This window comes from Cupriavidus sp. GW823-FHT06D04 (assembly GCF_058795055.1).
The window spans coordinates 114,625-156,945 of the sequence record NZ_JBXAHL010000016.1 but is presented as its reverse complement, the minus strand read 5'-3'; the positions used below and the strand labels follow the sequence as shown (position 1 = coordinate 156,945).

General features: G+C 58.1%; 44 protein-coding genes and 1 pseudogene (1 of these 45 only partly in view). 20 read left to right on the top strand and 25 right to left on the bottom strand.

Annotated elements, in window-relative coordinates:
• Positions 1–139 precede the first annotated feature (139 nt).
• The 6 genes from AC1Q7H_RS20800 to AC1Q7H_RS20775 all read left to right on the top strand — a co-directional run bounded on the left by AC1Q7H_RS20800 (position 140) and on the right by AC1Q7H_RS20775 (position 6,511).
• The gene (locus AC1Q7H_RS20800; RefSeq protein ID WP_317920537.1) at positions 140–880 is read left to right on the top strand and encodes an enoyl-CoA hydratase/isomerase family protein; all 741 of its coding nucleotides are present in this window, start codon (positions 140–142) and stop codon (positions 878–880) included.
• A gap of 21 nt (positions 881–901) precedes the next feature.
• On the top strand, positions 902–1,873 hold the full coding sequence (locus AC1Q7H_RS20795; protein ID WP_317920539.1) for a tripartite tricarboxylate transporter substrate binding protein: 972 nt from the start codon (positions 902–904) through the stop codon (positions 1,871–1,873).
• A gap of 19 nt (positions 1,874–1,892) precedes the next feature.
• Positions 1,893–3,110, top strand: a complete 1,218-nt coding sequence (locus AC1Q7H_RS20790) for a CaiB/BaiF CoA transferase family protein (protein WP_317920541.1) — start codon at positions 1,893–1,895, stop codon at positions 3,108–3,110.
• A 389-nt stretch (positions 3,111–3,499) separates the two neighbouring features.
• Positions 3,500–5,614, top strand: a complete 2,115-nt coding sequence (locus AC1Q7H_RS20785) for an acetate--CoA ligase family protein (RefSeq protein ID WP_317920543.1) — start codon at positions 3,500–3,502, stop codon at positions 5,612–5,614.
• 109 nt (positions 5,615–5,723) lie between these two features.
• Positions 5,724–6,308 (top strand): site-specific integrase, encoded by a 585-nt coding sequence (locus AC1Q7H_RS20780; protein ID WP_317920545.1) that lies wholly within the window; start codon positions 5,724–5,726, stop codon positions 6,306–6,308.
• Positions 6,309–6,310: 2 nt separating this feature from the next.
• On the top strand, positions 6,311–6,511 hold the full coding sequence (locus AC1Q7H_RS20775) for a hypothetical protein (RefSeq protein WP_317920547.1): 201 nt from the start codon (positions 6,311–6,313) through the stop codon (positions 6,509–6,511).
• A gap of 124 nt (positions 6,512–6,635) precedes the next feature.
• Here AC1Q7H_RS20775 and AC1Q7H_RS20770 read toward each other — a convergent pair whose 3' ends face one another.
• Positions 6,636–7,754 carry an IS5 family transposase gene (locus AC1Q7H_RS20770; RefSeq protein WP_317920548.1) on the bottom strand — a complete coding sequence of 373 codons (1,119 nt, stop codon included), beginning with the start codon at positions 7,752–7,754 and terminating at the stop codon, positions 6,636–6,638.
• Positions 7,755–7,935: 181 nt separating this feature from the next.
• Between AC1Q7H_RS20770 and AC1Q7H_RS20765 the strand changes: the two genes are divergently transcribed.
• A complete protein-coding gene (locus AC1Q7H_RS20765) occupies positions 7,936–8,100 on the top strand; it encodes a hypothetical protein (RefSeq protein ID WP_317920550.1) in 165 nt (54 codons plus the stop codon).
• 62 nt (positions 8,101–8,162) lie between these two features.
• The gene (locus AC1Q7H_RS20760; RefSeq protein WP_487247058.1) at positions 8,163–9,500 is read left to right on the top strand and encodes an IS4 family transposase; all 1,338 of its coding nucleotides are present in this window, start codon (positions 8,163–8,165) and stop codon (positions 9,498–9,500) included.
• 163 nt (positions 9,501–9,663) lie between these two features.
• Here the strand turns inward: AC1Q7H_RS20760 and AC1Q7H_RS20755 are convergent, their stop codons facing one another.
• From AC1Q7H_RS20755 to AC1Q7H_RS20740, 4 genes are all read right to left on the bottom strand, one after another.
• On the bottom strand, positions 9,664–10,644 hold the full coding sequence (locus AC1Q7H_RS20755) for a tripartite tricarboxylate transporter substrate binding protein (RefSeq protein ID WP_317920552.1): 981 nt from the start codon (positions 10,642–10,644) through the stop codon (positions 9,664–9,666).
• A 75-nt stretch (positions 10,645–10,719) separates the two neighbouring features.
• The gene (locus AC1Q7H_RS20750) at positions 10,720–11,403 is read right to left on the bottom strand and encodes a carboxymuconolactone decarboxylase family protein (protein WP_317920553.1); all 684 of its coding nucleotides are present in this window, start codon (positions 11,401–11,403) and stop codon (positions 10,720–10,722) included.
• Positions 11,404–11,610: 207 nt separating this feature from the next.
• A complete protein-coding gene (locus AC1Q7H_RS20745) occupies positions 11,611–13,161 on the bottom strand; it encodes a long-chain-fatty-acid--CoA ligase (RefSeq protein WP_116321277.1) in 1,551 nt (516 codons plus the stop codon).
• A 58-nt stretch (positions 13,162–13,219) separates the two neighbouring features.
• Positions 13,220–14,092 (bottom strand): DUF169 domain-containing protein, encoded by an 873-nt coding sequence (locus AC1Q7H_RS20740; RefSeq protein ID WP_116321278.1) that lies wholly within the window; start codon positions 14,090–14,092, stop codon positions 13,220–13,222.
• A gap of 105 nt (positions 14,093–14,197) precedes the next feature.
• Here AC1Q7H_RS20740 and AC1Q7H_RS20735 point away from each other — a divergent pair, with 105 nt between their 5' ends.
• A complete protein-coding gene (locus AC1Q7H_RS20735) occupies positions 14,198–14,791 on the top strand; it encodes a helix-turn-helix domain-containing protein (protein WP_116321279.1) in 594 nt (197 codons plus the stop codon).
• A gap of 2 nt (positions 14,792–14,793) precedes the next feature.
• Here the strand turns inward: AC1Q7H_RS20735 and AC1Q7H_RS20730 are convergent.
• Positions 14,794–15,022 (bottom strand): annotated as a pseudogene (locus AC1Q7H_RS20730) (MFS transporter); the annotation flags it as partial.
• Here AC1Q7H_RS20730 and AC1Q7H_RS20725 point away from each other — a divergent pair.
• The 3 genes from AC1Q7H_RS20725 to AC1Q7H_RS20715 all read left to right on the top strand — a co-directional run bounded on the left by AC1Q7H_RS20725 (position 14,964) and on the right by AC1Q7H_RS20715 (position 16,448).
• On the top strand, positions 14,964–15,317 hold the full coding sequence (locus AC1Q7H_RS20725; RefSeq protein WP_492381680.1) for a DUF1810 family protein: 354 nt from the start codon (positions 14,964–14,966) through the stop codon (positions 15,315–15,317). The pseudogene AC1Q7H_RS20730 and the gene AC1Q7H_RS20725 overlap by 59 nt on opposite strands.
• 347 nt (positions 15,318–15,664) lie before the next feature.
• Positions 15,665–16,009: a type II toxin-antitoxin system TacA family antitoxin gene (locus AC1Q7H_RS20720; RefSeq protein ID WP_116321374.1), complete on the top strand. Its 345-nt coding sequence runs from the start codon at positions 15,665–15,667 to the stop codon at positions 16,007–16,009.
• Positions 15,963–16,448 carry a GNAT family N-acetyltransferase gene (locus AC1Q7H_RS20715; RefSeq protein ID WP_233528219.1) on the top strand — a complete coding sequence of 162 codons (486 nt, stop codon included), beginning with the start codon at positions 15,963–15,965 and terminating at the stop codon, positions 16,446–16,448. Before AC1Q7H_RS20720 ends, AC1Q7H_RS20715 begins: the two co-directional genes overlap by 47 nt.
• Before the next feature lie 221 nt (positions 16,449–16,669).
• Here AC1Q7H_RS20715 and AC1Q7H_RS20710 read toward each other — a convergent pair whose 3' ends face one another.
• From AC1Q7H_RS20710 to AC1Q7H_RS20685, 6 genes are read right to left on the bottom strand one after another with little or no spacing between them, the layout of a single operon-like run.
• A complete protein-coding gene (locus tag AC1Q7H_RS20710; RefSeq protein WP_116321281.1) occupies positions 16,670–17,212 on the bottom strand; it encodes a hypothetical protein in 543 nt (180 codons plus the stop codon).
• A gap of 36 nt (positions 17,213–17,248) precedes the next feature.
• Complete coding sequence (locus AC1Q7H_RS20705; RefSeq protein ID WP_116321282.1) at positions 17,249–19,054, bottom strand: DNA cytosine methyltransferase; 1,806 nt, start codon at positions 19,052–19,054, stop codon at positions 17,249–17,251.
• Positions 19,055–19,069: 15 nt separating this feature from the next.
• The gene (locus AC1Q7H_RS20700) at positions 19,070–19,564 is read right to left on the bottom strand and encodes a hypothetical protein (protein ID WP_116321283.1); all 495 of its coding nucleotides are present in this window, start codon (positions 19,562–19,564) and stop codon (positions 19,070–19,072) included.
• The gene (locus tag AC1Q7H_RS20695) at positions 19,561–20,028 is read right to left on the bottom strand and encodes a hypothetical protein (protein WP_116321284.1); all 468 of its coding nucleotides are present in this window, start codon (positions 20,026–20,028) and stop codon (positions 19,561–19,563) included. Before AC1Q7H_RS20695 ends, AC1Q7H_RS20700 begins: the two co-directional genes overlap by 4 nt.
• Before the next feature lie 29 nt (positions 20,029–20,057).
• Positions 20,058–20,501, bottom strand: coding sequence for a plasmid fertility inhibition factor family protein (locus AC1Q7H_RS20690; RefSeq protein WP_411860284.1), 444 nt, complete (start codon positions 20,499–20,501; stop codon positions 20,058–20,060).
• A gap of 5 nt (positions 20,502–20,506) precedes the next feature.
• Complete coding sequence (locus tag AC1Q7H_RS20685) at positions 20,507–20,779, bottom strand: hypothetical protein (protein WP_116321286.1); 273 nt, start codon at positions 20,777–20,779, stop codon at positions 20,507–20,509.
• A 233-nt stretch (positions 20,780–21,012) separates the two neighbouring features.
• On the opposite strand from AC1Q7H_RS20685, the gene AC1Q7H_RS20680 reads away from it, so the two are divergent.
• The 3 genes from AC1Q7H_RS20680 to AC1Q7H_RS20670 are packed head-to-tail and all read left to right on the top strand — an operon-like array spanning position 21,013 to position 22,672.
• A complete protein-coding gene (locus tag AC1Q7H_RS20680) occupies positions 21,013–21,414 on the top strand; it encodes a hypothetical protein (RefSeq protein ID WP_116321287.1) in 402 nt (133 codons plus the stop codon).
• A 14-nt stretch (positions 21,415–21,428) separates the two neighbouring features.
• Positions 21,429–21,923 carry a hypothetical protein gene (locus tag AC1Q7H_RS20675; RefSeq protein ID WP_147316232.1) on the top strand — a complete coding sequence of 165 codons (495 nt, stop codon included), beginning with the start codon at positions 21,429–21,431 and terminating at the stop codon, positions 21,921–21,923.
• A gap of 14 nt (positions 21,924–21,937) precedes the next feature.
• Positions 21,938–22,672, top strand: a complete 735-nt coding sequence (locus AC1Q7H_RS20670; RefSeq protein WP_116321289.1) for a hypothetical protein — start codon at positions 21,938–21,940, stop codon at positions 22,670–22,672.
• 54 nt (positions 22,673–22,726) lie between these two features.
• Here the strand turns inward: AC1Q7H_RS20670 and AC1Q7H_RS20665 are convergent, their stop codons facing one another.
• Together AC1Q7H_RS20665 and AC1Q7H_RS20660 are read right to left on the bottom strand one after the other, a co-directional pair.
• The gene (locus tag AC1Q7H_RS20665) at positions 22,727–23,461 is read right to left on the bottom strand and encodes a hypothetical protein (RefSeq protein WP_116321290.1); all 735 of its coding nucleotides are present in this window, start codon (positions 23,459–23,461) and stop codon (positions 22,727–22,729) included.
• Positions 23,462–23,585: 124 nt separating this feature from the next.
• Positions 23,586–23,861: a hypothetical protein gene (locus tag AC1Q7H_RS20660; protein ID WP_116321291.1), complete on the bottom strand. Its 276-nt coding sequence runs from the start codon at positions 23,859–23,861 to the stop codon at positions 23,586–23,588.
• Between the two features lie 1,001 nt (positions 23,862–24,862).
• On the opposite strand from AC1Q7H_RS20660, the gene AC1Q7H_RS20655 reads away from it, so the two are divergent.
• Positions 24,863–25,090 carry a hypothetical protein gene (locus AC1Q7H_RS20655; RefSeq protein ID WP_116321293.1) on the top strand — a complete coding sequence of 76 codons (228 nt, stop codon included), beginning with the start codon at positions 24,863–24,865 and terminating at the stop codon, positions 25,088–25,090.
• A gap of 115 nt (positions 25,091–25,205) precedes the next feature.
• Here AC1Q7H_RS20655 and AC1Q7H_RS20650 read toward each other — a convergent pair whose 3' ends face one another.
• Positions 25,206–25,550, bottom strand: coding sequence for a DUF1330 domain-containing protein (locus AC1Q7H_RS20650; RefSeq protein ID WP_233528220.1), 345 nt, complete (start codon positions 25,548–25,550; stop codon positions 25,206–25,208).
• 612 nt (positions 25,551–26,162) lie between these two features.
• Complete coding sequence (locus AC1Q7H_RS20645) at positions 26,163–26,792, bottom strand: transposase (RefSeq protein WP_233528221.1); 630 nt, start codon at positions 26,790–26,792, stop codon at positions 26,163–26,165.
• A gap of 253 nt (positions 26,793–27,045) precedes the next feature.
• Here AC1Q7H_RS20645 and AC1Q7H_RS20640 point away from each other — a divergent pair, with 253 nt between their 5' ends.
• Complete coding sequence (locus AC1Q7H_RS20640) at positions 27,046–28,236, top strand: hypothetical protein (RefSeq protein ID WP_492381679.1); 1,191 nt, start codon at positions 27,046–27,048, stop codon at positions 28,234–28,236.
• A complete protein-coding gene (locus AC1Q7H_RS20635; RefSeq protein WP_116321295.1) occupies positions 28,233–30,029 on the top strand; it encodes an ATP-binding protein in 1,797 nt (598 codons plus the stop codon). The genes AC1Q7H_RS20640 and AC1Q7H_RS20635 overlap by 4 nt, the downstream gene beginning before the upstream one ends.
• A gap of 283 nt (positions 30,030–30,312) precedes the next feature.
• Here AC1Q7H_RS20635 and AC1Q7H_RS20630 read toward each other — a convergent pair whose 3' ends face one another.
• Positions 30,313–31,374, bottom strand: coding sequence for a COG3904 family protein (locus AC1Q7H_RS20630; RefSeq protein WP_116321296.1), 1,062 nt, complete (start codon positions 31,372–31,374; stop codon positions 30,313–30,315).
• A gap of 934 nt (positions 31,375–32,308) precedes the next feature.
• Here AC1Q7H_RS20630 and AC1Q7H_RS20625 point away from each other — a divergent pair.
• Together AC1Q7H_RS20625 and AC1Q7H_RS20620 are read left to right on the top strand one after the other, a co-directional pair.
• Positions 32,309–32,626: a hypothetical protein gene (locus AC1Q7H_RS20625; RefSeq protein WP_147316233.1), complete on the top strand. Its 318-nt coding sequence runs from the start codon at positions 32,309–32,311 to the stop codon at positions 32,624–32,626.
• Between the two features lie 291 nt (positions 32,627–32,917).
• Positions 32,918–34,336 carry an IS5 family transposase gene (locus AC1Q7H_RS20620; protein ID WP_233528222.1) on the top strand — a complete coding sequence of 473 codons (1,419 nt, stop codon included), beginning with the start codon at positions 32,918–32,920 and terminating at the stop codon, positions 34,334–34,336.
• A 649-nt stretch (positions 34,337–34,985) separates the two neighbouring features.
• Here the strand turns inward: AC1Q7H_RS20620 and AC1Q7H_RS20615 are convergent.
• The 8 genes from AC1Q7H_RS20615 to AC1Q7H_RS20580 all read right to left on the bottom strand — a co-directional run.
• Positions 34,986–35,957 (bottom strand): ATPase, encoded by a 972-nt coding sequence (locus tag AC1Q7H_RS20615; RefSeq protein WP_116321298.1) that lies wholly within the window; start codon positions 35,955–35,957, stop codon positions 34,986–34,988.
• A 297-nt stretch (positions 35,958–36,254) separates the two neighbouring features.
• Complete coding sequence (locus AC1Q7H_RS20610; protein WP_116321299.1) at positions 36,255–37,217, bottom strand: hypothetical protein; 963 nt, start codon at positions 37,215–37,217, stop codon at positions 36,255–36,257.
• A 14-nt stretch (positions 37,218–37,231) separates the two neighbouring features.
• A complete protein-coding gene (locus tag AC1Q7H_RS20605) occupies positions 37,232–37,927 on the bottom strand; it encodes an ankyrin repeat domain-containing protein (protein WP_116321300.1) in 696 nt (231 codons plus the stop codon).
• A gap of 47 nt (positions 37,928–37,974) precedes the next feature.
• Positions 37,975–39,159: a GNAT family N-acetyltransferase gene (locus AC1Q7H_RS20600; RefSeq protein WP_158577682.1), complete on the bottom strand. Its 1,185-nt coding sequence runs from the start codon at positions 39,157–39,159 to the stop codon at positions 37,975–37,977.
• Positions 39,160–39,169: 10 nt separating this feature from the next.
• On the bottom strand, positions 39,170–40,597 hold the full coding sequence (locus tag AC1Q7H_RS20595; RefSeq protein WP_158577683.1) for a DNA topoisomerase: 1,428 nt from the start codon (positions 40,595–40,597) through the stop codon (positions 39,170–39,172).
• 5 nt (positions 40,598–40,602) lie between these two features.
• Positions 40,603–40,902 (bottom strand): hypothetical protein, encoded by a 300-nt coding sequence (locus AC1Q7H_RS20590; RefSeq protein ID WP_147316234.1) that lies wholly within the window; start codon positions 40,900–40,902, stop codon positions 40,603–40,605.
• Between the two features lie 9 nt (positions 40,903–40,911).
• Entirely contained in the window at positions 40,912–41,433 is a 522-nt protein-coding gene (locus AC1Q7H_RS20585) for a hypothetical protein (RefSeq protein WP_116321304.1), read from the bottom strand.
• A 60-nt stretch (positions 41,434–41,493) separates the two neighbouring features.
• Positions 41,494–42,321: the final stretch of a strawberry notch C-terminal domain-containing protein gene (locus AC1Q7H_RS20580; protein WP_492381678.1), read on the bottom strand. 4,416 nt of this gene lie beyond the right edge of the window; 828 of the gene's 5,244 nt are visible here — the last part of the coding sequence; the start codon falls outside the window, past its right edge — the gene reads right to left on this strand; its stop codon occupies positions 41,494–41,496.

The following is a 42,321-nucleotide window of genomic DNA, read 5'->3' as shown; positions in this document are numbered from 1 at the left end:
GCATGCAGCGAACCATGGACGCCGCGCTCACCATTCAAGCACTGCGGGAAGAGTCCTGACTTCTGTATAAGGAAATGCTTATAAAGGGCCCGCAATTTCGGGGTCCGCACCAATATCTAAAGGCTATTAGGAGACAAGCATGGATCAAATCCTTGTTAACAACTTCGACAATGGCGTTACGTTGATGACGATTAACCGCCCGGAACGGCGTAATGCCATTTGCTCCAAGACCGCTGAGAATCTGCAGCGCGCATTTGCTGAGTTTGATGAATCCAGCCAACGCGTCGCCGTCATCACGGGCGCTGGCGATGCCGCTTTCAGTGCTGGTGCTGACGTCAACGATGTCCCGGAGTTCTGGAGATGCACACCTACCGTCGGCATCACCACTGAGAAGCCGGTACTTGCTGCCGTAGCCGGGTGGTGCATTGGGGGAGGGCTGATCATTCCCATGATGTGCGACCTCGTCGTAGCGGCCGAAAACACGCGCTTCTCCTACCCTGAAGCCCGGCTTGGCCTTACCCAAGGGATGGTCGCCAGTTTGGCCGCCCGTATTCCTCACAAGATTGCGATGGAAGTGATGTTGCGCGCTAAGATTATCGACGCAAAGCGCGCCTATGAAGTTGGCATGGTGAATGAGGTTGTCCCCACCGGAAGGCAGGTCGAAACTGCACTTGAGATTGCTGCCGACATTGCGACGATGGCGCCGCTGGTGCTTGCAATGATGAAGCGCTTCGTGACGCGCGACATCCTGCCAGTGGGGCCGACCGAGCGCTTTGGGCATTACCGTCTCGAGGCGGACAAGGTCGCGAAAAGTGAAGACTACGTTGAGGGCTTCGCCGCATTTCGTGAGAAGCGTGCTCCCGTGTTCAACGGCCGTTGAATGAAAATTCAAGGAAGCATCATGAATATCTTTCTTCGTGCCATCGCGGCAGCCGTTGTGGCCCTAGTTCCGATGGCTAGCGCTCTTGCGCAGGAAAACTATCCTTCCCACCCCATCAAAATCGTCGTGCCATTCCCACCGGGTGGCACTTCGGATACGGTCGCGCGTCTAGTTGCCGCCAAGCTGAAGGACAAGCTGGGTCAACCCGTGTTGGTTGACAACAAGGGTGGCGGAGGAACGATCATCGGCACTGAAGCAGTGGCGAGAAGCCCGGCCGATGGATACACATTGCTATGGGCAACACCGCCGTTCGCGATAAATCATAGCCTGTACACCAAGCGACCATACGACGCCTTCAAGGACTTCGTGGCAGTGGTAGACGTGGCGTCGATGCCGTTGGTACTGATTGTGCCGCCCAATTCTCCCGCAAAGAACCTACAGGAACTGATTGCCCTGGCAAAGAAAAATCCCGGCAAGCTATCGTACGGCTCTTCGGGAAACGGTGGCAGCCCACACCTTGCCATGGAAACGTTCAAGAGCGCGTCTAACGCGGACATCAAGCACATTCCCTATCGTGGCAGCGCTCCCGCTTTTACGGACTTACTCGGCGGTCAGACCGACGTCATGATAGACACTACCCTTCTCGTGACGCCGTATGTCGCGGCGGGGAAGGTCCGTGCTCTGGCGCAGACTGGCACAGAGCGCTCCAGCGCTCTGCCGAACGTTCCGACCATGCGCGAAGCAGGGGTCCCGGGAGTCAGTGTAAGTGCCTGGTTGATGCTTGTCGCACCGGCTGGCACGCCGGACAGTATCGTTCGCAAACTCAATACCGCGGTTAACGAGGTTTTGAAAACTCCTTCGGTACGGGACCAACTCGAAAAGCAGGGCCTGGAGATTACCGCCGGATCGCAAGCGGATGCAGCGCGTCACTTGAAAGCCGACATAGATATGTACGCTAAAGCCATCAAGGCTTCGGGCGTGAAAGCTGAGTGAGATCGAGGATGACTGTGAAATGAAAGACGACAGCAAAGATAGGCGTGGTGGTCCCCTTTCTCGAGTGAGAGTCCTGGACTTGGGGACCATGGTGGCGGCTCCGGTGGCAGCAACGCTGTTTGCGGACTTCGGCGCGGATGTCATAAAGGTTGAGCAACCGGGTACCGGTGACACGCTGCGAGGGGTGGGACCTTTCTACGAAGAGGAGTGCCTGTGGTGGCAAGTGGAAGGCCGGAATAAGAAGTCCGTGACTATCGACTTGCGTCAGCCAGAGGGCCAAGCTCTTCTAAAGAAGCTGGTAGAGAAAGCTGACGTGGTGATGGAGAACTTCCGCCCGGGCACGCTGGAAAAGTGGGGCGTGGGCTATAGCGAACTTTCAGCCGTGAATCCGGCGCTCGTGATGCTGAGCATTTCCGGCTTCGGCCAGACCGGCCCTAATGCGCAACGCGGTGGATACGACAGGATAGCGTTAGCGTTCAGTGGCGTCATGGCCATGACCGGATACCCAGATCGTGCTCCGGTCCGCATTGGCACCAGTATGGCCGATTACTCCACCGCAACTATGGGGGCATTCGCCGTGATGATGGCGCTTTATCACCGGGATCTGAACGGCGGTATCGGCCAGCAGATCGATTTGGCACTCTACGAACCCGTGTTTCGTTTCACGGACTCAATGGTCCCTGCGTACGATAAATTGGGGCGAAAGCGCGAGCGCACCGGCAACGTCCATTCTGCGGCAGCGCCGGGAAGCAACTTCGAAACCAAGGACGGCCGCTTCATGACCCTGACGATCTCCGGCGACTCCTTGTTTCGGAAGCTGTGTCAAGCGATGGAGCGGCCTGATATGGCAGACGATTCTCGCTATGCAACCCATGTGAAGCGCTGGGAACACATCACAGATCTCAATGAAGTCGTGGCCCACTGGATTCGAGAAACGGAATTTGCCTTGCTCAGCGATACGCTGACCAATTATGGAATTCCGTTCTCATTGGCTCTAACGATCGAGGAGATTATGGAGGACCCGCATTTCGAAGCGCGCGGCAACATCGAAACTGTTCAGCATCCGGAACTTGGGCCGATCAAGATGCCAGGGATTGTGCCAAAGATGCTCGGTACGCCAGCAGAACCTATCCAACCAGCGCCGTCAATTGGCCAAGACAACGAAGAAATCTTTACGGGCCTTCTTGGAATCGACGCTGAAGAGTATCGGTTTCTGCGGCGGCGAAAAGTGATCTGAGTGCGACAGACGGTGATATTTATCCATCGGTACGATCGTCGGAGTGCTCTAGGTGTAGGGCCGAGGTCAAGGCTGGTTGAAGGCACCGTTTGGCAGCTTCCGTTGCAAGACCTCGACTAGCGTAATACGACCCTGAAACAGCGTCACGCCAGGTCAGCAAAGGCTAAAGGAAAAGCGCGCGCCTGAGTAGTGCTCGTCGAGACGACGACCGCCCAAGGCTGCCGAGACCGTCCCAAAGAGGACGTTATGCCTTGTGTCGCTCTCGCGCAATGACACTGTTGAAGCAGCCTGTCAGCGTCGTGCGCTGTGTTCTCTAGAAGCGGAAAATTCGTACCGGACTACAGGCAACATACCTTGACCACGCAGCCAGTCCAACGTGAGAGAAATTCATGAGCCAATCCAGCACTTCAGATAGCAACTTGGCCGCGCTGCTAAGTCCCAGGTCGGTCGCTGTAATAGGTGCGTCAGAGGACCAGAGCAAATTCGGTGGACGGCTGTACCGTATGCTGCTTAAGCATAACTTTGACGGCACCATCTATCCAATCAATCCGGGGCGCGAGACTCTTTTCGGCCACAAGACGTTCCCAAGCATCGAGGCCACGCCGTGCGCTCCGGAAATGGTCATCATGGCCTTGCCTCAGGCAAAGGTGAAGGATCAGGTCGCAGCGTGCGCAGCGCGCGGTGTGCGAGTCGCCATCATCATCACATCCAAGTTCTCCGACGCGGACGCTGCGGGTGCCGAGTTGGAGCGCGAGATAGTCAAGATAGCCAATGCCAGTGGCATGCGACTGATTGGGCCAAACTGCCTGGGGCTGATCAGTCCGTCTAATGATCTGGTGCTGTGCTCTTCTCCTGCGCTGGAAGTCGATAGACTAATAAAGAGCCCGATCGGCTTCATTAGCCAAAGCGGCGCGCTGATGGCAACTCTGTTCGACCGTGCTTATGAAATGGGCATTGGCTTCACGCATTGCATTTCGGTTGGAAACCAGGCGGACTTAGAACTTTGTGATTTCGTGGAGTTTCTGATAGCCGACCCAGATACCCGGGTGATCTGCACATATATCGAGGGAATCAAGTCGCCGAAGCGCTTTGTGCAACTTGCACGCCGCGCTCGGGCTGCAGGTAAGCCTTGGCTCGCCGTTAAGGCGGGCAAAACGGCAGAGGGATGTCGAGCGGCCTACTCGCATACCGCCAGCATGGCGGGGGACTTTGCCAGTCTGGAAGCTGTGTGCCGGCAAGAGAATGTCGTGCTGCTGGATGACCCTGCAGCTATGCTGGTCCTCGCGGCGGCAATGGCCCGCTATCCGGGAAAGAGGGTTGATCAGGCGGTCATCGTTACGACGTCCGGCGGCGGGGGCGCCTTGAGCGCCGACAGGTTGGCAGAAGCGGGAATTCCGTTGACTCGCTTTTCCGAACCTACCCGCGAAGCACTGTCTGCTTTTTACCCTCCAGGCCAGGCAGACAACCCCGTTGATCTGTTCGCGCGCCGACATGAGGAGGTGGGCGAAGCAGTAGACATAGCGTTTAGGACTACCGAGATTGCCATGGTTGACCCACAGGCCGACCTTTGCGTCGCGGTAATGACTACGGCACCAGGCTTGGCCACGACCAGTCGCCAACTCGCTGCGGGCGCGCAGGAGAGCGGAAAGCCGCTCCTATTTGTGATGCAACCGGGCATGGCTGCCAATCCGGCCCGCAACGCGCTGATCGATTGCGGGGTCCCGTTCACCAACAGCCTGGGCGAGGCGGTAGCAGCGGTCGCTGGCTGGCGTCGCTGGTCGGCATGGCGGGCCGCTCCGGAGCCGGAGGAACTGGATCTGGATGCAAGCGACCTTCCGGAGATGACCGGCGCCGCTGACGAGTTTCAATCAAAGGCACTTCTGGAAGCGATTGGGGTGCCGGTAAACTCTGGCCAGGTGTTCGCCGATATTGAAGAAGCAGTGGCGGGCAGTGAGGCCATAGGCTTCCCACTAGTTGCGAAGGTAGTGTCGCCGGATATCGTGCACAAGTCTGACGTTGGGGGCGTCCTGCTTAATGTGGGCGATGCCTGTGCCCTCCGCAATGGCCTCGAAGCTATGCGTCTGCGCATCAGTGCAACTTTGCCACGGGCGCGAATCGCCGGCTTTTATCTGCAGTCCCAGGAAGCGGGAGAGTTGGAACTTATTGTCGGTATACGGCGCGACCCGCAGTTCGGACCTCTGGTAGTGATTGGCAGTGGCGGCGTGATGGTCGAGGTGCTACGCGATATCGCGGTACTGCCGGCACCCGTAGCCCGCGAAACCGCCCTGACGGCACTCCGTGGCTTAAGGATCGCACCGCTACTTGAAGCCCACCGTGGCCGCCCTCCACTCGACATCGACGCAGTAGCTGATGTCATAGTGCGAATGGGCTGGCTGGCGCAGGCCTTTCACGAACGCGACTTCGAGATCGAGGTCAATCCGCTGAAGGTTAGGGTGGCGGGACAAGGCTGCGTGGCCGTGGATGCGCGCGTGCGCTTAGATTAAGTCGGGAATTTGTTGCAAGAAGACAGTAGGCCGCGGATGGATATAGCGCGTGAGCTCGCGGGCCAGATCGCACACCGTGCCGCCTGAGCGATGAGTAGCCTGCGACCCAGTGCTCCGCCTGATTGAGCCACGACGGAAGGGATCGAAGCCGCGCGAAATCCCGCTGACTGACGAAGTGCTTCACGAGCTGAGCCTGTACCGCCAGTCATTCGGTTTGCCTGCCTCAATCGCCCCTCGCGACGAGACGCCGCTGATCTTCTCGATCCAGGTAAAAGAGCGATTCCGTCCAATCACCCGGCAGGCCTTGTACACAGTCTTCAAGGGGATGTTTGAGGCTGCCGCCGCGACGCTGGAGGATAAGGTGGCTGCGGACCATCTGAAGGCGGCTTCGACGCACTGGCTGCGTCATATGGCAGCGTCGGCAATGCTCTGCGTAACGGCACGCCTTTACTGGTCGTCCGTGACGTGTTGGGCCATGCCGACCTATCGACCACATCGCTGTACTCGCACTCGCAAGCCCTGGACATGCATCGGGAAGTGGAAGCTCACAACCACCTTGACCTCCACCAGGCGAGCAAGCAATGAGCCAGGTCAACAGCCCTGCCGTGGCGGCTCTGGCCGAGCCTTGAAGGACCTGACCCAAAGTCATGCCATTGAAAAACTGATCCGCTCGCAACTACTCAGGAAGCGCTAACCATGAGACTCGGCAACGTATGCCGGCACGACTACCAGCCGGGCATCTACGAGGACGCCGCATGGCGCTGCCAATACTGCGGCACGCCACGGCGCCAACGCAAAACCATGCACATCTGTCCGGCAGCCCAAGATGGCGACGACTTCGCCGCCATGTTCTGTGATCAGGCTGGTGAAGCCTGTTGCGTCTTAGCAGGCTGCTGAAGTACTCACCGCGCAAGCGATGAGGCTTCCCCCGCAAGGCCGGGGGGCGCTATTTTTCACAATCCGGAAGCCGGTCGTCACTGCATCGACTTTTTCCGCGTTTTGGCGCCCATTTCCGGCCTCATTACCGCGATTGCTGCAACTGCGGACGGATTTGTCCCAGCGAGCGCATGCGCACGAGGTTGTAGGCGGCCATGCTCAGCACAAACATCTGGTCGACCTTCTTTAGTCCGCGCACCATTACCTGGCGCATGCGCCCCACGGTCTTCGCCCACCCAAAGCCTTGTTCGATCAGCTTGCGTTTCTGCTGCGAGATGGCATAACCGGCGCTGCAAGCAATGGCATCAGGAACGGCCGAGCGCCGCCCCGAGGTGTTTTGTGCCACATGCGGCGTCACCTTCATCTCCAAGCAAGCCTCAATGAACTCGTGCGCGTCATAGCCCTTGTCCGCGCCCACGGTGACTTCCACATCCAGGTCTTCCGTCACCTGCCTGGCATCGTTGAGCATGACCTTTGCGGCCTCGCGCTCGGCGTGTCCGTCCGCATTGGTCACCATCGCGCTCACCACCAGGCCGTGGCGGTTGTCGCTCAGGGTATGACCCATGTAGCGCAGTTCACTGGCGGTCTTGCCCTTGCGGTAGAGCCTGGCATCGGGATCGGTCTTGGACTCGTGCGTCTCATTGCTGCGCTTGCGACCCTTGAAGTTGGCGCCGTCGTTGTCGTCTTCGTCGCCGCCATCCTTGCGCACGAAGCTCTTGTGGCCTGCCCACGCCTGAATCAGCGTGCCGTCGACGCTGAAGTGCTCGCCCGACAGCCAGTTCTTCTTCTGCGCGTTGGCCAGCACCTCGTTGAAAAACTCGATCACCGCATCATGCTTAATCAGCCGTTCGCGGTTCTTGGTGAAGACCGTGGGCACCCAAACTGTGTCGTCCATCGACAGCCCGATGAACCAGCGAAACAGCAAATTGTAGTGCGTCTGCTCCATGAGCTGACGTTCGGAGCGAATGCTGTAGAGCAACTGCAGCAGCATGGCCCGCAGCAACTTCTCCGGCGCGATGCTGGGCCGGCCACCCTTGATATCGGCCTCGTACATCTGCGCGAACAACCGGTCCATCTTCTCCAGCGCCTGGTTGGCCATGGTGCGGATCGAGCGCAGCGGGTGGGACTTCGGCACGAAATCATCCAGCCTCCGCATAGTGAACAAACTCGACGACTGCCTGAAGCGTTGATTTGAGGATCCCATCCAACCCTACTTTCATGCGCGGCGCAGACAACTTCACGCGCTGACGTCCGCTCGAGGTATCTCAGCGGCCTGTTAGGTCTTGTTCATGGGCCATCGAGAAAGTAGCCCCTCAACGAGATTCGTTGCAAAGTCTTTAGCGCTTATATTACGTATCGTCATATCTATACCGAAAGGAGTGAACATGAAGAAGAAATCGACCGGAATGCGCAGCAGCATGGCAGCTTCTGCCATGCTGCGAAATGGCACACCGCTGGCTCGCCGTACGCGACGTGCTCGGCCACGGCCACCTCATTACACACAAGTCGTGACCCGCGTCGTGCTGCAGAAAGTCGTTTACGGTCAATGACTTAGCGGGTGGGGTTGTAAACTCTTTCGGATTGTCGTTCACTCTTGCATTTTGGGCGGCACATGCAGCGAGAGGCAACGAGTTGGGCAGCGGCGGAATTCAAGGACATTGACTTGGGCGACCAGCGCTTGAACAAGCGCGCGGTGCTACTGGCGGAGCGGCTCGCAGAGAAGCCCACGGCAAGCATACCCAACGCATGCGGCGGCTGGGCGGAAACGGCTGCGGCGTACCGCTTCCTGGCTCAGGATGAACTGGACTGGCGCGATATTCTGGCGCCCCACTGGCAGAGTTCGGCCGAGCGGATGCGAGCTTGCGAAGTGGTGCTGTGCATCCAAGACACCACGGAGTTGGACTTTAACGGCCAGACCATCACAGGCTTGGGACCGCTGTCGTATGAGGCGCAACGCGGACTATATCTGCACCCAACTTACGCGGTAACGCCATCGCGCGAACCGCTGGGCGTGCTTGATGCCTACATGTGGGCACGCGAGCCGAAGAATGCGGATGGCGTGCGCCACGGCATCAAGGAAAGTACCCGCTGGACCGAAGGATATGAGCGGGTTGCCGAACAGGCGGCCGTACTGCCTGCCACGCGACTCGTCTATGTGGCTGACCGGGAATCGGACATCATGGCGCTGATGGCCAAAGCAAAGGAGTTGGGCCACCCAGCGGATTGGCTACTGCGCTCGCAGCACAACCGCACCTTGCCTGGCGGCGGCAAGCTGTGGGACAACGTGACTGCGGGTGAGCCAGTGGGCAGGATTCACTTTACGCTGGCGGCACGTCAGGCTCAGCCGGCGCGCGCGGTACGGCAGCAGGTGTGGGCGCAACGTGTCGCGTTGTCTGATGCTGCAGGCGGCGTGGTGGGTGCCACTTGCATCGTCGCTCGGGGGGTCGACCCGCCGGCAGGTGTCAAGCCGATTGAATGGCGACTGCTGAGTAATCGCGAGGTGGACGGCCTTGACGCAGCGGCGCAGCTTATTGACTGGTACCGCGCGCGTTGGGCGGTCGATTTGATCTTTCACGTGCTCAAGAACGGCTGTCGTGTCGAAGCGTTGCAACTCGCATCGATGGCACGGCTTGAGCGTGCCTTGGCGCTATTCATGGTGGTGGCATGGCGCATCGCTCGGCTGATGCGACTGGGTCGAACTTGCCCGGACCTGGATGCAGGGCTGCTATTCGAGCGGGATGAATGGCGCGCGGCATTTATTCTCAACAAGAAGAAGCCGCCGAAGACGTCACCGCGTCTGAATGAGGTCGTGCGCTTGGTCGCCATGCTCGGCGGCTTCCTTGCGCGCAAAGGCGACGGCGAACCCGGGGTCAAGACCATCTGGCAGGGCCTGCAGCGACTGATGGATTTCGCCGCAGGCCTCAAGTACGCCCGAGAACTGGGCGACTGACTTGTGTGTAATCAAATGGCTTAAATGCGGTATATTTTTCATTTTATTTATTCGTCTTCAATCTAATATAATTTCCGCCATGAGGAACTGGTCTATTCATTTGAACAGTAAAGAGGACGACGTTCTTCCGAAAATATACAAAACGCTTTTACATGACAACTTTTCATTTATTTTCATTAATTTTGTTATTGCGAATGAAATAACCCCATCGTGTATTTTCTTCTCTTATGAACTTCCCCCAATTGGCAATAGATTCTGGACGCGGCTCAAAGCCGCGATTGATAAGCTGCTCTCTGATCACCGGATCCCGCAGGCTACTATTTAATGCTTCATTGAGAAGACCTACGATCTCTGCCCGAGTACCTGCAGGCGCGAGTATGCCAAACCATGCGGAGAACTGAAAACCTGGCAGTAGTTTTCCGATAGGCTCTAAATGCGGGAATGCATCAGATGGTCGTTCGCTCGCGACACCTAAAATCCGCACTTTGTTGGCCTGGACAAGAGGAAGTAATCCGAGGTGCGTGTCCATCATCATCGAAACGCGGCCTGCCGCGAGATCGAGTACGGCTGGAGCTGTGCCCTTGTAAGGAACCATTAGCATTTTCCCACCGGTGATTTGAGAAAACATTTCACCGGCAATATGTGAAGCGCTATTTGGCGTTGGTGCAGCGTAGCTAAGTGCTCCAGGATTAGCGCGAGCTTTATTAATTAATTCTGTAATTGTTTTTGGCCCGTTTTCAGGAACCGCCAACAACAACGGCATCTCGCCAAGCAAAGCAACCGGCGCGAAGCTTCTCAGACTATCGTACGGCAATTTTGCATTTAACCAGGGATTAATAGAATGACTGGTGTATACGAATAGCAACGTAGAGCCATCCGCGGGCGCTCTTGAAACGTATTCTGATGCGATAATTCCGCTTGCCCCTGGCTTGAAATCCAGAACAACCGGTTGGCCAAGGATTTTCCCGAGAGGAGCAGTTATGATTCGCATCATCGCATCTGCAGTCCCACCGGGCGGCCCAGAAACAACTATCGTGATTGGCTTATTTGGAAATACTACAGCCATTCCAGGCGAAGCAGCTGCAGCCATTGCTATCGCCAAAATCCATTTTGGTAAATTTAAATACATATAAATAATTTCCATTTATTTTATGGCGACAGGCTTAAATCTAATTTAATCGATTGAGCTAGGCGATTTATTTTATAGATTTTCTATCAATCAAACTTGGAACTCACTAGAGAACTCCAGCAATTCACTCGCCCGCCATTCATACATTGTGCTTTCAGCCCGCAAAACAACCGCCATATGCACGACATCAGCGATCTCCCTATGACTGGCTCCGGTCTTTTTTGCATCATTTACATGCTTTTCAAGACAGTAAACACATTGAGTTATAGTTGCCCCCGCGACAGCCATTAACTCATAATGCTTTGGTGGCAGTACAAGATGTGATTTATGCAAAGACTCCATGAAGCCGACCAAACGATCGAATGGTGCAGGATTTGCTTTCCTCAGATGAGTCATGTATTCGCGATCCTTATGTATTTGCGATCGACTACCTTCTGGCTCATTATTCTGGTTTTCTTCAAGAAGCTTGAAAGCAAGACGACCATATCCTATTGCCCCCCCTGCCCGAAGAGCCGATGCCGCCATGACAGCCTCCGCAATTTCTGCGCTATTTGCGATTTTTTTTGCCTTTTTGGAATAAAAATCCACCAATCCTTTACAAGGAATCACCAAGCTAATGACAAGGCCAATTAAAGCACTGAGCTTTGGCGTCAAAGAATCAGATGCACTCGCTTTCGTTTCGCTTGCATAAGCGTCAAATGCAAAAGCAATGCTGGGACATTCCTTCTTCAGGAAATCAGTTGTACTTACAGGCAAACCGTTGTCTTGAAACATGACCATATCTCCTTAGAAATTGTCACAAAATTCAGCATTTGATTTTCAAAATTCGAAAAATATTTCTTATTTTAGATAAAAGCGATTGAATTATTTTAAATAATGCTTATACTTTTTCTCCAGCGACTCTATTAACTATCGCATGTTTTGAGGCATCTTCTAGGTGTATTGTCGTGAAGAAAAAATTTATTAAAATAGAAATATTAATTACTTATTGACTGACTCGGCATACTCGTCCCGCAGCTTGCGCTTGAGAACCTTGCCCGAGACGTTCTTGGGCAATTCCGTGCGGAAGACCACCTGCTTGGGCAGCTTGTAGCCAGCGAGCAGTTCGCGGGCGCGGGCGATCACCTGGCCGGCATCAAGCTGGACGCCCGGCCGGAGTACCACAAAGGCCGTGACCGCCTCGCCCCATTTGTTGTCAGGGATGCCGACGACGGCCACCTCCAGAATCTCATTGACCGCCTTTTGCAGGGCCAGTTCGACTTCCAGTGAGTAAACATTCTCACCGCCGGACTTGATCATGTCCTTTTTTCTGTCGACAAAATAAAGCAGATTGTCCTTGTCGAAATACCCCAGGTCGCCTGTATGCAGCCAGCCGTTCTTCAGCACTTGCTCATTGGCCTCGGGGCGCTTGAAATATCCCTTGAAGACATTCGGGCCGCGTACGATGATTTCTCCGATTTCCCCAGTGGGCAGCGGGGTGTCGCTGTCATCGACGATTCTTACGTCGTTGTACCAGACGGGCTGCCCCAGCGTGTTGGGCTTGGAGATCATGTGGATCGTGTATTCGCTCACGGTGACGGCCGGCGCGGCCTCCGTCAGTCCATAAATGAAATGCACGCTGTCCAGCCCCATTTCCTCGATGGCTTGGACAATCATTTCTGGCGTGTATTTGGCGGCTGCCGATATGAGCCGGCGAAGCGAGTTGAGATCGTATTTCTTGCGGGCCGTGGATGACAAAAGCTGGATCAATGGTGTGACCAGGATGTAGGCCAGGGTCACCCGGTGCTTTTCGATGAGCCGGCAGGCTTCTTCCGGATCCCACTGCTCCATGATGACCATGGGCAGGCCGCGCGCGAGAAAGGTGGTGGTCTGCGTGTGCAGCCCGCTGACGTGGCTCATGGGCATGGACAGCAAGAAGCAGTCGTTCTGATACGGCGGCACGTAGGTCAGCGAGGAAATCGAATCCCAGCAGACATTGGAGTGCGTCAGCACGGCCCCCTTGGGCAGTCCGGTCGTGCCGGACGTGTACATGATGATCGCGTCATCGCTGCCTTTTACCTCGACCTGTGGCTCATCCCTGGGGGCCTTCGATAACAATTCCTCGTAACGGAGCGCGTTTTTTATTTTTACCGCCCCGTTGTAGACGATGAGTTGAACGCCTTCGAGTTCATCGACGAATTGCGCGGCCAGGTCTTGGAGAGAGGAGTCGATAAGCAGCGCCTTGTTTTCGGCATCCTTGATGATGAATTGCAACTCCTGCGGGGCCAGGCGCCAGTTCAGCGGGCCGAAAACCGTTCCTATCTTGGCAGATGCGTGGCACATCTCCAGATATTTGATCGAATTCTTCCCCAATACGGCGAAATGCTCGCCCTTGGAAAGGCCCAGTTTTGCCAGCGCGTTGGCGCACCGGTTCACCCGGGCGTTGTATTCGGAAAAACTGACCCGCTCTTCGCCAAAAATCATGGCGGTTCGGTGCGGATATTGCTCGGCGGAGCGGCGGACTATCGAGCCCATTGTCAAACCATCGATCATTTTCAACTCCAATGCAGTCAGCTTGAAAACTTGCCAGGGACAGGGTGTTTCACGCGATTCATGATGGTGTCTCCGGCGAGGTTGGGGTTTGCTGGGGGTAGCTGATGGACATGCCGGCCCGTGCGTCCATCTGGATACCGTACTGGGGAAAGGGGTAGCGCAGGCCGTTGCGCGCTAGGGCCTGCATGCCGTCCAGGGCCTTCGCGATGTCGGCCACCGTCAGCGCCATCAGCATCTCGTCATCGAGCACGCCGCCGTAGCGGCGTTCGGCGAAACAGGGAATGGACAGGCTAGGCTCTCGGGTCTTGAGCGCCCTGCCCCAGGAATCGGCGCAGGAGGATTCGCCCACCACCCCCCATTGAAAACTGCGGTAGCCGCTCCATTGGAGCCCGTTGATGAAATACATCATGGCGCCTGGCGTGGCGTAGAACAGCGCGATGTCCGGCTCGCCCAGGGGCGCGCCCGGTGTGCCGCTCCACTTGCGCAGCGGCGCCGCCACCAGAGCGTGGTAGCTTCCCTGGGGAACGCGGTGCATGGCCGATTGGTGGCGCGTGGCGTCCTCCACGGTGGCGAACCACACGCCCGTCATGTGCCGGCCGGTGTGCCAGGCGGGGTCGTCCTGGCCCAGGCCGACGACGAAGCGGCACTGGTCGCCCACCAGGTCTTCGGCGGTGATGCCCACCGTCCAGCCCAGGCGGCTGGCCTGGCCGACGATCTGATCCATCGTGTGCACTGCCGTGGGGCGGCGCAGGCGGGGGATGGACTGCAACTGCTCGGTGGTTTCGAGCAACTGCATGCCGATCGGCGCCACGCGCAGCTTGAGCAAGGCTTCCAATTGTTCGGACAGGGCGGCCAGGGAAGGCAGCGGTGCACCAGCGGGCGGTGGCTCGTTGGTACCATGTGTGCTTACCAAGGCGACGTCGTTGCCCATGCTCTCTCCTGTGGGGTGGTCAATATAATTAATTATTGGTCATTAAAATGACCTATCAAAGGCGGGTTTTCCCTGCGTTCGCCTTACCAAAGCTCACTCCAAACCATGACCGATATCAATCAGACCGTTGCCCGCAATGTGGAGCGCTACCGCCAGCAGCGCAAAATGTCCGCTTCTCAGGTCGCGAAGCTCGCGGGCATTTCCAAGGCCACCTTGCTCTCCATCGAGCTGGGGCGCGCCAACCCCACGCTCGACACCTTGCAGCGCCTGGGGGATGCATTGAACGTCCGTCTGGCGGAACTGATTGCCGAAAGCTCGGAAGCGGTGGTGGACGTGCGCAGGGCCGGAGAGGGGCGCAAGCGCCAGTTGGACGGCATGCAACTGAGGCCCTTGGCGACCTTCTACGGCTCCGAGCTGGTCTACGTGTTCACGGCCACCGTCAATGCGCAGGGGGTGACTTCCCCGGCCCACGAACCGGGCAGCGCCGAGAGCCTGCTGGTGCTCTCCGGTGCGGTGATGGCGGGGCCCTGCGATGCCTTGGTCGAACTGGGCAAGGGTGACTGGATCCGCTTTCCCACCGACCGCCCTCACGCTTGCAAGGCGGCCGGGGAGACGGCCGAGGTGCTGTTCGTGGCCGTGCGGCGCAGGATTCCGGGCGTCGTGAACGAGTCGAGGACAAACAGGGTCTGCAGCCCCTGAACTCAGCGCGGCACCTCAGCATCCTCAAAGCGGTTGACGTCGCGCAGCGGACTGAACCATGCCATCCACGTCCCCGCCAGAGTGCACAGCCCCCAGCATGGCCGCCGGCACCACGCCCAGCCAGGCCGCGCTGGTGCCGGCGCGGAACTCGCCCAGATCGTTGGGCGAGCAGATGAACAGCATGTTCACGCGCCCGCGTATCTCCTCGGGCGTGGAGAACTGCACCAGAACAGATGCAAAACAAATGGGGTCGGATAACGAGATTGCGGCAATGAGCACCCCCCTCAATCCGCTCGACCGCTTCCTTCAAGCCCAGGCGCGCGACTACGCCCAGGCCCTCGCCGAACTGCGCGCAGGCCGCAAGCGCACGCACTGGATCTGGTATGTGCTGCCCCAGTGGCGACCGCTGGGGCATAGTGCCATGGGCGCGAATACGGCATCGCTGATCGTAGAACAAAGGAAAGTCCTCTGTTTGGCGGATCCCGATACCCGGGTTAAGCGTTGCTTGCGCCGGAGCAGTCTGTAATTTCACGATCGTGCAATTACCTCAGCCGGTGCGCTGATGTATGCGCCCACTCTTCCTTTACCCCACCACGGGCCTTGACAGGCGAGCGGTTGCACTTTCACGCGCTACGCTTTGCCGCGCTACATCGGGGCGTGGTGTCATTTTGGCACATGGTTGCATTTTGTCACCACAGCCGCTATCATTCGTTTACCCCGTTCCCTTAGCCAGGGGGAAAAGGCCATTAGAGCTTTACACGAGGGGGTTATAACTCCGCCGTATCGGCGGACAACCGAAACCGCCCGAAGTTGGGCGACGTGTCCGTACGCCGGGAGGCGCAGAAGGACACGGAAACAAGGGGTATGAGAACCATGGCACACAAGCACGAGGTCGTGACAACTCAAGACCGCGGGCGAATTACAGCCCGCCTAAGTGCAGAGAACCAGGAGGTTCTACAGCTTGCTGCAGACCTATCTGGAAGTACGTTAAACCAATTCATCGTACAAGCGGCGCTTCGCGCGGCTGAGGCGGTGATCGATCATCAAGAGACCCTCCGGGTCATCAAGCTGACGGCCGAGCAGTCCCGTCGCTTCCTCTCGATGCTCGAGAACCCGCCCGCGCCAAACGAAGCCCTGCAGCGTGCGATGGCCCGTTACAGGAAATCGAAAATTGGAAATTCATCTTTTGAATTCGTCCCACGACCGCAAAGCGTTTGATTGCGGCAACGACGAAATGAACGCTTGGCTGCGCCAGATGGCGCGCCAGCAAGCAGACAAGGATCTGATCAAGATCTACGTCGCAACAACAGCCGACGAACCCACCAAGATCGCTGGGTATTATGCGATCAACACGACCTCGGTTCTCACCGAGGGGATGGGTGGCCAGAAACTTCCCTCGAACGTACCCGCGGTGCTCCTGGCACGGCTCGCCGTTGACGCGAGTTACAAGGGCCAGGGGCTCGGCGGGTGCCTTCTGATGAATGCACTCGAGCTGGCGGCCGAAACGGCTGAGTTGGTCGGAATTCGTTGCATCGTGGTCGACGCCATCGATGACAACGCGGCTCAATTCTACCAACACTACGGCTTTGAGCCGTTGACCACCGACCCTTACCGGCTGGTCCTGCACCTCCATACGGTGCGCACCCTCTTGCAATAAGAGCGGCAGCTGATAAACGGGCTGGGGCGCTTCCACGCGGCCCAGCCCCGTTTTCTTCACCCGTTGAGCAGCGCGAAGCGTCGCTCTTCCGCCGGCGCCGGCACCGCCCGCGCCCGACTCCATGAAGGTCACGTCGCCTTCTACGTTCAGGGCGCCGTTGTTCGCACGATCAAACGGGCCTCGGGCTATCGACGCTGCCACAGACCCGTGCCTACGGGAGATTAGCCTCGATAGGATGGACGGATAGCAGCCTTTCGGTCGTCGTGCAGCTTCCGAGCAACAAACGCCTCTCGCACGAAACCCCGGAACGCCTCCTTGACGTCGTCCAACGTCAGGTCGCTCAACGCCTTCACCGAGGTCTTTCGCGCACTGCTTTCAAGCTCGTTCCAAGTCTCGAAGCGGACTGCGCCGTCAGCATCGGAAACGATGTTCAGGGTATGCGTATTAGTCTCCCCTGCGAATCCCGGCCCGAACTGGCTACGGTCCTCGATATGTTCGCCCTGCTTTGCGACAAAGGCGATGGACACGTTCGCGCGGAAATCGACAACGTCGCGCGCATACCGACAGGAGTATCCCTCCTGCTTCATAGCATCCGCCTGTTCCCGTAGGTAGCGGTAGATGCCAGCCTCTTCGAACGCTTCGCGAGCACGGACCACCATGTGTGCCCGCGCCGCTTTCTCCCGATCCTTCGCGGCCTGCCGCTCACGAGCCTCTGATGCCTCCATGTCTCGGAACTCAACGGAAATTTGTCTGAAATCGCTCATACGTGTAGTTGGGTAATAGGTGGTTGGCAGGAAGCTTTACATCCGTAGCCTGGTGGACTTGGGAAGCGTGTCGAAGGCGTTGTAGTCGTCAGGAATAGCGGCCGACCCGATCTCGGCACGCAGCCGCTCCTTGGCGCTGCGGACTGCGGGCGAGTCGGTCGGTGTCGGTGCAGGCAGTCCGGGAGTATTCGTCGCGGCCATCACGACAGCGGAGCCGTCGCGATAGCGAATTTCGACTGCTTGGCCAAGTTTCGGCATCTCACGCAATGCCACGGCCTGGTGCAGGATGCCCGACACGTCATCGATCTTCTGCACCACAAGATCCTGACGTACGGCGACAATCGGCCCGACATAGCGACCGTCGCCTGGCTCTGCGCGCCGCAGGTCAGCAACAACCTGTGCGGCAAGCTGAGCGACCTCCTGATCCACGCCGAGTCGATCCTCGAAACCCCGGGCAACCCGGTTGTGCATCTCCACTTCTGGGCGCCCTGCAAAGCGGTTCACGGAGTTGCCGATGTGATGCCCGACGTCAGCGAACTTCTCATAGATCACCGATTGACCGGCCATCTCGTGCTTCATTGTTTCAGATGCATCGCCTAGAATATGGGAAGGAATTTGTTTAAACCGCGCGTGCTCAGTTGCCGTGAATTGACGCATAAGCGAAGGATCGTCTCGATGCCGTAATTTCGGGTCAGTCGACCTAATTTTGGCGTACCCTTTAGTTAACGTTCCGACATTTTCGTCATTGGCATCGTAGATCTGCATTTTGAAGTTCTTGCCTGCGGCGAGATCCCTCGCCTCCTTTTCAACAAGGCCTCTCATCGTGCCCCAGCGAGCGTCGTCTGCTGGGATGTCTTCGAGTAAATCGCCAATAACCTGGCGCATCGCTTTCGGCGGCATCAGCTGATCGAAGTCGAAATCGATTCCCTGAGTTACAGCGACCATACACCAACGATCTCGATTTTCAATCGCACCCCATTCCTTTCCATTTAGAATTCGTTCATGCGTGGTGTAACCTAGATCGCGGAGTTGAGAGCGGAGAATGCTAGCGGACGCCGTATTCGCGTAAGTCGGCACATTTTCAATAGCGACAATTGCCGGCGCAGCCTTGTTCAGGATGACGAGCGCCGCGACGACCAGGTGCCCGACCTCCGGATGCGCCTCGGGATGTTTGAGGCCGCGTTTGGCCGTGCCGGCTCGGCTCGCTCCCGAACAGGGGATGCCAGCCTCCAGAATCTCGACCTTCGGTATGTGAGCCAGGCCCCGATCATCAAAAGCCAGCTCCTGCATGGGTGCGGCGAGAGGGACGGTATCGTCTGACCAGGCATCATTGAACTCGGACGCGTGCTCAAGCAACTCGGGGCGGATCTCGTTCGCGAATTCGAGCTTCGCCTTGAGCCCTGCCCGCTGCAGGCCTGCATGTATGGCATGCGACATGATGCCGCCGCCGTGCGATAGACTGCCGATGCGCAACGGCTCGCCATTCTCCATGCGCGATCTCAGGCGCTGCAGGCGCTCCTGCTTCTTCAGCTCAGATGCCAACGGCAGTAGGTAGATCTGGCCGTCCTTGACCACCATCCGGATCGCAGCCATGCCATCGAACGCAGCCAGCAGTTGGTTACTGTTCAGGTCGATTACGGGCATCGTCCGGGATCGAACCTGCTTCGGTGTCACGGTACGAGTTCCGTCCTTGCTTAGCGTGAGCACCACGCTTCTGCCCTTCACTTCGACTTCGTAACTCTGGCCTGGCCCGAAGCCAGCGCGCTCCAGCTCGAGGCCCTGAAGCCAAACACGCGGCTTGCCGCGGTTGGCACCAATTGTCTTGATGAAATAGCCGTCCATGGGTGTTTTTGGTGGTCAGTGGATCTTTTCGTACCGGCTGATGGACTCGGCGTTGCTGCCGAGCATTCGTTCCGTGGCGAACTTGAGAGACTCCAGGCGAGCAGCACTTGACGATCCCGACCAGATCTTCCGCGGCATAGACCGCGTCAGGCGACGGACCGCTTTGACCAGCGCTTCTTCGCTGTCGAACTGGCGACCATGGAGATCAGCGAGGCCTGCTTCCAATCCGGCCGTGCACACTGTTGCCGTAGCCGGCCAGGAAGGCATATCACCGGGGTGTTCGCTTTCGTCTCTGTCGTAAGCCATCATCGCTGCCAGGTAGGCATTGGCTTGGGACGGCTCCACCAGGGCTAGACGTCGGGAGGAAGCTGGACCCACGCCACCATTCCAGGCAAGCGGGCCGTAGTAGACGTCAGGTTCTGACGAGTTGGCGTCGCAGATTTCGAATGTGAAGCTGTCCACGTCCGTCAGAAAGAATCCCGCACCCAGTTCCACGTACTTGCTACTCATGAGGGGGCTCCCGCGTTGTTGCGTTCTCCGATACGCTGCAACGTTCGGCCAAGGGGGTGGGCGGGCGTGGGAGGAGTAGACGTTAGCCAAGACGCCACTTGTTGGACCATACCAGCGGGTCTGTCGATCACGGATGGCTTCACACGTTCGATCATCCCCCTGCTCTGCAGATGGAGCGACAGGCGGCTGTACTCTTCTACGGTGTAGCCAACAGCATGAGCAGCCCGTTCGACCAGTGAGTAGTCGTCCGGGTGCATCAGTAACTCCAGCTTCCGCTTCATCGATGGAACCGACTGGCCTGGCATCGGTGCTTCGGCCAACCATCTTGATGCGGCCACGCACAGGTATTCCTCGATGGAGAGCCCCACGTCCTGCGCCGCTCTTTCGAGCCTCGCATAGTCGTCGGCATGCAGATCCAGCTCGAGTCGCCGGCTCAGGGTTATGGGGGCATTCTGTTCGGACATATAGACTCCCGATGACCAGCGGTATGGGGCTACGCGCAGACCTCGCGCAGGAGCGCGGCCTGACTTGCGTGGACCTGGATGGGAAGAGAGTTCACCCCGGCATCGATCAGATACCGGGTGCGGTGCCTTCCGTTGATGAAAGAGACGACGGGCGCGGGAGGTTTGGCCCGGAGCGACCACCAGGAGCGTTGGACCTGCTGCATGTAAATGCCAGCGCGGGGGACATTAATCGCCCCTCCCTCCTCATTGAGAAACTCTTCGATGCCGGCCCGTTTGGAGCTGGGCCAATGGCCTACGGGACCAACGATGTAGCTGTCTCGCTCCCAACAGGAAAGCAACTTTCCCGCGCACACCACGATGACGGGCCACTCGACCAGGTCTTCGATATCGGGCTTGAATACGACAGCCCTCACCGGAATTCGAGTCGCGTGGAGGGTGACTCGCCAGCATGAGGCGGAGATCTGACTGAGCATGATGGTCACGAGTTCAGCGCGGATCCAGACGTGACAAAGCGCGGGATGACAGTCAGCCCCCCCATCTCGTAGCGCTCGAAGACAGCTCCCCGCAGCCGGGATGCGCGCTCCAGCTCAAGAAACCCAGCCATAAGGTGCGCATCTGCCAGGCTGTCGGCGCTCTCGGTCGTGATCGTCGCGGTCACGTTGCCGTGGCGGTCATAGCTGATGACCTTGACACAACCGCCAAGCAACTCTGCCTCTGCTGAGCTGGATACATCGATGTACAGTCGTTTCATGACGACTCCAAAAAAAAGAAGCCCCAAAGCCGAGGGTTTCGTCGCTTTGGGGCGTGGGAGGCAGCGAGGCAGAGCCAATCGGGTCAGGTCATGGTCTGGGGAGGGAGAGCCGCCAAAACAGTGCGTAAAAACGCGAAACCCTACGGAGAACAACGGCGAACGTGAGGGAACGAATACGCTATAATTTTCCGTAGTGATGCTACGATACATAAATCGATTACTGGAGTCAAGAAATGCGAATCATGTTGCCGGACCCCGAAACGCATGAGGTGGTGGAAGCTCTCATCGCTCTCGACCCGCAGCTCGGCCCCAAGCTTAGCGGCTTCGTCTACGAGACGCATTCCCGTGCCGAAATCTTGCGGCGGACCGACCTGGTGCATCGAGTCACCACTTCGACGGCGCGCGCGCTGCTCGCTGCAAAAATCGTGATGCCGTCTGGCGACGCCAAGCTCCAGGCCGAGATCGAAAAATCGCTTTCGGATGCAAGACATGCCCCGGCCCTGCGAGATCTCGCTCTCTCCATCGTCAAGGCGGAGGTAGACACCGAAGACGACGCCTTCCGGGATAAGAAGAGCATTCCGGACGCAGTCTTCCACAGACGACTTGCGCACATCCGCGAGTTTCTCGCTCACTGAGTCGGAGGATCGCCATGCGTGCATTGCAACGGCTGCAGCAAAAGGTCCTCGCCGAGGATCAACACCTTCCTCGAAACTTTGACCTGACACCTCGCGCACTGCGACTTCATGACAAACTGAAGCGACAGGCATTTGTTGGAGCGACTGTCGTGGCGCTTAGCGGCGCAGTGGCCTTCGGCGTTGGGAGCAACGACTATGACCCCGCCAAGCTGTACGTGGGCAATATGGCAGAGAGCTGGCAAACACAGCGAAGCCTCTACGACACGCATCTGAAGCTACTGGCGGCGGAAGAGCGGGCACAAGATATCAAGCTTGAAATGCTCAATGCGTCAACAGCGAAGGAAGTAGACGGGCTGCGCAAGGAGTACAAGCAGGAGCGCACCAAGATCGAAGCTTTGAAGCTGGACTATCACATCCTGACTACCGACCAAGATCCGGTGAAGGTCCAGCAGATCGCCCGCGAGGCAGACGCTGACTTTGGCCCGCGCGCATCGCGGCCTCGCATCTAGTCACCAGGTACCGAATGCTCCCTCCCCGCTCTGTGCACCTCTACTCGTCGCCCAATGGCGATCTCGTCGGGGAGATCTCCACGACTACGCCGGTCGACAAGTACATCGGTGCAATGAGAATCCTGCAGGCCCGCACCGGTAAGGCTCCGCGGGCCGCGCTCGAAAACACGTTTCCCCTGGTGCTCACATCCGACGATGCGGTTTTGTCAACGGCTCGGACCAGCGGAATTCCGCACGGGCAACGCCTGGAACACGAGCCAGTGGTGCAGAACTACAGAGAGCAGATCCTGTTCCTGCAGCGCGGGGATCTCGTCATGAGTCAGGTGGAAAACGAGGATGGATACCGCCGCCTGCATATTGGGGTGACTTTCGACGTAACCCCTCGAATCCTTCTATCCCCGGACCCGATCACGATTCTGTCACCATGGACCCAGCCGATTGTGGACGCTGACGCCCTCCAGCTGGTCGAGGTGGCCCTGCAGCGCGAGCTGACGCAGGCAGAGCAGTTTTTCGCCGCGGTGGCCATGCCGCATACCTGGCAAAGATGCGGTGGCGGGCCGGTGGCCGCAGTATCGAATCCGGGTAGAGAGGAAGCAGAGCAATGCCGCGGATTTGCGGCGCTTTTCACGCAGCCAAATGAGAAGCTACGGCAACTCGCAGCTATATCGCCCGTCTGGGAAAACGCGCTCTTCGCCGAAAGCCCGGCCACGACGCCATCAGCCGCCAGCCCCACCAAGTTGAGGAAGTAGAAATGGCGGTGCGCCATCTCACACAAGCGAAACACTAAGGCTGAAATGACGGGTTTAGCTGTCTTCCGACATCAGGTCGCGGTCCAAGGCCGGCAGCGGCGCTCCGGTTTCCCACGGCAGTTGCAGAGCATAGTCGGAGAGACTGGAAGCAAACAGGCCGGAGCCGCCAAAGTCAAATTCTGGATGGGCCTGCCGGACATAGATGTACGCCAGAAACGCGTCCTCGCGGGTATTAATCCAGTCGGCCCATTTGGTTTCCAAAATATCTCGCGAATAGTCTCCCCACGCGCAGCCGATAGCAAGGTCGTCCCATTCCGATAGCTCAGGGTGATTGGCGCGAATCTGTTGAATCGCCGCACCAACCTTGCCAGTCCACTGCCCATCGTCCAACTCAACAGTGACACCAAACGTGGTGGCGTCAAAGCGGAAGTCGCTGCCGCGCAGTTCACACGGTAGGCGAAAGCTGAGGAACCAGTCATCAGGAGTGTTGTGGTAACCCCCTGCAATCATTGGCTGAGCGTGGGGGCCATGCAGCGCAAAGATTGCAGTGGTGATGCAGTCAGGGTCAACCACCAGTTGCGGGAAATCTGCCCTACGTAACTCATGCCCTCCCGGTAAGCGACAATTTCCCAGATACAGCGCACGCAGCCCCACGGCAATTGGCGCATAGCGCTGATCGTTGATCGTCACCGCGCCGCCATGCGGCGGCAGCGCACGGAGCACTTGTACACGCGCGTGCCCCTTGATCCAACGCACGGCGTCCTCAGCAGTCCAAACCTTGCTTTCCATCGAATGCCTCTAATTTACTTGTTGTCGGTGCCCTGTCCAGATTTGCTGGTCTGGAAGGGCCATGTATTCGAGCTACACATCTCGCGACCCAACCCAACAGAAGCTGCGCGCGGCCCCAATACTGTCATTTGAGGATCGTGATGTTCTTGGGGATTTGTTTGACTTGGTCCGGCGTGACATGCTCAACAATCAGGCCGTGACGGGGAAAGGCGGAGAACGCCATTTCAATCTCATTCCAGTCGAGCCTCGATTTGATGTCATGCGGAAGCACAGAGAACAGTACGATATTGCCCACGTCACCTTTCTCCAAGGCGCGGCGCTTACAGTCAAGTTCGGCACTGTCCGTCGCTTCCGTGACGACGAGACCATACGTCGTTTCCGTATTGCGAAATACCTTCATTGGATTGTCCTTTTGGTATCGTGACGTTATATCGGTTGCCCGGAGCCTTTGTTTACCCCCCAAAAGTCCGGGGCAAAGCGCTTGGCTCGGTCGATACGGGAAGTTATTCGCAGATGACTGTCAGGGAAGCTTTCTAAGCTTTTGCAGTTCCTTCTCCAGCGCCTCAATCGCCCAGTCCTGACATACCCTCGCGCGTGCCGACTGCACGTCGCAAGTCCACGACTTCACCGCGTCCGTGCTACAAGGCCGGTGCGTGTGCTTGGTGATAAGGCGAGCTGCTTCGGCCTGGGAACCCGCGAACCCGCACAACTCTCGCATTCGCTCCCGATTCCGGGGCTCACTTATCGGCAATGGTCCTTCCGAAGCCAGCGGCAAAACGTCAGTCGGAGGGTCGAAGGAGCGCGCCAGGATGCACAGTTCATGCGCCTCTCGCAGCGCCGCCACTGCCTTATCCATAGAGAATCTGTCACGGCCGCTCAAGACGGCGCTCTCGGCTTGCCCGATCAAATCCTGCAACCTCGTCAACACCTGCAGGAACGTATGTCTCTCGTCGGCTTGCGGTCAATCCCCATGACGCTTGCTTGCACGTGCTTTCGGCTCAAAAGTACCCCCTCCGTTGGTTGACCTCGCCGCTCGATGAACTGCACGGTCAGGTAATTGCTGACCTGCGGTGGGTTTCTGCGTTGCGGTCGTGGCGATTCTTCTCATCTCGCCGGACAAAATGACGACATATGCGCAGTTTGTGTGTACTTGTACACTCCGTCAAGTGTACGCGAACAAGAGAGTCGCTGCTGCTCCGAAGATCCTCATCACTGTAGGAAACCGGAATTAGCCGGACTACAGATCAGTTTGCTGGACTGGAAATCCGGATTTAGCTGGACTGCCGTGCAACTCTCGCCGATACTGAGCCAGGATCTGTAGGTCGGTTTGCTCACTGGGCATGGCTCAAGAAGTCGGCGAGGCGGCCGTCAATACGGGGAACTCCATCCCGTGTCTTCGCCATGCGTTACATCCCGATCCGCGACCAGCAACTCACTATCCTCGCCCGCAACCGCGAGGCCTGGCGGGCTCGGGCGGAACGACTCTTTGACGTCGAAGATCTCATTCGGGCATGCGTTCCGGAAGCCGCCACTTGCGATCCAAGCGTTGTGGCCGACGCGATCCGGGAGTGGTTCGATAGTTTCGACGACGGCATTCCGACATGGCGGCTGGCGTCGCAAGATCAATAAAAAGCCCGCGCCGGGGGCTACCACACTTGGCCTGCCGCCGCGACCGAGACAGTCTGACTGCCGCTAGCGTCGGGAACCATGAACGGTCGTTTGCGATTGATTTGCGAAAGACCGTTCACGAAGGAAGTACCGACTGTCGAGGGCCGGCCACAAACGTACTACGACGCCACGGCTGTAATGCCTTCCAGCGCGATAATCCTTGTCGTTGCACATCTTTCACGGATGCCTTGAGGCGGGCATACTCTGGCGAGTCATACCAGGCCATCAAGGAATCCATATCCGGGAATTCGACAATAACGAGACGATGCGGCTGCCAGTCGCCTTCGAGAACCTTGGTTCGACCACCGCGGCCTAGATATTTTCCACCGTAGCGCGCCTCAGTAGCCGGTACTTCTCGTTTGTACTCTTCAAAAAGGGCGGGGTCTGTTATATCGACATCGGCAATCAGGTATGCAGACATGGCGCGCTCCTTTCCGCGGTAGTCCCACGGCCCCTTGTCATTGCATGATTGTAGGCGGCGCTGCCGTGAAGTCGAGGATTGGCCATGCCACTGGGCATAATCGCCCAACGGCCTTCTGACCTCCGCACGCCCAATGTCCTGCCGTGTCAAGGCTCATTTCCTGACTACGATACCCGCTTTCGCCTTGCCGACAATATCAATCAAACAATTCCTTTTGCTCAGCAGCCGGAACCTTGAACCTATTAAGGCACTTCTTGAACTCCTCGGCAGCGTCAACCCCGCAGTGGCCTTTGGGGTAAGGAGCGAACGGGCGTAATGGACTGTCAGAGACGACCGCAGTCTGGCGGCGGGTATCCGGCCGAGACCGGCATGAGCAGCCAATTAGCACGAACGCTGGGAGGGCTGCTTCTGACTGATCTGAGACATTCGCGGTCTGTCGTATGAACTGGCGCAGCAAGAAATAACCGTTCGCTAAACCTCATGCCATCTCGTGCTGCGTTTCGAGCATAGACTGCTGTCGAATCACCGATGCAACCTTGGTTGCATGAGGCGACTTGCCGGCTGGGTGGGTGCGATACCAATCCATCCAAGATAAGCACCAACAAATAGGCATCAAAAAGCCTTGTAAGTAGCATGTCGATGAGGTTTGTGGCGAGGCGGACGTGGCTTAGCGCGATCCGGTCGCACGCGATGGGTACGTGTTGCGATCAAGGCCAAGGTCTCATTCAGAGCAGCCTTGGCCCATCGCAAGCCGAGCAGCGCCGCGGACAGGACAGGTTTGAGAGCGGTGATGGCGAAGGTTCGATTGATGCGATGGTCCGAGTCGATTTCATGCTCCTGCGCGGCGCTGAGGCAGCATAGGGCGTGCAGGTTGTCGCTGAGGATTTTGGCGCCGAAGTCCTGCCTGGCGGCCAACTGTGAGAGGCCAGACAGATGTTCGAGTGCCATGCGGTGCTTGAGGCGTTTGAATGCCTCCTCGAGGCGCCAGCGCTGATGGTAGAGATCGCGGAAGGTGGCCGCCGGATAGCGCTGCATGTCGAGCAGATTGGTGATGAGCACGCGCACCTTGCCGGCTGGCGAGATCTGCCGGATCAGCCGAACGGTCTGGGGGGTAAGTGTTGGCAGGGTGAGCTTACGCTGACGAGTGAATGCAGCCGGATATTCGACATGACGGGCAAGATCGTGAAAGACCTGGGTGTGCAGATATTGGGTAAGCGTAGCGAACAGATCGGACAGGGGCATCAGAGCCAAGCGAGGATCGGGAAACGATCCCCTATTGGCCGCCGCCCTGCTTGCGCCAAACAGCCAGCGCAAGCAGGGCGGCGGCCACTCGAACCTCGGCACCTGTCAAGCGTTCTTGGCGCAAATTGCGATTTATCTTGTCGGCTTATCTTGAATTGGATTGGGTGCGAGACACCCTGCGAACCGCCAGTACCCAAAAACCTCGCTTCATGGCACGATTCATGCCACGAATAAAATGGGCAGGGAGAGGCAAGTGATTTCAATTGGAGACATTTACGATAAGGATATCAACTTCCTCTTCGGATCGGGGGCGTCCTTTGGCCTGCTGCCGACGCTGCAGCTTCAAATGCGAACAGGTGTAGACGATGCGCGGTACTCGCTTGAGGAATTGGCGACTAAGTTCGAGCAGGAGGATGGTGACCGTCGGCGCCTCGTGCCGCTGTTCATGCACTACTACTCGTCCTGCATCAGACCTGCGGAACGGCTCACCCTCCAAGCCGCTGTCGGCAATGCGGCGGGTGCCGAGACCATCAAAAACTACCGGGCTTTCCTGACCACGGCGCTGGAGATGGCGAGTCGCCGCAAGGCACTGGACCGGCGTTGCAATCTCTTCACGACGAACTACGACGGGTGTTTCCCGCTGGTGGCCGACGAACTGATCAAGGAAGGGCGCACCGACTTCGTTTTGAATGACGGTGCGCGCGGTTTCAGCAAGCGCATCTTGCAGGCCCGCAACTTTGGGTCGTACCTGTGCCAGGCAGGCGTCTTAGGGCGCTACCAAAGTAGCATCCCTCAAGTAAATTTAATCCATCTCCACGGGTCGGTGTACTGGAGCAAGGCAGGGTCGGCGATCCAGGTCCGCTACGACACGGAGAACCGTGCTGACCTGCTTGACGCTGAAACCGCCGAATTGCTGCAGCCGTTCTCAGCCGCGCTGAACAACCCTGATGCCGAACTCGCTCAGTTGCCGGACACTGGAATCGACAACGAGGTGCTGGCGGCGTTCTGGGCGAAGTACGAGCGCATGCCCATCGTTAACCCGACCAAGTGGAAATTTCACGAGACGGTGTACGAGGAGCACTATTACCAAATGCTACGCCTGCTCAGCTATGAGCTGGAGAAGCAAAACGCTGTGCTCATCACGTTCGGCTTCTCCTTCGCAGACGAGCACATCCTCAACCTCGTCCTGCGATCCCTCTCCAACCCAGGGCTGCAGGTCTTTATCTGTTGCTACAACACTTCGGAGCGCACAGCCATGGAGGACAAGTTCAAAGGCCACCGCAACGTCAAGTGTTTGGCTCTGGACGGCGACTTCACTGCCTTCAATGAGAGGGTGTTGGTCTGGCCGGAGGCGGTTGCCGCGAAGCCAGCGTCGGCGCTGCCGCCTCCCGCAGCAGCCGCGGTGCCTCCTGAGCACGATGACCTTGAGGACTTGGTCCAATGAGTATTCGTGTTGGCGAGGTCATTGCGGTTCAAGGAACCAAGGTGGTTCTGAAGATCGACGAGCAGTCCAGCAAAGAGACACTTTTCCACGGTGGCGACAAGTACAAGGGCGTCTCCATCCGAGAGTACCTGTCGATTCAGCGAGGTTTCCGAGACATCATCTGCATGGTTGACGGTGAATACCTGGACGAGAGTCGTGTTGAAACGCAAGATGGCAAAGCAACCTTCATTCGCAAGGTGGAGGCCAGGCCTATCGGCTTCTTCGACCGTACCGGCTTCACACAGGGCATCAAGTTCCTGCCGATGATCCAGGATGCGGCCTACCTCTTGCCCGAAGAGCGCATTAGATCCATCTTCGACCGCAAGGCCGACAGCAGCTTCAAGATCGGGCAGATGCTCAAGGAAGAGATTGCAGTCGGGCTGCCTTGGAAGCGGCTGTTCAACAGCCATATCGGCATATTTGGGAACACAGGCAGCGGAAAATCGAACACGCTCGCCAAGCTCTACACGGTATTGTTTGACCAAAAGCTGCCGCGCATCGAGGGAAAGAGCCGTTTCGTTATCCTCGACTTCAACGGTGAATATGGGGGCGAACAACTCGCACCTACGGCGCATAAGACGGTGTATCAGCTCTCGACTCAAGAGCAACCTGGCGATGCCAATGCGGGGGACAAGTTTCCCTTGGCTTCTACCGAATTCTGGGACCTTGATACCCTTTCGCTCTTGTTCCAGGCCACGCTGAACACCCAGCGCCCGTTCCTAAGCCGCGTCCTTACTGGAAAGGCGCGATTCGAGGCTAGGCCAGGTTCGCTTGATACATATGCGAAGAGTAAGTTCCGGCAAGCATTTTGTGCGGGCGAGGTCAGGCCTGCAACGCTTGATCTAATGCGGGTCGTTGCGCGGCTAATCAACTTCCAGGCGTTGGATGATTTGCTAAGACAGGTAATCTGGCATCAGCGGGGCGGAAGATTCGCCCTCAACGGTGTGTTCTTCAATACGGACGGTGAAAACTATGACCACCATATCGCTCCTACTGTGGACGCACTGGACACGTCTGGCCTAGATGAATTCGACCAGCTGATTGTGCGGATCAATCTGCAGCTGATGTCCGACCTGAATGCTGGGTACGTCCAATTCGAGCACATCCAACCCCTTCTCAAGCGCGTGGAGTCCTCGCTGAAGAGCATGCGCCGGGTGCTGCGCATAGCTAATGCCGCAGAAGACGAGAGGGTCTTGACTGTGATTTCCTTGCGCCGATGCAACAACGATGTCAAGAAGGTTCTGCCGCTCCTGTTTGCGAAGCACTACTACAACGCCCATAAATCGGCGGTGGCCAGCCCTCCAGACCGGACCGTCCATCTTATAGTCGATGAGGCGCACAACATCCTTTCTGAACAGTCAACGCGAGAGAGTGAAAGCTGGAAGGACTATCGCCTCGAACTCTTCGAGGAGATCATTAAGGAGGGCCGCAAGTTCGGCATTTTCGTAACGATTGCTAGCCAACGTCCGGCTGACATCTCGCCAACCATCGTCTCGCAGTTGCACAACTTCTTTATCCATCGCTTGGTGAACGACAGAGACCTGTTTCTCATCGACAACACCATCTCTACGCTTGACGCCGTGTCGCGCAGTCTCATCCCTGGGCTGTCCCAAGGGTGCTGCGTGGTCACTGGAACCGCGTTTGAGCTTCCGATGGTCATCCAGGTGGAACGCTTGCCGAGCGGAAAGCAGCCAGCCAGCGAGGACGTTGACCTTGAAAGGCTATGGAGCGAGGCCCCGGCGGTCTTGGTTTGAGTCATCGACTGGGAGGGGCGGCGATGCAATTCGCTGAGGTGGATGGGAAGAAGGCGGCGCCGTTCTATTCGGCAACCAGGCGGACGCAGCCGTGGCGGCGGCATCCTCTTCGGTGACGTTGTGCTGACCTGCGACAAGAAAGCCGGGCCACTGCTAGAGGCTTCTGAACAGGGAGGAAAAGTCCCATCTTCCTTTCGGGAGCTCTCCTGGCGACGAAGCCGCTTGGCGAGATCGTGCGTTCCATCGCGCAGCAGTGAGCCCTTCGCCGCCAGTCCTCCACTACTCACCGCCTGGCGGTGTAGCAGTTCTTCGCGTAGTCCTGAATCTTTCCCTTGACGCCGCTGATGTCGACTGCGGCCGTGTATCCCACGGCCCCGTCCGCGGCAATCCAGGCGGTAATGGTCTTGGATGACAACAAGGTCCGCATTTCGGCGGATAGCAATTCCCGATGTACCCACACGACGGACTCCCTGCGCTGGAGCCCCTGCGCAGTGGCCCCCTTTCTCTGAGGCTGAATCTCTGTTCCGTCGAACGTAAAATACGAGTTTGTGGCCCACTCGAATTTACCTTTGGCATCCGCTTCAGTGGTGACCAGCCCACCGCCCAACCCCATTTTTCCATCAAAGCACGTGAACAGGAAACGGGCACTCCAGTTTGTATACTCCTGCTCCACTTTCAAATAGGTTGCACCTTGCGCCTGTTTCAGCTCCGCGGTTGCCGGCTGTGTCCCGTTATTCGAGAATCGCAGCTTCGCCGCAACATGCGCGGTCAACCAAAGAATGTCCTCAGGACGCACTGAGGCTGACGCCGAAAATGCCAAGGCATCGACGCCCATATTCTGTAGATATGCCACGATGAGACCGCTCGTTTCCTGGCTCGTGCCATTGTCTATCGTTGTGCTTTTGGCCGAAAACTGATGAAGCCCGAGCTTTGTCTCCTTGCCTGAGAAGTATCGCCCACGACCGCCCGCAAACGCGTAGGCGCACGCGCTCGCACAATATCCCCGTTCAACCATCTGGCCTTGCGAATACGTCGCGATGCCCGTGTCGAATCCGAGGCTGCGGATTTTGGTGCCGAGTTGTATGCCACCAAACAGGGATCCGCCCGGGGAATTAAACAGCACGGTCGCGGAGGTTATATTGTTTGCCTTGACGAACCGCTCAAAGTCCATCGCCGTGGACGAGGTAATCTCACCGTCCGCGTAGATTCTCGTTTCGCCGCCCCCGCGATTGATCCATGACAGCGCGTCATACGCCTCATGCTTCGGAGCGGAGAATGTCATGGCATCGGCATTGCCCACCAGCAGGGCAATGGCTAATAACGAAGCCTTAGCGAAGATTTTCATTTTGGTGAGGTTATAGATTACCTGGCGAGCTAGATTCGCAACGACTGGCAGTGTAGCTGAACTGCCTTCCCTTTTTGCACCCCTCTCTGCGCGGGCTGACGGCCGCATCCACCGGCTTGACAGCCCTCTTGCGAACGGGCGATATGAACAAGGCTGAGAATTCCACCTGCTCGGCCGGTTAAGCGAAAGCCGTTCCGTGGAGAGGCGACGCCGACTGGCGTCGTCGCCTCCGACGACCGGTAAACGCTCAAGAGCGGCCACAGTTGGCTTACATGTTCACCGGCAGTTAAGGGTCGCAGACGGGAACAAGCTGACGTGGCCAGACTGGGGCGTACGCGAATAAGTTAGACTTTCTTTCAGCGGCTAACAGCTAGGGCCAATATGCGGAAAATTCTTGGGTGGGTCGTAGGGTTCGTTGTTGTCATCGCGGTCGGCGTTGCGCTCACGTTAGCGGGCGCCGCGCTAGGGGTGCCGACGTCTATTGACTTGGACGGACCGACGACAATTACGCACGGGAGTGGCCGCTACAGCTACGAAGAGGAAACAGAATCACTGACAACCTCCTTTGGACTTGCAACTTTGGGACTTTCCTTGCTCATCGGCATTTGGGCTGGCCAAGCTACGTATGCGGGCGGTTGGAACGCCGGGTTCACAAGGAGAGGCTGGGTCTCGTTCCTTGCATGGCTAATGGCGCTTATGATCCTAACGGTTCTAGCCGCGCTCTCGCACCTGGCTTTCAGGGGGTTATCCGGAAGTGTCGCCGCGTATGCACAGCTGTTTATTGAGGTCGGCGCAACAGTTGGCATTGGATGGGCATGTCATCAGTGGTGGAAAAATCGTGTCGGAGAAACCTCTGGCAGTGAATGACCATAAGCGGTTGGCGCTTCGGAAATAGTTAGGTGGTGTACCGTTAGATCCAAGGGAGAGACACGAGATGGAAAGGCATAAGAAAATTGGTACTCTGATGATCGCGGTATCCATCATCATGGCGCTCACGTCAGTTGTCTTCTCTGAGAATGCTTGCCATGCAGGCTGGGGCGCCGACGAGTCTTTTCTTCGATTGCTGCTAGTCTGCCTTCGCATCAACTTCTACGAAGAAATCCCTGGCAACGAGTTTTCTGACCACATCTACTTGCCAACGAAGTACGCGCTGCTCGGCTGTGCAGCACTGCTTCTTCTCGGGGGGCTTTTTCTAAAGGGTGTATTCGCCTCATCGCATGTAACGCCTGCGGATCCCAAGCAGCCCGAATGACTATGGCGCTGAACGAAAGGGTGCAGTCCAACGAATTCACGTAGTAGCGCGGCTGCTGGAAGCATGTGAAGGAAGAAGTGGGCAACCATGAAATCCCTAGTCTGACTAGCACTCGATAGTGCGCGCGTAGCATGCGTCTGTCGGCAACGGACGATGACAAACATAAGTAGTCGGCCCTGCAGAATCCCGTGAAGCCGCGCCGGGCAAGGGATTGGGGTTTCTGAGAGGACCACAGAACTCCCGGAATCGATATGATTCGATTTGATTTCTGGAAGTTTTCGAGGCTAATCGATGAGCACACCGGACTTCTTTCGCAGCCGCCTGGACGCCATGATCGACCTGCGCCACCCGCTGGCGGTCTTGGCCAAACGCATGCCATGGGACGCGATTGAAGTCAGTCTGGCGCCTGTTTTAGAGCGCAAGGCACGCGATGGTCAAACGGTTGTGGATGCTGATCTGTTCGGACCGACGTTGGCAGTGGCTGGTGCGGGTGTGAGTGCAGCGGGACGTTCGCGTCTGCCTATTCGTTTGCTGGTAGGCCTGTTGTACTTGAAGCAGGCCTATAACGAGAGCGACGAATCGGTATGTGAGCGCTGGGCACAGGACGTGTACTTCCAGTACTTCTGCGGTGAGGAATATTTCCAGGCCTGCCTGCCATGCTCGCCGACCAATCTGGTGCGATTTCGCCAGGCGCTGGGCGAACCCGGCGTCGAGGAACTGCTGGCCGCGACCATTGCGGCTGCGGTAGAGATGAAGGCGGTCAAGCCGGCCGAATTCGATCGCATCATCGTCGACACGACGGTCCAGGAGAAGGCCGTTGCCTACCCGACCGATAGTCGTCTGCTCGAAGTGGCACGTGCGAAGGTCGTGATGCTTGCCCAACGCGCTGGACTGGTGCTCAAACAGACCTTTGCGCGTGAGGGCAAACACCTGCGTCGCCGTGCCGGCGGCTATGCGCACGCGAAGCAATTCCGGCGTCTGCGCCGCGTGCTCAAACGACAGCGGACCGTGCTCGGCCGTGTGCTGCGCGACATCGAGCGCAAGATGGCGGCGCTGCCAGAGAGTCAACAAGAGGGGCTGCGTCTTTGGCTTCAGCGTGCCTGGCGCATCTGCCGGCAGCAGCCCAAGGATAAGAGCAAGTTGTACGCGCTGCACACACCGGAGGTCGAATGCATCGGAAAAGGGAAAGCTCGCCAGCCGTATGAATTCGGCGTGAAGGTCAGCTTGGCGATCACCGCCAAGCAGGGACTGATCGTGGGCGCCCGCAGCTTCCCTGGCAACCCATATGACGGCCATACGCTGATGGCCCAGATCGAGCAGACCAACATCTTGCTGCAAGAGTTGCCCGGCGCTCCAAGGCCGCACACGGCCATCGTCGACCTTGGGTTCCGCGGTGTGGATGCGGAGGTGGCACCGGTAAAAGTCATCCACCGCGGCAAAGCCAAGTCTCTCGATGCAAGACAGCGCCGATGGCTCAAACGCCGTCAGGCGGTCGAACCCATTATCGGACACACCAAGGCGGACCACGGCATGCGCAGATGCTGGCTGAAAGGAGAAAGCGGAGACGCCTTGCATGCGGTGCTATGTGCCGCGGGGTTCAACATCCGCTGGCTACTGCGCGCCATTGCCCGTGGGGCATTTTTGCCCTTCTTTTTTGCCGCATGTGTTTGCTCTGACTCTTGCCATCGATACCTCGCGGCGCGTTCTTGATGCGATAGCGCGCGAGTCAGCACCCGCAAAGTGACGCCCTCCAAACCGGGAAAGTGAATTTTGGAGGGCCGACTAAGTTATTTGACAAAGAAGGACTTTGACTCTAGGCCGTGGTGGCAAACGACGTTTCGCCGCATGCTGGTGTGGGTGCGAGCCTGACTGGGAGTTCGTGGCAGCCTGCATTGCAGTCCAGCTAAATTCGCGCTTCTCGTGATGGCAGTCCAGCCATTTCCGCTTCGGGGCGCGGGCGAGCGGCAACGGAATTGGCTGTTAAGTCATTGATTTTCCGGACAACGCAGTCCGGAGAACTCCGATTCCCAACGTCACGTCTACTACGCCGTACCGGTTCAGGGGCTGAGCTAAACCTGACAGATCCGTATAGATGGTGTGGCACCGCGCAATAGGAACCGACCATCTCCTTGTTGCATTCGCCACCGTTGCTGCTGCACGGTTGCGCGTGCGTCGTGACCTTGCCTACGCGGGGCACCCAGCAGCGGAAAATCCGGCATAATCGTCAGCTCGACCAACCAAATGGTGTTTACCATGCTCACTCGCCAGGCATCGGAATTATGAATTGCCACGATTTGATGGCGAGGGGAGTAAAGCCGGCTGGCAGCGGTAACGGTGGCCTCGCCGGGTACTTGCTTCCTTACGGCTTGGGGCGAGATCCGGCCCTCTCTTCAGGCGCCGCAACGTTGAGAAGTGATGACCGGTCGATTTTGCCCTTCGAATACCTATATTGAAGGCACTGCCAGGCACCATCCTTGATGACGTCAGTCGCGAGCAGCTGGCGGTCGTGCAGTATGTATTGGCCTTTTGCGCCGACCTGAAGTACATGGTGGTCAGTGTGAGCGAGCACTAGGCCAATGTAATCAGCTCCGTTTTCGGCAAGAGCAGGGCGAAGCAAATGCTGAACGTCCTCGGGATCCGCCCCATGTTCAACCGCAAGGTCCATCAGAACAGAACGGGAATTGAGGCGAGCTTGCCAAGGCCTCTCCAATGCATCGAGGATCCAGTCTGCGTCACGGTCTTCCGCGTCCTCGATCTCCAATCGCTCGTCCGCCTTCCTTGCGACGACTACCGGCTTTACGTCATCCAAGGAGTTGTCGTACACCAAAGCCATATCTGCTTGCTCGACCGCACACGCCAGTAGCTCCAAGGCCCGCCAGTAGCGATCTCGGATGGTGTCAGGTTTCACGGCATGGCCGCCGAGGCTGACGCGATTTGCTACACGCGCGACATTGATCTCGGGATTATTGGTGGCCACAAATACGAGGAGAACTTCGTATCCTTTGGCCTTTGCCTGGGTGAGCAAAGCCACCTTTTCCGGCGTGGACATGACGGTCTCGAATGCAAACGAGTCCCCGGTTTCGAGGGCGGCAAGTCGGCGCTCTTCGGCGATTGCCGCGGCCTTCCGATTCCGCTCGTCATAGTCCGCAATTTCGCTCTCGAGCGTCTTCGCGATATCGTCAGCGTTGATGTAGGCTTCGGGCGGAAGCCCTGACGCCTCCAGGACTTCGCGACTGGCAGTTGTCTTGCCAGAACCGTTCGGTCCTGCAAAAGACAGGACCGTGGTTTCAAAAGGGGGATCTTGTTGCTGCGTCTTGTCGATTGTTGTCATGCAACTCGCGGCGTCTTGCGTTTGGGTGTGGTCGGGCGCGGGGCCTCATACACCACAGTCGCACGACGGGCCTTGGCCTTAAGGACGCGTTGGTCGCCAGCCGGTGGTAGACCGGCAGCTCGCGCCTCTTCCGCTGCTTTCTTCACGCCACGCGCAAACAGGTCATCGAACTGCTTGCTCATAACGAATTGGGCCAGCTTTGAAGCCATTTTGCACCTCCATGTCGCCTATGGGTTTCATTATAGGCCCGTCCGGCTAAGCACGCTCGCAGAACTTAAATGGAGCGTGCCTCCTACTTTACATTTTAGGCCTCCTTTGGTCATTTTTCTGCGTTACATCCTGCTCCAGTCCGGCGCTTGCTGCCGCCTGGGTGCGGTCAAAGACATACACCAGTCCTCGGTGGTAAGCGCTGAGGGCTCCGCCCAGAAGGGCGGCATCCAAGGCCGCCCCCACAGACGAGGCTGTCTCCCAAGGCGATTGCCCGTAGCTATTCGGCCAGCTCAGATGCTTGGTCTCCCGCCAGAACTGGATTAGCTTGGCCTTGGTTGCGCCGGCCTTAATCAGACCCGCCACCCTTTCTTGCTGACTGCCAAAGCCACCTTCAATGGCCCTATCCTTGAAGCCGTCCCATTTTTCGAGGGCCTCCTCGTTGGGCAGCGGATGTACGTCGACCAACTTACGCTCGAGCTTCTCGCCGGCATGACGATCCTCGTGCGCGGCACTGCGTTCAACCAACTCGCAGACGTGGCCGACGATGTCATTGGCCATGACTTCGGGTGGCAGGTCAGGATAGGCTTTGCTGTATGTGTCCAGAATACGGTCATACGAGACATGTTTCAGGTCAATGACCGGCGTGCTGTCCAGAGACTCGCTGACCGCGACCGCGCTTCCCGGGGAAGCGTCCATCATTCGTTCAAACAGGGTTTCCCATCGAAACGACCCGGGCATTGAGGGCGGCATGATGGCGTAGCGGCCGTCCGACAGCCGGCAGCACTCTTCAATGTAGCGTTGCGCTGCCCCTCCCATCGCCGACGTGTACTCAACCGATTCCAGCTGTTCGGGAATACTTCCGTTGTCAGCCAGGCGGGAAAGCACCCGCGCCGCCTTGCCGCAGGGATGAGCGAGATCCTTATCCCAGCCCCCCGTGTAATTCATCAGAGCTTGCAGTGCCCCTGCCAGCTGGGAGTATGTGGGCAAGCCCGCGTCTTTGAGGCGCGCGTCGGCGCTGGCGATATCATCGGTAATAGAACTAGTTTTCATCGGTTTCACCAGGTTCACATGCGGGGAGCCGATGGCTTGGAGTGGGTGGCATGCTCGACACCATCCCCACCGGCTCGGAAGCGCGCCAGCGCCGATGTAGTGAGCGCCGCGGCCCGCTCGCGCAGCCAAGCATCCGCCGACTTGGCGAAACCGAACGTTCGCATGATCAGAGCGGATGGCGTCACCCCGCTCTTGCTCTCTGCATCCGGATCAGCACCAGCCATTACTAGGGCCTTCGAGTTCAGGATGCTCCTGCTCGCCGCAAAATGCAGCGGTGTGTGCCCATAGGAGTCGCGAGCATCGATCTCTGCCCCGAAATCGATGAGCGCCTTGAGAACCTCGTGGTTGTCGTTCAGAGCAGCCTTGTGCAGCGCTGTTGCTCCCTTGGACAGGCCCGGGTATTCCTTCTCCATGCGAGCCATCACCGTAGCGCCGCCCTCGATCAGCATATGGACGCTCTTCGCATCCTTTGCCATATGGAGCAACGGCATGCCATCTACCACCGCCCGAACGTTGGCCCCCTTATCGATGAGATGCTGAGCCAGAACATGGTCCTGATTCAGGATGGCATAGGCCAGGATCGGCGTGCCGCGCCAGAGTGAACTTTTGACGTTCGCATCGAACCCGCCCTCCTCCATGATCCGGAGAATCTCGTCACGGTCGCCTTCGATTGCCGCCTCGAACAGCTTATCCTTCTTTGTCTTGAACATGCTTGATTTCCAGTTGATGGCGCGCTGCGCGCCTGGAGTTACTGTAATTAAGGCTTCATCCGGGGTCGCTGGACTATCTGCTCGCGCTCCAGGTCGTACTGATCGCCCGTAACAACGTTCATCGGCTGCGCAGCCTGACCGAAGACGGACCGCATCTCGGAGAATTGCTCTTGGGACGGCTTGCGCCCTGCGTTAATGGCGCGATACTGGGCGAGGAAATCTGAGATCTCGGTGTCGCGGGCCTTTGCGCTCCTTTCAATCTCGAAAGGCTTGCCTGCGAACTTCCATAGATCGAGGACGGGCTGAGGAGGCACCTGCCGATTACTGAGCCAACGCACAATGCCGGCTTCCACTCGGGCTCGCGACTCGAAGCCGTCGAGTACATGCTGCGCTTCCTTGGCATCGCCCGGAGTAATCGGCCAAAGGTACTTGCGGATGTATTCCGACTTATCCTCTGGGATCTCCGCGTCGGGCAGACGGGTGACGGTGTGGGATGGGCCGTAGTCGGGGCATGTCCATGACTCGCCAACTTTCAAGGACCGGATGCGCGCAACGTCATCGTCTGAGTAACCCGCCTCTGCGTTGAAATGCCGCTCGAGCTGCACCCGCTCTCCGGGCTGTTCGAAACTGGCATCCAAGTGGGCGGTGAACAGCTTCGCACGAAGCGGCTCCAACTGGAGTGCCGCTGCTTGCAACATATCGCCGCGCGTCATGGCTTCCTTGTTTTCCATGTTCGATTCGTCATTGGTGATTGCAATGAGCTGCTTGACGGCGCTCTTACCAAACACTTCCTGCTCGATCTCATCGATGCGGTCGTGCAGAACATTAATGCGGTCGAAATTGGCGCGCTCACCTAGCTTGACCTTGCTGAGCAGCGCTTCGCGCTCCCGCCTGGCAAGCTCCAGCTCCGCATTAGCCTCGGCGACAACTTTATCGGGGATCGCAACCATTGGGAGGGAGTGCCGCCAGGCCGCCCCATCTGCAGTGAGCATCCCAAACTCGATTTCCTGCTGTGGGTGCGCCGCTTGCAGTGCTTGTGCAAGTGCCGTCGCAATCCCGCGCCGTCGATGATCGGGAGACACTTCGATGAATGCGATGCTCGGAACGCCCTGATAACAGGAGTAGTCAAGATGGCCGACACGCACATCGCCGATACTTGCGACTACCGTGTAGTCGTCCTGGCCGTGATGCGTGCCGCGGTGAATCGAGTGGATCTGGATCGGCTGCGCCATGGACTTGGCCTCAGGTATTGCGCATGCGCGAAGTCGCGCGATCTGCTGGCGAGTCCTCCGCCTTGGCGTCTTCATCGTGCGGCTCGTCAACGGCTTTCCAGCCTTGCACCGTCGCTTGCTTCCAAGATGAGGCGAAAACGTCCGAGCCGTACTCGGCTTCCAGCTTGTTGTCGATGAACTTGTGCTTCGGGTAGAACTGGGCCATGTAGCGGCGGGCGACCGCGTCGAAGACCTGCTGCTCCTGCTTGGATAGACCGGATGCGATCTCACCTGTCGGGATAATCGCGTGGTGCGCGGACACCTTGGCGTCGTTCCAGCATGCGTACTTGATGCTGGGACTGCTGCCGCTGGCCAGCTTCGTGTAGATCTGGGAAATCCCCTTCAGGACAGCGGGGGCTTCGACGTGCATGGACTCCGGCAGGTACTGGCAGTCGGTGCCCACGTACGACACCATCTTGTGATTCTGGTAGAGGGACTGCGTGGCGGTGGATGTTTCCTTGGCCGACATGCCATGCTTCGCGGACATTTCCGACTGTAGCTTCGCCAGGTTGAAAGGCAATGGCGGAGCCTGCTCCTTTTCAATTGAGTCGTAGCGGCTGACGACGCCGTCCAGGCTCGCCTGGATCGCGCTGACAATGGCTTCCGCCACTGACCTATCGATGATGCGCCCCTCCCCGTCAATGCCGCGCATGTCGCCCCCTTCCTTGCGGCTTGACCAGATGAGGACCCGACCGTCCGGAAGCGCAATTTCAGGCACGTAGTACGCCACCGGCTTGAAGTTTCGGATCTCCATCTCCCGCCGCACGACTAGTGCGAGGGTCGGCGTCTGAACACGCCCCACCGAAAGTGACTTTTTCAGGCTGGCATTGACAGCTGCGCGCACGGCCCGCGAGCCGTTCATGCCAACCAGCCAATCCGCCTTGGCGCGCGAATCGCCCGCCTGGCGCTGCAGGACGAACTGACTCTCGCCATTGTTCCGAACGGCGTTGTGCGCGAATGCCCCGGCCAGTGACGCGTGATTGAGCGCTTTGATCAGAACTCGCTCAACAGGCTTGCCACTCCCACTGGGGTCAACACCGGCGTAGCGAATCGTCTTGTCGGCGATGTACTGCCCCTGCCGGTCGATATCGCCCGCGTTGACGACGACGTCGGCTCGCTTCAGCAGGGTGGTGACGTGTCGCAACTGATCGCGCTTCTGCGCGTCAGGAAAGTCCTTGAAGGCCTCCGGCAGAATAGGCAGTTGCGCAAAGCCGCGGAGCGCCTTCTGAGACTCGCTCATATAGTCCTCCGGCTTACCCTGATCGAACATGTCGCCGATCATCCACGTCACGGCATCACCGTTCTTGAGCCAGTAGGCCCCGGATTCGCGCCGCTCGTAGCCAAAGAACTCCGCAACATGCTTGGCGACATCGGGCTTCTCGGTCAGATAGACGCGCATGGCAGTCATCCCTGCTTCGCTGCAAGCAGCCGGACTGCCTCGCAGAATTGCAGAAAGTTGGTGTGCACGTCTTCGTCGCGGAACACCACCTCTTCGGCCTCGGCATCCACGCGCGCCACGCCGTGGAATGTGGCCCCTTCGGCGTCGTCCTCATACATCGACCAACTCATTTCGGGCTCGCCACTCTTGAGGCGCATCTGAGCGAATACGCCAGGCTGCAGCCACGCCTGCGCGTGCGTACCCATTTCTGCGAGCGGAATCCCGATTAGGGCCGCGATACTCTTGTAGGTCTCAGTGATCTTCATGGGCATCCTTTACATGCGCGGACGGGGCGCTTGCGCCGTATCGTTCGCGTGGTTCGGACTGCTGTCGACTCGCCTTTGCACCTGGAGGAAATGGTCGTCCTTCACGGTGGCCAACCACTCAGGCCCAAGCTGGTTCCGGATCGCCTGCAGATGGCCGGGATGTGCGGCGCGTACCCATCCGGCAAGGAGCTTGGACTTCCATCTCGTGCCGGCTTCATCTCGAAACCGAGACAGTGCTTCGAGCTGCCCGCCCTCCAGCTGATCAAGCGGGTTCGCTGCTTTGGCGTCAACGCTGCGTAAAGCTTGCCGGACGGTTCCCCACGGCAGGTCGTGGCCTTTGTCATTGGCAACCTCCATGTCGCGGAGGGCGCCCACCAGGTCAGAGTATGTGGCTTGACCACTACCGGTCCCCTGCCCGCTCAGCGCGCGACGCAGCCGCTGTTCCAGCACTGGGCTGTGCGCAACGACCTCCTCCCAGTCAGCATCCGACCATCCGGCGATCTCGTGGATCAGTTCAGTTTTCCTATTCATCGTGGTCTCTTAATGTTGGCTAGGCGCTATTGTTCCGTATCGCTATCATAGTACGCAACATCATGCGGCCATTTTCGGCCTCGAGGGCGCGCCTTCGGCGTGCTCTTCGCTCCAGGCGGCGTCTGCGCCGTGCTGCGGCAAGAGCCGCTTGGCTTTGCCGGCAGCGACATACAGGGCCTGCCCGCAGGGTCCAGTCAGCGCTTCGATCACCGGCTCCAGCTTGTAGAGCGGGACGTCGACAGCCATCCAGGTCCTATTTCCCCCGAAGTCCCCAGTCAGGGCGGTGAGGGCCGTATTGGTGTAGATGCTTCCCCCAGCCGTCTTCGTACCGGGTGCGACCAGCTGGAAGCGCTCTGGATCTTTCCCATTAAAGACGAGTTGCACCCCATTCTTCGGCTCCAATGCGGGATCACCGACGAGAAGGACATTGACACCTTCCGCGCTGGCCCGCTCCACGATTGCCGCAGCCTGGCTCTTCGAGAGCGCCAAGGGTTGGCTCTCCAGGTCCTCGCGCGTAACGCGGCCATACATGATCACGGCACGATGGCGCTCGCCCTTATCGTCCACGAAGATGCCGGCGTTGCCGAAGCGGTTCTGTGCTGCGAACTGGGCTGCGGCGAACATGTTGCCCATGAGCACATACCGGCTGAACAGAATGCGCCCCGGCTTTGCTTCGTCAAACGCAGGGAATGGATCATTCTGTCCAGGCGCGAGTTGAGCCAGGGGCGTATACATTGGGTCCCCAAACAGCTGGTTCAGCGTCAGCGTGATAGCCGTGGCCGAACCCGGCACAACCACCTTCACGTCATACTGGCCGAGCAGATGCGCGGCTTCCTTCTCTTCAGGGGGATCGAAGTGCATGACCATGCCTTCACGCGCCTCGTCTTC

Excerpts from the sequence above, each read along its gene's own strand:
- AC1Q7H_RS20800 (WP_317920537.1), top strand. The coding sequence starts at position 140 with ATGGATCAAATCCTTGTTAACAACTTCGACAATGGCGTTACGTTGATG.
- AC1Q7H_RS20795 (WP_317920539.1), top strand. The coding sequence starts at position 902 with ATGAATATCTTTCTTCGTGCCATCGCGGCAGCCGTTGTGGCCCTAGTT.
- AC1Q7H_RS20790 (WP_317920541.1), top strand. The coding sequence starts at position 1,893 with ATGAAAGACGACAGCAAAGATAGGCGTGGTGGTCCCCTTTCTCGAGTG.
- AC1Q7H_RS20785 (WP_317920543.1), top strand. The coding sequence starts at position 3,500 with ATGAGCCAATCCAGCACTTCAGATAGCAACTTGGCCGCGCTGCTAAGT.
- AC1Q7H_RS20775 (WP_317920547.1), top strand. The coding sequence starts at position 6,311 with ATGAGACTCGGCAACGTATGCCGGCACGACTACCAGCCGGGCATCTAC.
- AC1Q7H_RS20770 (WP_317920548.1), bottom strand. The coding sequence starts at position 7,754 with ATGGGATCCTCAAATCAACGCTTCAGGCAGTCGTCGAGTTTGTTCACT.
- AC1Q7H_RS20765 (WP_317920550.1), top strand. The coding sequence starts at position 7,936 with ATGAAGAAGAAATCGACCGGAATGCGCAGCAGCATGGCAGCTTCTGCC.
- AC1Q7H_RS20760 (WP_487247058.1), top strand. The coding sequence starts at position 8,163 with ATGCAGCGAGAGGCAACGAGTTGGGCAGCGGCGGAATTCAAGGACATT.
- AC1Q7H_RS20755 (WP_317920552.1), bottom strand. The coding sequence starts at position 10,644 with ATGGAAATTATTTATATGTATTTAAATTTACCAAAATGGATTTTGGCG.
- AC1Q7H_RS20750 (WP_317920553.1), bottom strand. The coding sequence starts at position 11,403 with ATGTTTCAAGACAACGGTTTGCCTGTAAGTACAACTGATTTCCTGAAG.
- AC1Q7H_RS20745 (WP_116321277.1), bottom strand. The coding sequence starts at position 13,161 with ATGATCGATGGTTTGACAATGGGCTCGATAGTCCGCCGCTCCGCCGAG.
- AC1Q7H_RS20740 (WP_116321278.1), bottom strand. The coding sequence starts at position 14,092 with ATGGGCAACGACGTCGCCTTGGTAAGCACACATGGTACCAACGAGCCA.
- AC1Q7H_RS20735 (WP_116321279.1), top strand. The coding sequence starts at position 14,198 with ATGACCGATATCAATCAGACCGTTGCCCGCAATGTGGAGCGCTACCGC.
- AC1Q7H_RS20725 (WP_492381680.1), top strand. The coding sequence starts at position 14,964 with ATGAACAGCATGTTCACGCGCCCGCGTATCTCCTCGGGCGTGGAGAAC.
- AC1Q7H_RS20720 (WP_116321374.1), top strand. The coding sequence starts at position 15,665 with ATGGCACACAAGCACGAGGTCGTGACAACTCAAGACCGCGGGCGAATT.
- AC1Q7H_RS20710 (WP_116321281.1), bottom strand. The coding sequence starts at position 17,212 with ATGAGCGATTTCAGACAAATTTCCGTTGAGTTCCGAGACATGGAGGCA.
- AC1Q7H_RS20705 (WP_116321282.1), bottom strand. The coding sequence starts at position 19,054 with ATGGACGGCTATTTCATCAAGACAATTGGTGCCAACCGCGGCAAGCCG.
- AC1Q7H_RS20700 (WP_116321283.1), bottom strand. The coding sequence starts at position 19,564 with ATGAGTAGCAAGTACGTGGAACTGGGTGCGGGATTCTTTCTGACGGAC.
- AC1Q7H_RS20695 (WP_116321284.1), bottom strand. The coding sequence starts at position 20,028 with ATGTCCGAACAGAATGCCCCCATAACCCTGAGCCGGCGACTCGAGCTG.
- AC1Q7H_RS20690 (WP_411860284.1), bottom strand. The coding sequence starts at position 20,501 with ATGCTCAGTCAGATCTCCGCCTCATGCTGGCGAGTCACCCTCCACGCG.
- AC1Q7H_RS20685 (WP_116321286.1), bottom strand. The coding sequence starts at position 20,779 with ATGAAACGACTGTACATCGATGTATCCAGCTCAGCAGAGGCAGAGTTG.
- AC1Q7H_RS20680 (WP_116321287.1), top strand. The coding sequence starts at position 21,013 with ATGCGAATCATGTTGCCGGACCCCGAAACGCATGAGGTGGTGGAAGCT.
- AC1Q7H_RS20675 (WP_147316232.1), top strand. The coding sequence starts at position 21,429 with ATGCGTGCATTGCAACGGCTGCAGCAAAAGGTCCTCGCCGAGGATCAA.
- AC1Q7H_RS20670 (WP_116321289.1), top strand. The coding sequence starts at position 21,938 with ATGCTCCCTCCCCGCTCTGTGCACCTCTACTCGTCGCCCAATGGCGAT.
- AC1Q7H_RS20665 (WP_116321290.1), bottom strand. The coding sequence starts at position 23,461 with ATGGAAAGCAAGGTTTGGACTGCTGAGGACGCCGTGCGTTGGATCAAG.
- AC1Q7H_RS20660 (WP_116321291.1), bottom strand. The coding sequence starts at position 23,861 with ATGAAGGTATTTCGCAATACGGAAACGACGTATGGTCTCGTCGTCACG.
- AC1Q7H_RS20655 (WP_116321293.1), top strand. The coding sequence starts at position 24,863 with ATGCGTTACATCCCGATCCGCGACCAGCAACTCACTATCCTCGCCCGC.
- AC1Q7H_RS20650 (WP_233528220.1), bottom strand. The coding sequence starts at position 25,550 with ATGTCTGCATACCTGATTGCCGATGTCGATATAACAGACCCCGCCCTT.
- AC1Q7H_RS20645 (WP_233528221.1), bottom strand. The coding sequence starts at position 26,792 with ATGCCCCTGTCCGATCTGTTCGCTACGCTTACCCAATATCTGCACACC.
- AC1Q7H_RS20635 (WP_116321295.1), top strand. The coding sequence starts at position 28,233 with ATGAGTATTCGTGTTGGCGAGGTCATTGCGGTTCAAGGAACCAAGGTG.
- AC1Q7H_RS20630 (WP_116321296.1), bottom strand. The coding sequence starts at position 31,374 with ATGAAAATCTTCGCTAAGGCTTCGTTATTAGCCATTGCCCTGCTGGTG.
- AC1Q7H_RS20625 (WP_147316233.1), top strand. The coding sequence starts at position 32,309 with ATGGAAAGGCATAAGAAAATTGGTACTCTGATGATCGCGGTATCCATC.
- AC1Q7H_RS20620 (WP_233528222.1), top strand. The coding sequence starts at position 32,918 with ATGAGCACACCGGACTTCTTTCGCAGCCGCCTGGACGCCATGATCGAC.
- AC1Q7H_RS20615 (WP_116321298.1), bottom strand. The coding sequence starts at position 35,957 with ATGACAACAATCGACAAGACGCAGCAACAAGATCCCCCTTTTGAAACC.
- AC1Q7H_RS20610 (WP_116321299.1), bottom strand. The coding sequence starts at position 37,217 with ATGAAAACTAGTTCTATTACCGATGATATCGCCAGCGCCGACGCGCGC.
- AC1Q7H_RS20605 (WP_116321300.1), bottom strand. The coding sequence starts at position 37,927 with ATGTTCAAGACAAAGAAGGATAAGCTGTTCGAGGCGGCAATCGAAGGC.
- AC1Q7H_RS20600 (WP_158577682.1), bottom strand. The coding sequence starts at position 39,159 with ATGGCGCAGCCGATCCAGATCCACTCGATTCACCGCGGCACGCATCAC.
- AC1Q7H_RS20595 (WP_158577683.1), bottom strand. The coding sequence starts at position 40,597 with ATGCGCGTCTATCTGACCGAGAAGCCCGATGTCGCCAAGCATGTTGCG.
- AC1Q7H_RS20590 (WP_147316234.1), bottom strand. The coding sequence starts at position 40,902 with ATGAAGATCACTGAGACCTACAAGAGTATCGCGGCCCTAATCGGGATT.
- AC1Q7H_RS20585 (WP_116321304.1), bottom strand. The coding sequence starts at position 41,433 with ATGAATAGGAAAACTGAACTGATCCACGAGATCGCCGGATGGTCGGAT.